General features: G+C 61.9%; 54 protein-coding genes and 1 pseudogene. 36 read left to right on the forward strand and 19 right to left on the reverse strand.

The genetic code is table 11. The features are described from left to right. The first annotated feature begins 97 nt into the window (after nt 1-97). Nucleotides 98-676, forward strand: coding sequence for a tetratricopeptide repeat protein (locus ABID59_RS35960; RefSeq protein WP_354086490.1), 579 nt, complete (start codon nt 98-100; stop codon nt 674-676). A gap of 1,065 nt (nt 677-1,741) precedes the next feature. On the opposite strand, the gene ABID59_RS35965 is transcribed toward ABID59_RS35960, so the two are convergent. The 3 genes from ABID59_RS35965 to ABID59_RS35975 form a co-directional block, all read right to left on the reverse strand. After that, a complete protein-coding gene (locus tag ABID59_RS35965; RefSeq protein WP_354086491.1) occupies nt 1,742-2,230 on the reverse strand; it encodes a hypothetical protein in 489 nt (162 codons plus the stop codon). A 137-nt stretch (nt 2,231-2,367) separates the two neighbouring features. Continuing rightward, a complete protein-coding gene (locus tag ABID59_RS35970) occupies nt 2,368-2,775 on the reverse strand; it encodes a hypothetical protein (RefSeq protein WP_354086492.1) in 408 nt (135 codons plus the stop codon). Nucleotides 2,776-3,111: 336 nt separating this feature from the next. Then, on the reverse strand, nt 3,112-3,372 hold the full coding sequence (locus ABID59_RS35975; protein ID WP_354086493.1) for a hypothetical protein: 261 nt from the start codon (nt 3,370-3,372) through the stop codon (nt 3,112-3,114). Between the two features lie 475 nt (nt 3,373-3,847). Here ABID59_RS35975 and ABID59_RS35980 point away from each other — a divergent pair, with 475 nt between their 5' ends. Beyond that, nucleotides 3,848-4,060 carry a hypothetical protein gene (locus ABID59_RS35980; RefSeq protein WP_354086494.1) on the forward strand — a complete coding sequence of 71 codons (213 nt, stop codon included), beginning with the start codon at nt 3,848-3,850 and terminating at the stop codon, nt 4,058-4,060. A 135-nt stretch (nt 4,061-4,195) separates the two neighbouring features. Here ABID59_RS35980 and ABID59_RS35985 read toward each other — a convergent pair whose 3' ends face one another. Together ABID59_RS35985 and ABID59_RS35990 are read right to left on the reverse strand one after the other, a co-directional pair. Then, on the reverse strand, nt 4,196-4,978 hold the full coding sequence (locus ABID59_RS35985) for a DUF2182 domain-containing protein (RefSeq protein ID WP_354032144.1): 783 nt from the start codon (nt 4,976-4,978) through the stop codon (nt 4,196-4,198). Nucleotides 4,979-5,027: 49 nt separating this feature from the next. Next, nucleotides 5,028-5,660: a DUF1326 domain-containing protein gene (locus ABID59_RS35990; RefSeq protein ID WP_148749122.1), complete on the reverse strand. Its 633-nt coding sequence runs from the start codon at nt 5,658-5,660 to the stop codon at nt 5,028-5,030. A gap of 439 nt (nt 5,661-6,099) precedes the next feature. On the opposite strand from ABID59_RS35990, the pseudogene ABID59_RS35995 reads away from it, so the two are divergent. Next, a pseudogene (locus ABID59_RS35995) lies at nt 6,100-6,219 on the forward strand (IS5/IS1182 family transposase); the annotation flags it as partial. Nucleotides 6,220-6,369: 150 nt separating this feature from the next. On the opposite strand, the gene ABID59_RS36000 reads toward ABID59_RS35995, so the two are convergent. After that, entirely contained in the window at nt 6,370-7,776 is a 1,407-nt protein-coding gene (locus ABID59_RS36000) for an amidase (RefSeq protein ID WP_354086495.1), read from the reverse strand. A 150-nt stretch (nt 7,777-7,926) separates the two neighbouring features. On the opposite strand from ABID59_RS36000, the gene ABID59_RS36005 reads away from it, so the two are divergent. Together ABID59_RS36005 and ABID59_RS36010 are read left to right on the forward strand one after the other, a co-directional pair. Next, nucleotides 7,927-8,937 (forward strand): phosphotransferase, encoded by a 1,011-nt coding sequence (locus ABID59_RS36005; protein WP_354086496.1) that lies wholly within the window; start codon nt 7,927-7,929, stop codon nt 8,935-8,937. Beyond that, nucleotides 8,934-9,890, forward strand: a complete 957-nt coding sequence (locus ABID59_RS36010; RefSeq protein ID WP_354086497.1) for a phosphotransferase — start codon at nt 8,934-8,936, stop codon at nt 9,888-9,890. The genes ABID59_RS36005 and ABID59_RS36010 overlap by 4 nt, the downstream gene beginning before the upstream one ends. Nucleotides 9,891-9,914: 24 nt before the next feature. Here ABID59_RS36010 and ABID59_RS36015 read toward each other — a convergent pair whose 3' ends face one another. The 3 genes from ABID59_RS36015 to ABID59_RS36025 all read right to left on the reverse strand — a co-directional run bounded on the left by ABID59_RS36015 (nt 9,915) and on the right by ABID59_RS36025 (nt 12,652). After that, nucleotides 9,915-10,706 carry an inositol monophosphatase family protein gene (locus ABID59_RS36015; RefSeq protein ID WP_354086498.1) on the reverse strand — a complete coding sequence of 264 codons (792 nt, stop codon included), beginning with the start codon at nt 10,704-10,706 and terminating at the stop codon, nt 9,915-9,917. Nucleotides 10,707-10,770: 64 nt separating this feature from the next. Further along, nucleotides 10,771-11,802: a helix-turn-helix domain-containing protein gene (locus ABID59_RS36020; RefSeq protein ID WP_354086499.1), complete on the reverse strand. Its 1,032-nt coding sequence runs from the start codon at nt 11,800-11,802 to the stop codon at nt 10,771-10,773. 13 nt (nt 11,803-11,815) lie between these two features. Further along, on the reverse strand, nt 11,816-12,652 hold the full coding sequence (locus ABID59_RS36025; RefSeq protein WP_354086500.1) for a DeoR/GlpR family DNA-binding transcription regulator: 837 nt from the start codon (nt 12,650-12,652) through the stop codon (nt 11,816-11,818). A 338-nt stretch (nt 12,653-12,990) separates the two neighbouring features. Between ABID59_RS36025 and ABID59_RS36030 the strand changes: the two genes are divergently transcribed. From ABID59_RS36030 to ABID59_RS36045, 4 genes are all read left to right on the forward strand, one after another. After that, the gene (locus tag ABID59_RS36030; protein ID WP_354086501.1) at nt 12,991-14,334 is read left to right on the forward strand and encodes an aspartate aminotransferase family protein; all 1,344 of its coding nucleotides are present in this window, start codon (nt 12,991-12,993) and stop codon (nt 14,332-14,334) included. Nucleotides 14,335-14,496: 162 nt separating this feature from the next. Beyond that, nucleotides 14,497-15,720: a glutamine synthetase family protein gene (locus ABID59_RS36035; protein ID WP_354086502.1), complete on the forward strand. Its 1,224-nt coding sequence runs from the start codon at nt 14,497-14,499 to the stop codon at nt 15,718-15,720. Nucleotides 15,721-15,902: 182 nt separating this feature from the next. Next, on the forward strand, nt 15,903-17,075 hold the full coding sequence (locus tag ABID59_RS36040; RefSeq protein ID WP_354032151.1) for an iron-containing alcohol dehydrogenase: 1,173 nt from the start codon (nt 15,903-15,905) through the stop codon (nt 17,073-17,075). Then, nucleotides 17,072-18,298, forward strand: a complete 1,227-nt coding sequence (locus tag ABID59_RS36045) for a Zn-dependent hydrolase (RefSeq protein ID WP_354086503.1) — start codon at nt 17,072-17,074, stop codon at nt 18,296-18,298. Before ABID59_RS36040 ends, ABID59_RS36045 begins: the two co-directional genes overlap by 4 nt. 42 nt (nt 18,299-18,340) lie before the next feature. Here the strand turns inward: ABID59_RS36045 and ABID59_RS36050 are convergent, their stop codons facing one another. Next, on the reverse strand, nt 18,341-18,466 hold the full coding sequence (locus ABID59_RS36050) for a hypothetical protein (protein WP_283812701.1): 126 nt from the start codon (nt 18,464-18,466) through the stop codon (nt 18,341-18,343). 93 nt (nt 18,467-18,559) lie between these two features. On the opposite strand from ABID59_RS36050, the gene ABID59_RS36055 reads away from it, so the two are divergent. The 10 genes from ABID59_RS36055 (at nt 18,560) to ABID59_RS36100 (ending at nt 28,703) form a co-directional block, all read left to right on the forward strand. Continuing rightward, a complete protein-coding gene (locus ABID59_RS36055) occupies nt 18,560-19,720 on the forward strand; it encodes a transporter substrate-binding domain-containing protein (protein WP_354032153.1) in 1,161 nt (386 codons plus the stop codon). Further along, complete coding sequence (locus ABID59_RS36060) at nt 19,717-20,382, forward strand: ANTAR domain-containing response regulator (protein WP_354086504.1); 666 nt, start codon at nt 19,717-19,719, stop codon at nt 20,380-20,382. Before ABID59_RS36055 ends, ABID59_RS36060 begins: the two co-directional genes overlap by 4 nt. Before the next feature lie 10 nt (nt 20,383-20,392). Further along, complete coding sequence (locus ABID59_RS36065) at nt 20,393-21,646, forward strand: urea ABC transporter substrate-binding protein (RefSeq protein ID WP_354086505.1); 1,254 nt, start codon at nt 20,393-20,395, stop codon at nt 21,644-21,646. 111 nt (nt 21,647-21,757) lie between these two features. Next, a complete protein-coding gene (locus tag ABID59_RS36070; RefSeq protein WP_354032155.1) occupies nt 21,758-22,630 on the forward strand; it encodes an ABC transporter permease subunit in 873 nt (290 codons plus the stop codon). Between the two features lie 15 nt (nt 22,631-22,645). Beyond that, nucleotides 22,646-23,710, forward strand: coding sequence for a branched-chain amino acid ABC transporter permease (locus ABID59_RS36075; RefSeq protein WP_148749109.1), 1,065 nt, complete (start codon nt 22,646-22,648; stop codon nt 23,708-23,710). Further along, nucleotides 23,710-24,426: an ABC transporter ATP-binding protein gene (locus tag ABID59_RS36080; RefSeq protein ID WP_354086506.1), complete on the forward strand. Its 717-nt coding sequence runs from the start codon at nt 23,710-23,712 to the stop codon at nt 24,424-24,426. Before ABID59_RS36075 ends, ABID59_RS36080 begins: the two co-directional genes overlap by 1 nt. Nucleotide 24,427: 1 nt before the next feature. Then, the gene (locus tag ABID59_RS36085; RefSeq protein ID WP_148749216.1) at nt 24,428-25,147 is read left to right on the forward strand and encodes an ABC transporter ATP-binding protein; all 720 of its coding nucleotides are present in this window, start codon (nt 24,428-24,430) and stop codon (nt 25,145-25,147) included. A gap of 30 nt (nt 25,148-25,177) precedes the next feature. Beyond that, nucleotides 25,178-26,167 carry an acetamidase/formamidase family protein gene (locus ABID59_RS36090; RefSeq protein WP_354086507.1) on the forward strand — a complete coding sequence of 330 codons (990 nt, stop codon included), beginning with the start codon at nt 25,178-25,180 and terminating at the stop codon, nt 26,165-26,167. Nucleotides 26,168-26,180: 13 nt separating this feature from the next. After that, the gene (locus ABID59_RS36095; RefSeq protein WP_354086508.1) at nt 26,181-27,920 is read left to right on the forward strand and encodes a nitrilase-related carbon-nitrogen hydrolase; all 1,740 of its coding nucleotides are present in this window, start codon (nt 26,181-26,183) and stop codon (nt 27,918-27,920) included. Nucleotides 27,921-27,941: 21 nt separating this feature from the next. Then, nucleotides 27,942-28,703, forward strand: a complete 762-nt coding sequence (locus tag ABID59_RS36100) for an SDR family NAD(P)-dependent oxidoreductase (protein WP_354086509.1) — start codon at nt 27,942-27,944, stop codon at nt 28,701-28,703. A gap of 529 nt (nt 28,704-29,232) precedes the next feature. Here ABID59_RS36100 and ABID59_RS36105 read toward each other — a convergent pair. Then, complete coding sequence (locus ABID59_RS36105; RefSeq protein ID WP_354086510.1) at nt 29,233-30,297, reverse strand: LacI family DNA-binding transcriptional regulator; 1,065 nt, start codon at nt 30,295-30,297, stop codon at nt 29,233-29,235. A 178-nt stretch (nt 30,298-30,475) separates the two neighbouring features. Here ABID59_RS36105 and ABID59_RS36110 point away from each other — a divergent pair, with 178 nt between their 5' ends. The 9 genes from ABID59_RS36110 (at nt 30,476) to ABID59_RS36150 (ending at nt 39,309) form a co-directional block, all read left to right on the forward strand. Then, a complete protein-coding gene (locus tag ABID59_RS36110; RefSeq protein WP_354086511.1) occupies nt 30,476-31,720 on the forward strand; it encodes an ABC transporter substrate-binding protein in 1,245 nt (414 codons plus the stop codon). Nucleotides 31,721-31,797: 77 nt separating this feature from the next. Then, entirely contained in the window at nt 31,798-32,676 is an 879-nt protein-coding gene (locus ABID59_RS36115) for a carbohydrate ABC transporter permease (RefSeq protein ID WP_148749102.1), read from the forward strand. A 5-nt stretch (nt 32,677-32,681) separates the two neighbouring features. Continuing rightward, a complete protein-coding gene (locus ABID59_RS36120; protein WP_502916854.1) occupies nt 32,682-33,566 on the forward strand; it encodes a carbohydrate ABC transporter permease in 885 nt (294 codons plus the stop codon). Between the two features lie 6 nt (nt 33,567-33,572). After that, nucleotides 33,573-34,658: an ABC transporter ATP-binding protein gene (locus ABID59_RS36125; RefSeq protein ID WP_354086513.1), complete on the forward strand. Its 1,086-nt coding sequence runs from the start codon at nt 33,573-33,575 to the stop codon at nt 34,656-34,658. A gap of 25 nt (nt 34,659-34,683) precedes the next feature. Beyond that, nucleotides 34,684-35,445 (forward strand): sugar phosphate isomerase/epimerase family protein, encoded by a 762-nt coding sequence (locus ABID59_RS36130; protein ID WP_354086514.1) that lies wholly within the window; start codon nt 34,684-34,686, stop codon nt 35,443-35,445. A 13-nt stretch (nt 35,446-35,458) separates the two neighbouring features. After that, a complete protein-coding gene (locus ABID59_RS36135; protein ID WP_354086515.1) occupies nt 35,459-36,619 on the forward strand; it encodes a Gfo/Idh/MocA family protein in 1,161 nt (386 codons plus the stop codon). A gap of 157 nt (nt 36,620-36,776) precedes the next feature. After that, entirely contained in the window at nt 36,777-37,832 is a 1,056-nt protein-coding gene (locus tag ABID59_RS36140; RefSeq protein WP_148749097.1) for a sugar phosphate isomerase/epimerase family protein, read from the forward strand. A gap of 13 nt (nt 37,833-37,845) precedes the next feature. Beyond that, nucleotides 37,846-39,021 (forward strand): Gfo/Idh/MocA family protein, encoded by a 1,176-nt coding sequence (locus tag ABID59_RS36145; protein ID WP_354086516.1) that lies wholly within the window; start codon nt 37,846-37,848, stop codon nt 39,019-39,021. A gap of 141 nt (nt 39,022-39,162) precedes the next feature. After that, on the forward strand, nt 39,163-39,309 hold the full coding sequence (locus tag ABID59_RS36150; protein ID WP_187434609.1) for a hypothetical protein: 147 nt from the start codon (nt 39,163-39,165) through the stop codon (nt 39,307-39,309). A 105-nt stretch (nt 39,310-39,414) separates the two neighbouring features. On the opposite strand, the gene ABID59_RS36155 is transcribed toward ABID59_RS36150, so the two are convergent. Genes ABID59_RS36155 through ABID59_RS36175 form a run of 5 tightly spaced genes read right to left on the reverse strand, consistent with a single transcriptional unit; the run spans nt 39,415 to nt 44,425 of the window. After that, nucleotides 39,415-40,512, reverse strand: a complete 1,098-nt coding sequence (locus ABID59_RS36155; RefSeq protein WP_354086517.1) for a Gfo/Idh/MocA family protein — start codon at nt 40,510-40,512, stop codon at nt 39,415-39,417. Between the two features lie 19 nt (nt 40,513-40,531). Continuing rightward, nucleotides 40,532-41,698: an N-acetylglucosamine-6-phosphate deacetylase gene (nagA, locus tag ABID59_RS36160; RefSeq protein ID WP_354086518.1), complete on the reverse strand. Its 1,167-nt coding sequence runs from the start codon at nt 41,696-41,698 to the stop codon at nt 40,532-40,534. After that, on the reverse strand, nt 41,698-42,723 hold the full coding sequence (locus ABID59_RS36165; protein ID WP_354086519.1) for an SIS domain-containing protein: 1,026 nt from the start codon (nt 42,721-42,723) through the stop codon (nt 41,698-41,700). Before ABID59_RS36165 ends, nagA begins: the two co-directional genes overlap by 1 nt. Then, on the reverse strand, nt 42,720-43,475 hold the full coding sequence (locus ABID59_RS36170) for a GntR family transcriptional regulator (RefSeq protein WP_354086520.1): 756 nt from the start codon (nt 43,473-43,475) through the stop codon (nt 42,720-42,722). Before ABID59_RS36170 ends, ABID59_RS36165 begins: the two co-directional genes overlap by 4 nt. After that, on the reverse strand, nt 43,466-44,425 hold the full coding sequence (locus ABID59_RS36175) for a glucosamine kinase nucleotide-binding domain-containing protein (RefSeq protein ID WP_354086521.1): 960 nt from the start codon (nt 44,423-44,425) through the stop codon (nt 43,466-43,468). Before ABID59_RS36175 ends, ABID59_RS36170 begins: the two co-directional genes overlap by 10 nt. A gap of 11 nt (nt 44,426-44,436) precedes the next feature. Here ABID59_RS36175 and ABID59_RS36180 point away from each other — a divergent pair, with 11 nt between their 5' ends. The 6 genes from ABID59_RS36180 (at nt 44,437) to ABID59_RS36205 (ending at nt 50,283) form a co-directional block, all read left to right on the forward strand. After that, nucleotides 44,437-45,387 carry an N-acetylmuramic acid 6-phosphate etherase gene (locus tag ABID59_RS36180; RefSeq protein WP_354086522.1) on the forward strand — a complete coding sequence of 317 codons (951 nt, stop codon included), beginning with the start codon at nt 44,437-44,439 and terminating at the stop codon, nt 45,385-45,387. Between the two features lies 1 nt (nt 45,388). Next, on the forward strand, nt 45,389-46,651 hold the full coding sequence (locus ABID59_RS36185; RefSeq protein WP_354086523.1) for an ABC transporter substrate-binding protein: 1,263 nt from the start codon (nt 45,389-45,391) through the stop codon (nt 46,649-46,651). Nucleotides 46,652-46,789: 138 nt separating this feature from the next. Continuing rightward, the gene (locus tag ABID59_RS36190; RefSeq protein WP_354086524.1) at nt 46,790-47,740 is read left to right on the forward strand and encodes a carbohydrate ABC transporter permease; all 951 of its coding nucleotides are present in this window, start codon (nt 46,790-46,792) and stop codon (nt 47,738-47,740) included. Between the two features lie 7 nt (nt 47,741-47,747). Beyond that, on the forward strand, nt 47,748-48,581 hold the full coding sequence (locus ABID59_RS36195; RefSeq protein WP_148749088.1) for a carbohydrate ABC transporter permease: 834 nt from the start codon (nt 47,748-47,750) through the stop codon (nt 48,579-48,581). Nucleotides 48,582-48,589: 8 nt separating this feature from the next. Next, nucleotides 48,590-49,708 (forward strand): ABC transporter ATP-binding protein, encoded by a 1,119-nt coding sequence (locus ABID59_RS36200; RefSeq protein WP_354086525.1) that lies wholly within the window; start codon nt 48,590-48,592, stop codon nt 49,706-49,708. Next, nucleotides 49,705-50,283: a histidine phosphatase family protein gene (locus ABID59_RS36205; protein WP_354086526.1), complete on the forward strand. Its 579-nt coding sequence runs from the start codon at nt 49,705-49,707 to the stop codon at nt 50,281-50,283. The genes ABID59_RS36200 and ABID59_RS36205 overlap by 4 nt, the downstream gene beginning before the upstream one ends. Nucleotides 50,284-50,295: 12 nt before the next feature. Here the strand turns inward: ABID59_RS36205 and ABID59_RS37495 are convergent, their stop codons facing one another. Beyond that, complete coding sequence (locus ABID59_RS37495) at nt 50,296-50,799, reverse strand: hypothetical protein (protein ID WP_502916438.1); 504 nt, start codon at nt 50,797-50,799, stop codon at nt 50,296-50,298. On the opposite strand from ABID59_RS37495, the gene ABID59_RS37500 reads away from it, so the two are divergent. Then, on the forward strand, nt 50,701-51,168 hold the full coding sequence (locus tag ABID59_RS37500) for a Y-family DNA polymerase (RefSeq protein WP_502916441.1): 468 nt from the start codon (nt 50,701-50,703) through the stop codon (nt 51,166-51,168). The genes ABID59_RS37495 and ABID59_RS37500 overlap by 99 nt on opposite strands. 268 nt (nt 51,169-51,436) lie before the next feature. On the opposite strand, the gene ABID59_RS36215 is transcribed toward ABID59_RS37500, so the two are convergent. Together ABID59_RS36215 and ABID59_RS36220 are read right to left on the reverse strand one after the other, a co-directional pair. Further along, on the reverse strand, nt 51,437-51,718 hold the full coding sequence (locus ABID59_RS36215) for a helix-turn-helix domain-containing protein (RefSeq protein WP_148753956.1): 282 nt from the start codon (nt 51,716-51,718) through the stop codon (nt 51,437-51,439). Next, nucleotides 51,715-52,053, reverse strand: a complete 339-nt coding sequence (locus ABID59_RS36220; protein WP_148753955.1) for a type II toxin-antitoxin system RelE/ParE family toxin — start codon at nt 52,051-52,053, stop codon at nt 51,715-51,717. Before ABID59_RS36220 ends, ABID59_RS36215 begins: the two co-directional genes overlap by 4 nt. A 69-nt stretch (nt 52,054-52,122) precedes the next feature. Between ABID59_RS36220 and ABID59_RS36225 the strand changes: the two genes are divergently transcribed. After that, nucleotides 52,123-54,195, forward strand: coding sequence for a TOTE conflict system archaeo-eukaryotic primase domain-containing protein (locus tag ABID59_RS36225; RefSeq protein WP_354086527.1), 2,073 nt, complete (start codon nt 52,123-52,125; stop codon nt 54,193-54,195). Nucleotides 54,196-54,265: the final 70 nt, after the last annotated feature.

A 54,265-nucleotide genomic window follows, 5' to 3' on the forward strand; every position in this document is an offset into this window, starting at 1 on the left:
GCCCGCCGGCCTCCCGTCCCGGCGGGTAGCTTGAATCACCAAAACGCTGATTTGTGAATCCCCAACGATTCAGTCAGATGGGCTAACGCTCTAGACGATGCGACTAGCACTACCGGGCCGCGCTGATGATCGCGCCAAACGCCGCAGCAAAATTCCTGAATCGATTGCCGCTGCATCATGCGGCGACGTTGACGCTCAGTTGGCTCTCGCTTGGGAGTATGCCCGAGGCGATGCCGTTGACGCGGATTTCGTGACCGCATGGAAGTGGTTTGATCGTGCCGCCTCGTCCGGTCAAGAAAACGCTGTTTTGCATCGAGCCCGCTTCCTTCAGCTTCGCGGCGTCCCAGAAGGAATACGTGAACTTCGTAAGCTCGCTGCGAAAGGTAACTGGAGAGCGCAGTTTTGGCTTGGAACGCACTATCAATCACAACATGGGCGCTTGAGCCAGGTGAGAGCCGCTGCGTGGTACGGTCGATCCCATAAATGTGGGTTCCTTGGCGGCAAGCTCGCGAAGTTAGCGCAACTGCGAAGAATAGCGCATCAACCCTTTAGAACGTTGTTTGCCGCTAAGGTCACTCTTGAGTTCGTTTCGACCTTCATGCAGCTGTTTCGCCGAGATGAGGCGCTCGAAACCCATGAAATGTTGATGTATCGCTTGAAAAGCAGAAGCCCGTGAAAGCAGCTAGTCAAGCCGTTGAAGTCCGCTTCGGGTCAAATGGGGCGGTCGGACCATGACTGGGACGACTTCCGCTCTACCGCTCGCCCCGGACATGTCGCTGCGGTGCGCCAATCAACGCGATGGGCCAACAGGCGACATTGCACGCTTAGGGTGATATGAAAGAGTCGCCAACTGAGGCGGTCTAACGGGAGAAGCTGATGCCAAATTGGATAGGACCACTCCTCGCCCTCATAGCTCTTGTCGGGTTTATTGGCTTTGCGGTTCGGCAGGGCACAAAGACGTCACGAGATCGGACAGACAATGGTGGCAGCGATCTGCCGGGGATGGGCGGCGGCGGAGATGGAGCTTAAGCCGCCGCTAGAATGAAACTAGCCCACCGAGGGTCGAGTGCCGACTCTCGACGAGATGCTCATCGATTGTCCGTTATGGGTCAAAAGCGTCGGTCTAGCGCTCGGCCGCGAACTTCCGCTCTGCCCGTCTGAACCGACATGTAGCGGCACTGGGGCAAAGGCAGCGATGGGCCACAAGCGGTCCTCGGCCGGATGCGCACGGCAGGTCAGCTATGGGCCAACAGCGGACTTCGAAATTGTAAGAAGCCGCTGATTGAAGCGGCCTTACCGGACTGCGATTGCCGTCAGGATTGCAGCGGCACCGACGGCCGAACAGCTAAGGAAGAGCACAATATTTGCTCCCTTCCAGGCATTCAGTCGCGCCCGTGTATTTAACGTCCAAATACTGTTGCCGGCTGCATGCAGCTGCTTCGCGGCTAGAACGCAGCTCCACAATCCGCCACACCACGCGAACAGGAAAGCAATGTAGCAAATGGTTCTCACGTAAGCGCTCATGCGACCAGTCCGAAGATGTGTGTCACGTCATGCTACCAGCCACGTCTGATCGTAAAACGGGCGCGTGAACCGTCAACCATGCCAAATGCTAGAATTTGAATGAATAGGCGAGAGGTCGGCTCAGGGTCAAAAGCGCCGCTCTGGCGTGGCCCACCGCTTCCGTTGACGTGGTGCAACTATCTGTCAGTTGATGGGGGTGATCTTTGGCCGCTCGCGTTCAATTCCCGAGCTGTTCAGTTTGTGATGATCTTGGCCTTCCCGCCAGCCGTCTCGGATGCCTCAAGGCATGCTTGTACTCGGATCGGGAAATGAACGGCCAAGCATTGTAGTCTCCAGCCGCAAGAAACTCGGAGGCACGATCGTGAGAAATCGCGTTATGCCAACTGAGCCACATCGGGCGAGCACGTCGTATGGGGTGGAGGCCGGGCAATGAAATCTTCGGCCAGCGGTACTCAAAGTCGCCGTCGAGAAACAAAATCCAGCGCAGCACTTCGCGTTTCCAGACCGGAGCGATGCTGTGACGTCCGACCAAGCGATGCTCCTTCATATCGCTGTAGAGGAGCCACGACATGTCTGTAATCGCCCAGATCGCCGGGTCCCCGTCGTCCACCGGCGTAGCGCGTTCAAACTGATCGTTGGTAATCCCGCCGACAATCAGGTGTCTAAGGTTCCCCGAAAGCTGGTCGCGTGCTGCGCGATCTATCATCCTGCTACTCAGATCCGACCGATGGATCATTCACCCGGCAATACCTTCCGTCAAGTTAGCAGCTTTGCTTGCAGTTGAGAGAAATCTAGTGAAGGCCGCTTCGGGTCCAAAACCGGACGCGACCAGATGGTTGAATTTCAATATCCCGCGATCAATTCCTGAGCGACCAACGCTTCGCCGCCACTGCGCATTTCCAGAGCACAGCGGACAACGCTCCCCGGAGGAAATTTCCAATGCTCGTCACTAGGATCGTACTCTGGCGTTGCTAAAACTCGGTAGACATAGGCGCCGAGCGACAGCCCAAACGTCGGGCGAATTACCTCAGTTCCCTCATCAAGTAGGGGAACATAAATCAGTGTGGTACCGGCGGCATCGTTTTTCTTCGCTACCGGCGCGGGCCGCGTGATGCGTCCAAACCTAGCGTTAGGGTGGTCAAAAGTATGGGGGATCGGCTTCTGGTCGCATTCGCCCATCTGAAACCTGACGCAATGCAGTTGCTGGCGAAAAGCGCAGGTGCAGGGACGGGTCTTGTTATCTTTTTGCATCTCGGCTTCGCGCTGCGGATGGGCGGGGACCTTGGTTGCATAAATGTGATGTCTCTACCATGTGTACCAATAAATGCTCGACTTTGATGAATGGCACCACCTCCGCTATGGGGTCAAAATGCACAGACCTCAACCTTGGGCAAATCTCGTCCGCCATCCCTCAATGAGCCGACCTCGTGGATAAGTGCCGCCACTTCGCCGATGGGCAAAGCGGAAATGGCTTCGGGCTTACACAGATGTCGAGTTAAGCGCGTGGTCAATCTTCGGGCGCCGCGATGACGGACGCAGGGCAGTTATTCATCACTCGTCTTCGTTTGTCGCCTGAGCAACCGTCGCTCAATCACTTCGCCTAGTGGCGTATCCGGTGATTTGCGAGACGCCTTCAGCTTCTTCATTCGACCTCTGCGCAATGCTTGCGACTGGGCTTCGCGCAGCGATGAGGGCTTGTCGCACCGCCCGCCGCTCATCCTGATGCGAGAGCTGCTTGCTGCGCGGAATGTTCTTTCGACTACTCTTCTGATTTTCGCCGTAGGTGTTTCGTCGGTCGTTGGCGTAGCTCAGTTGCTTCTTTTCCCGTGGAGTTTTGACCTTACTCACGGCTTGCCTCCGGGCTAGCCGACATTCTGTTGGCGGATTGCGCGACCAACATCCTGCTTCGCATCTAAATATTTGAGGAGGCACCTCATCAGAAGAACGACAGTCCCGACCGGCAGTAGAATGTACAATGGGAGCGGCAGGAGCCTCACGACGATGATCACAGCCGCTTGCCATCCGCTAGCGGGCTTCGAGGAGGCAATGAACTCTTTCAGTGCTCTGAGGGCCATGGTGATTGCACTCGGTTAGGTAGTTTCACCATACCAAACGTCCCCCAGACCAATTAAAAAACTAGCCCGAAGTTCACTGGCTTTTGATGGGTCGCGAAGTCCGGAATGGACATCGCAGGAGCAAGTGCCAAGGTCTGCTAAGGGCCATTAACGGAATCGTAGCGCTCTCGCTATTTGGAAGGCTTCTTGGTGCAAAGGCAAGTATGCTGCCATTTGCAAGGTAGGCCCTGTTCCCGCGAGATGGTTCTATGGACGCGAAATCAGCCACACGATTTAAACAGCACGCAGAGCGCGTCATTGAGGAGTTGTCCCTAGCGCTCTCGCTCGCCAAAGACGCTTCTCCAGCCGATGAGTTTGCGAGATTGAGAACATCAGTTGGCGATATCATCGCTCGGATAGACACCATGCTTCAGGACAACATCTACAAAGAACATCCCGGTCTGGATGACATGGCAGACTGACCGCTAACGTCCGCTGCGGGTCAAAAGCGCCGTTCCGGCGGTCGGCCGTCCGCTTCCGATCTACCCCGATGAGCCGACAATTTAGTGCTCCGCCCCGGCTTCGTGTTCGGGCCATGCGCAGACGCCCTTCGACAATTAAGCAACGAACGCGCGGGCAAGTAGAAACACGCCCGAAGCGCTTAGCGCGACACCGGCGGCGCGGCTGAATGCGCGGCCGTGTGGCAGCAATTTCTCGCATGCGACATAGAGGGCGATGCCCGCAATCCAGACAAGATTCATAACCCCGCTAACGAACAATAGCGCCATCAGGAACCAGCAACAGCCGAGGCAGTAGCCTCCGTGCCGGAGCCCCATGCGTAGTGCGCCCCCTGCACCGTGTTGCCAGTACCGGCTTAGGAATAGTACCGGGCTCTGGCAGTAGCGCAGGCAAGCATGCTTGACCGGCGTGAACTGATAGAGTCCTGCGGCGAGCAGGATGACACCGCCGAGTACCGGGCTGGTGCTTGCCATAGCCATGGACAATAGCCCGACGCGTTCGAGGCCCCACTGCGTCAGGATCGCGAAGAGGCTGAAACCTGCCCACACCAGCAGATAGCCGCCCAAAAAAAACCAGGCCTCCGCCGAGGGATTGACGGAGGTCACTTGCTTGCGGCGGATTGCCGTGAATAGCAGGATCGTGGGAGCAGCGCTCGGCACCATCATGGCGATCATCATGACCCACCACATGACGAACACGAGCGCAGCGTAGAACGGCGACCACGGCATCGGCATATCCATTGCCATGTCGGCCATATCGGCGTCCATGCCTGCCCCGGTGGCCAGATATGCCCACGCCAGCGCCACCACGACAGCCAGCCCGACGCCGACGATAAGGCGGTCGCGCCGCAGCAAGTATTCCAAGGCCAACAGCTCAGCCATTGGGCTCACACACGCCTAGGTCAGATCAAAGACAGAACCTTACATGGCATCAAGCCGCAACACCGTCAGGCGTCTGTACGACGTTTGCGAGAGAGCTGTGCGTGCCTTTCGTGTCGAACTTGATCGCGCCGGTCGAGCGGATGTTGGCCGAGGCCACCTCGGCGGCCTTGTGCTCGAACCCTTCCGGCATCACGACCTGGATGCGATGTGGCGTACCGGTCACCGGGTTCTTGATCGGCTCGACCTCCGTCTCCAGCACGCCCTTGGCGACGAGCTTGGCGACGCGCCCGTTCTTATCGAAGGTGAACTCGAAAGGCACGAAAACCGGATCGTGGATCTTGGTGACGATCAGGCTGAAGATATGGAACAGCGTGCCGTCGGCTGAATGCTTGCCGGAGAAGATGTTGAACAGGGCCTCGCGCTGCTCCGCCGTGGCGCGCTCGTCGATGATCGGCTGCATCTGCCCGTTGCCCTCATGCAGTGCGCCGGGAAAATCGACGGTTGCGGCGAACACCAGGCCGTCGAGCTTGGTACTCCCGAAATGTCCTTTGGTGATTCTCATGCCGACCAAGCCCTTGCAGCTGCCGTGGGTCGGCGGAGCATTGAAATCGCAGGGGCAGCCAAATGCACAATTGCAGTTCTTGATCCATTCGCCTTCGAGACGCCAGTCAGATGCAGCCATGACGCACCTCCCATCGCGTTGTCCGCGGGACCATTAAGCCGCTTGATAATCCATTTGCGTCGAAGAATCCGGAGCAATGCGGGATCGGGACTCGATCTGAACGACATGCATCATTCCGGGAAGCCATGCGACGGCTAACGGACCGGCGACCATGCTGTCCCAATCATAGAAGCATATCAGCCCGCGTTCTGAGCGTACAGGTGCATTCGACGCTCTTATCGGGCAGAGCCCTTTGGTAGAGCCGGGCCGATTTCCGGTTGCAAACAGCAGTTAGCCGCCAACAATCAGCTCAGGCTCAATGTAAAGGTTCGCCAACGAAACCCCTGGCGGTAAGCGCGGCACAAAAAATAATAAGGCGCAAGCTGACCGGACGCATCGCGACGTTCGCAGAAGCAGCCTAACGGGCACGTTTCGTGTTTTAACGACGACGCGAATGTCGCTCCTCAGCGCCTTGCTTTCCAAAACCATGTTGCTCGCGGATGGCTATGACGCCGACTGGCTCAGGGAGCTTGCTCGCCAGGAAGGAGCATGGGCGAACACTCCGCCGAAACGAAATCGCAAAGTGTGATGATCGCACTCTGCCAGTGTTTTGCCCGACGTGTCAAATCGATTCGCAAAATCCGCAAAGCCGCGCCGACGATTTTCTACTGTGCATGGGGTTGTTTTCGATTTTCTGTTTTCCGGCCTGGAAGCCTCAATGCTCTAGCGATCAGGGCCGTGGCTTGAACGGCCAATCCATCTTGACGTGACGCATATCCTCCAGCGCCTTGGTCACCTGCAGCACGCCGAGATCGTCGAAGCGATGGCCGATGACCTGGACACCGATTGGCAGATGCCGGGAATCGAACGCCATGCAGACCGTCGAGGCGGGCTGGCAGGTCTGGTTGAACATGGCGGTGAACAGCGTGTGCTCGAGCGGCATCTCGCGGGAGACGCCCGGCTCCTCGGCCGGAAAGTTCACCACCGGCAGCGTCGGTGAGATGACATAGTCCCAGCCTTCGAAGGCCGCCAGCAGCGCCGCTTTCATCTTGGCGATCCGGCCGAGTGCCCGGTAAAGGTCGGTGCCTGAGTGCTTCGCTCCGCCCAGGCTCCACGCGCGGACGTAGGGATTGATGTCGCTTGGCGCGTCGCTGTGTGGGGGCAGGGACGTGTATTCGAGATAGCCGCGGACCTGAAGGAACAAGTCGATGGCCTCATAGGCGTCATGATCGAGCGGCGAGGTGAACGGCTCGATGATCGCGCCTGCTCCGGCCAGCAGCTTTCCAGCCGCCTCGACGGTCTCGCGCACGATCGCCTCGGGCTTCATGCCAAAACCCATGTCGGTGAGGACGCCGATCTTCAATCCCTTCACATCGCGCGCGAGGCGCTCGTGATAGCGCACGCCGTCGGCTGGGAGGCTCCAGGTATCGCGCTCGTCCTGCCGCGTCAGCACGCTCAGCAGGCGGGCGATGTCGTCGACGCTGCGGCCCATGGGACCGGCCATGCGCATCGTATCGGCCGGCAGATGCGGCACGCGTCCGTGCGTTGGTTTCAGCCCGGCGAGGCCGCAATGCGCGGCCGGCAGGCGGACCGAGCCCGCGATATCCGTACCGACGGAGACATATCCGGCGCCGGCCGCGACCGACGCGCCGGCGCCCGCCGACGAGCCGCCGGTGTTCCAGGCAAGTCCCCAGGGGTTGCGGGTGATGCCGTGCAGCGAACTGATGCCTGACGCCATCAGGCCGCAATCCGGCATGGTGGTTTTTGCAAAGATCACAGCGCCGGCTTCGTGCAGCGCGATCGCCGGTGGCGAATCGTAGTTTGAAGGCGGCAGGGCGCGGTTGGCCCCGATACCATGAAAGTAGGGCCAGCCGACCATGGCGACGCTGTCCTTGACGGTCATCGGAACGCCATCGAGCGGACCCAGCGGAGCTCCGGCCTTCCATCGGGCTTCAGACTGTTGCGCGCTGGCCGTGGCCTGCTCTGGACGGAAGCTGAACAGGGCGTTGATCGCGGGATTGACGTCTTCGGAATGGCTGAGGACGGCTCGCAGCACGTCCACCGGCGACAGCGCGCGCGAGGCGTAAGCCGCTGTCAGCTCGGCAAGGCCCATCTCGATCAGTTCTGCAGCAGACATGGTGGCCTCAATGGGTGGCGTCCCGGATCACTGTCCCGGATAGCGAAAATAGCCTGCGTTGGGGTAGAGCCGCCGGTCGAACGGCATGTTTTGGTGGAGCGCGAGGCATCCCTTTTGCATCTGTCCTGATCAAAATCAGTCCTGATCAAATTGGGCGGACATGAAGGTCGGCTGAACGGCAATCGCAAGAGATCAGAAGTCGCCATGAGTCAATCTGGAACGGAACCGGCCACCATCCGGAATACCATTGCCGGGCTCCCAGGATGGGGGTCCGGAGACATCGTGATCGAGCCTGCCATCCCGATCCTGGCGTCGCCAAGCTGGCGAGGTGTCGACGGCTTTCCCTGGCGCGCCACCAGGAAGGGCGGTGGCGAAAGCATCTTCATCAAGGCCATGGATCGCGATGCGAAGCTCTATATCGACGTGGCGTGCGCCTTCGAGGCGGCGCAGCGTGCATCCGATCTCGGCATCGGGCCCAAAGTGCTGCTGGCTGACCCGAAGGCCGGCCTGCTGGTGATGGAGGATCTCAACCAGGGCTGGCGGGTCGGTACATTGGAACGGATGCTCGAGCGCGACATCGTTGACGCCGTCATTGCGGCGATGCGCCTGTTTCAAGCCGGACCACCGCTGCCACGCCGCAAGAGTGTCTTTGACGAGATTGAGCATTTCTATGCTGCGGCGGCGGCCGCGAAGGCCCAATTGCCGTCGGATGCCGAATGGCTGGTCAAGGAGTTGCGCTTTGCGGCCGACGCCTTCCGAGCGCTGGATATCAAGGCGGTGCCGATCCATGGCGACGGCAATGTGTCGAATATCCTGATCAGCGACGCAGGCGAGGTTCGTCTGATCGATTGGGATCGCGCGACAACGACCGACCCGTTGGAGGATATCGGCAGCTTCCTGGTCGAGGCCTGTGCACAGGAGCCCGAGGCACGCGACGTTTTCACCCGCAGCACCGGGATCTTCGAGGAGGTTGCATTCAACCGTGCGCGGATTTACGGCGTGGCTGATGATCTGCGCTGGGGATTGATCGGCGCGCTGCTCGCCGCCAAATCGGCACGCAACACGCTGGAGTTCTACAAATTTGCCAGTTGGCGCTTCGTGCGTTGCCGCATGGTGGTTCGGGAGCCCCGCTTTGGCGAGATGCTTCGGAGGATAGCATGACCGTTCGTAGAAAAGTTGGTGAGGGGACCACGCTTCACGAACGCAATGTCGAAGCCGCAATCGCTCGCGTCCCGCAATGGCGCGGCAAGGCGGGCGCGTATGCGCCGCTGGTCGGCGGCCTGTCGAACCAGAACTGGCTGGTCGAGATTGCCGGCGACGGGCGTCGCTATTTCGTCAAGGTGCCGGGCGAGGGCTCGGAAATGTTCATCAATCGCGTCACCGCCAACGAGGCCGCGCGCAATGCCCATGCCATGGGTGTCGGGCCGGAGGTCATCTTCTTCGACGCGGCGGACGGGCTGGAGATCAGTGAATTTCTGGAGGGCTATCGCGCCTGCACTAATGCGGATTTCGGCGATTCCGCCATCCAGTCCGACGTTCTCGATCTCTATCGTCGACTGCATGGCGGCCCCAAGCTCGGCCAGACCAAGACGATCTTCGACATGATCGAGGAACACATCGAGCAAGGCAAGGAACTGGGGTCGCATTTCCCGCAGGACATGCCTTGGCTGATGCACCGTTACAATCAGGCCAAGTCAGCCTTCCTGGCGTCGGGCCTCGATCTCGTGCCGTGCTTCAACGATCCCATGCCGGGAAATTTCCTCATTTCGGCCGAGACCGGCGCGCCCAGGCCGATGAAGCTGATCGACTACGAGTTTGCCTCCAACAATGAGCGCAGCTACGAGCTCGGCGTGTTGTTTGCCGAAATGTTCTTTGACGAGAAGCTGACGGAAGCCCTCATCGAGCAATATCTGGGCGAGGTTCGTCCGCAGATGATTGCCCGCGTCATTCTCAACCGTGCGCTCGCGGACATGAAATGGGCCTCATGGGCGGTCGTCAACCGCAAGCTCAACAGCTGGGATTTTGACTACCAGAAGTACGGCGTCTGGAAATACATGCGCGCCCGGGACGTGATGTATGACCCGCGCTGGGACAGCTGGTTGCGGCTGGTGTGAGCCGGCCCGGGCCGCCTCTCGTGGCTATTGCTTCAGGACGGTCAGGGCCTGTTTGAGCAAGCTGTCGTTCGCTGCGGCGATCACGCGTCCGTCGGAGTCCGGTGTGAGCGGCCGCCCATCCCAGTCGCGTATGATTCCGCCGGCGCCCTCGACCACGGGAATCAATGCCATGAAGTCGAACGACTTGAGCGACGTCTCGACGACGAGATCGCAATGGCCGGACGCCAGCAGCCCATATTGATAGCAATCGCCGCCAAATCGTCGGAACATGGCCTTCTTGCTCAGCAGATCGTAGCGAGCCCAATCCTGCGACGTAAAGAAGTCCGGCGAGGATGTGTAGATCTGCGCGTCTTCCAATCTTGCCGTGCGGCTCACCTTGGCCGGCTTGCCGTTGAACGTGACCCCACGCGGCGTGCCGTACCAACGTTCGGCCAGCGCCGGCATGTCGATCATGCCGGCGACAACCGACCCGTCGCGCTCATCGGCCAGCGCGACAAGCGTGCCGAACAGCGGCATTCCGGAGATGAAGCTCTTCGTTCCGTCGATCGGATCGAGATACCAGGTGTAGCGATCGCCCAGGGTTGATCCCATTTCCTCACCGAGGATGCCGTGATCGGGGAAGCGCGCGCCGATCCGGCGCCGTAGTTCCACTTCGATCGCGCGATCGGCGATCGTCACCGGCGTCAAGTCCTGCTTGCGTACGAAATCGACGCTGGACCGAAAGTAGGTCAACGCGATCCGGCCGGCCATTTCGGCGAGTTCATCGAAGAACGAAGCGAGTTCGTTCGCGGAAATCTTGTCTTGAATGTCGTCCAATGCTCGCTCCAGGGGAAAGCGCGTCGCGCGGAGCTGCGCAACGGCTGGCCTTGGGAATTCGGCTCTAAACCGTCTCGCGAAGCTCTTGCTTGTGGACGTCCCAATACGGAGATCCGAAAGCCCTGCGTGAGGAGGCCAATCGTGGCGAAGACGATCCGTTCGGTTCGGCAGCGCGTGTAACTGGGCCCGGCTGCGGCGCGGCTTCCGGCGCCTGGCGAACGTCACGCGGGGCCACCTTGAAGTGACGGCTGAAGCAGCGCGAGAAATGCGAGACGTTCTTGAAGCCCACTTCGTAGGCGACCTCTGACACGGTACGGTGGCCCTTGGGATCGGCAACCAGGATTTCGTAGGCTCGCTGCAGCCGCTTGGTCTGTACGAACTGGCTGACTGTGGTCTCGTTGTCCGTGAACAGACTGTAGAGATAGCTCAGCGAGATTCGGCTGCTGGCCGCAATTTTCTTCGGTGAGAGGGACTGGTCGCCGAGATGGATTTCGATGAAATCAACGATCCTGCGACGCAGATGATAGCGCGCATTGCGGACGTCCGTGGCGGCGCCCCGGTCCTCCGAGCCGATCGTGAGCGCTACGAAGCTGATGACTTCGGTTGCAAGCGCCTGTGGATTCGGCGCCGGAAGCTCGATGAACAGCTCGGCCACGCTTCCGATCATTCCGGCCAGAAGGCGGGTCATCTGTTCGTTTGGCTTGAAGCGCCGGCTGACGTGATCCTCGATCGACACGAGACGTCCGCGCAGCTCCGCGGCCGGGATTCGAAGCACCAGAAAGCGAGCGGCCTTGTCGGTCGACAATTCGTAGAAGGCGAGTTCACTGAGCAGGACATACTCGCCGGCCCTGGCAATACCGACGCGGCCGTCCTGGCTGAATGCCACACAGCCCGTCAGGGGAAAGACAAGCGCATAGGAAGCACCGTGGATGCTGGAGGTGCGTTTCCAACTGCAGGTGAAGGCTCGGTGCGGCTCGACGAGCTCGAGATCGAGGCGACCGATCCTGGTTCGCTGGTGCAGCGCAGGACCCTTGTCTCCGTCACCATCAAGGCCGGTATACTCCTCGCGAGAAGCAAGAGATGTGAGGCTTGCCATGGTTTGGTCTTTCTCAGGGTTGGGCAACAATCAACTCCGTTCCGGCTTCACGGAGTGCCGTTGCCAGAGATCCTTCCGGATGCCGATCGGTAACCAGACGGTCGATATCGGTCCATTGCGCAAACACGGTCAGAGCGCGCTGGTCGAATTTGCTGTGATCGGCGACCAGGATCGCTTCCGCAGCGCGCTTCACCATCGCGCCATAGATCGCGCCAGCCTCGTCATCCGCATCGTTCGCGCCCCGGGCGCTGATGCCTGTCGCACTCACGATGGCACGGTTGGCCTCGTAGCTGTTGATGTTGGCGATTGTCTGTGTACCGAACACGTAGCCTTCGGTCGGGTGATAGCGGCCCGGGCAGCACAGCACCCTGATGGAGGAGTTGACGGCGAGCGCGCCAGCAATCGCATAGTCGTGCGTGATGACCGTGATGTCGCGCGCGCGCAAAGCCAATCGTCTCGCGACGTGAAACGTCGTGGCGCCCGCGGCCAGCATCAGGACTTCGTTTGGCAGAACGAGGTCGGCGATCACGGCGGCGATCGCTTCGCGTTCGGCGATCATGAGCGCCTTGCGATCGGTGAGAGCCGGCTCGAGCGCAAATGGGCGGGAGGCGCCGCCATAGGTCCGGTTGATGAGCTTCTGTTCCTGAAGCTCAACGAGGTCTCGGCGTATGGTTTCGCCGGATACACCAAGCGAGGCCGCAATCTCGGAGGCGCGCAGAGTAGGGGCGGCGGTAAGTTGCGCGATGATGTGCTTGTGGCGCGCCAGCTTCGAGAGGCGATCGCCATCGGTCTTTCGTGGCCGCTTGTCGGCCCCGGAGGCGTCGCTGGTCTGTAGCGGCTCGCTCGTCATTGGGGTATCCTCACCTGCCCAGCCGTCGGCACAAGGAATTCTTTCTCACGGCAGATTGGAAAGATACACTAATTTTGTGGCAACTCCCTCAAATTTTGTGCAGCCAAATGCCCGATATCGCCGCAAGTCACGCCGTCATCGGCTTAATGTATTGAAAACAAAATATTATTTCCGAATGCCAGAGGCTGTGTGCCTGAGGCTCTGATGTTTCTTGCCTCTGATCAGCTTGACGTTGTGGGAATTCACACATTTCTCCAAGCTGATCGTGGAATGGCTGCGGCACGATCGCTGCAGTGATCGCTTTGACTTGCGCAAGGCGCGGTCAGAGGAGGCGTGCGGTGCAGAAGGAACGAGAAATTCTGGCGTTGAACGCCTTCGACCAGAGCCGCGCGTCCGCGATGGGCGCCGAACTCGGGGAGGCGGTGCAACGACGCCTGCGATCCTTCGGCAAGGCTTCGGTCCTGTTTTACGAGGAGCCGATCCGAATGGAGCGCGCCGAAGGCGTCTACATGTTTGACCTCGAAGGCCGCCGATATCTCGATCTCTATAACAACGTCCCGTCAGTAGGGCATTCGCACCCTCGCGTCGTTGAGGCCGTTCGCCGCCAGGTCGGCGTGCTCAACATCCACACGCGCTATCTCAACGACGTGGTCGATGTCTATGCGGAGCGCTTGCTGGCGACCTTTCCATCCGAGATCGATCATCTGGTGCTGACGTGCACCGGGAGCGAGGCTAACGATCTGGCGCTGCGGATCGCGAAGGTCGCAACCGGCCGGGCCGGCTTCATCGTCACGGAGACGGCGTATCACGGCAATACTGCAGCCGTGACCGATGTATCGCCGTCCTCACGTCCCGGCCAACCATTGCCGTCCCATGTGCGGGTGGTGCCGGCGCCTGAGATGTTCCGCAATTCCGTTGGCGATCCCGGTCGGCGTTTCGCCGACAGTGTTGCAGCGGCAATTACCGATCTCGAGCGAAGCGGTGTCGGGTTTGCAGGGCTGCTGGTGGATACGATCTTTTCGAGCGACGGTGTCTATTCCGATCCGGCCGGCTTCCTGGCGCCGAGCGTGAAACTCGTCCACGAACGCAAGGGCCTGTTCATTGCCGACGAGGTGCAGCCCGGTTTTGGACGCACCGGTGCAGCCATGTGGGGCTTCGCGCGTCATGGTGTTGTCCCCGACATCGTGACCATGGGCAAGCCCATGGGCAATGGCTTCCCCATGGGAGGCGTCGCTCTGCGTGCACCATTGCTCGATTGTTTTGCGGCGGAAGTGAAGTACTTCAACACGTTCGGCGGCAACCCGGTGGCCGCTGCGGCGGGGCTTGCGGTGCTCGACGTGATCAATGATGAGGGCCTGTTGCAGAATGCGCGCGAGGTCGGACGTCATCTGATGGACGGATTGCGCGAGATCGGCAATCGGCACATCCAGATCGGGGATGTTCGCGGTGCCGGTCTGTTCATCGGCCTCGAGCTCGTAACTGATCGTGACAGCAGGGAGCCGGCGCCGGAGCTCGCGATCACGCTGATCAACCGCCTGCGCCAGCGCGGCTTCCTGATCGGCGCCGCCGGACCATTCGGCAGTACGCTCAAAATTCGTCCGCCGCTGTGTTTCGGCACGGATCACGCGGATATGTTCATCACCGCCTGCGACGAAGAGTTGCGCGCGATCTCGGCGGCTTGAGGAGCTCGTTCGAAGTTCATGGATGCAAGAAACGTAAAATCCGCCGCCGATGCCAGGGCTCTGGTCGAGGAGCGAGGCCTGTCCCACGTCAAGCTTGGGATTGTCGATCTCGACGGCGTCATTCGTGGAAAATATCTCGCGCGTGACAAGTTCTTTGGCGCATTGGAGGGCGGCCTCAGCTTCTGCGACATCATCTTCGGTTGGGATTCCAACGACCAGATGTACGACGCCGGCAAGTTTACCGGGTGGCACACGTCTTTTCCGGACGCCACTGCCCGCATCGATCCGGCGACCTGCCGCGATATCCCGATGGAAGAGAACATGCTGTTCTTCCTCGGCGAGTTCGAGGGCGAAGCGGAAAAGCTGTGCCCGCGCCGGCTGCTCCGCCGGGTCATCGATCGTGCCGAAGGCATGGGATTTGCCCCGTCAGTGGCGGCCGAGTTTGAATTCTTCGTGTTCGATGAAACGCCGCACAGCGTGCGGGAAAAGAGCTTTCGCGGGCTGAGGAATCTCACGCCGGGCTGGTTCGGCTATTCCATGCTGCGCGCCTCGGTGGAGTCGGAATTCCATCGCTCGCTGCTCAAGCTGTGCGACGAGATGGATATGCCAATCGAGGGTCTGCACACCGAGACCGGCCCCGGAGTCCTGGAAGCGGCGATCCTGTACACCGATGCGCTCGCGGCGGCGGATCGCGCGGTGCTGTTCAAGACCTTTTCGAAAGTCTGGGCCGAGCGCCAAGGCAAGATGCTCACCTTCATGGCCAAATGGTCGAACGCGTATCCCGGCCAGTCCGGGCACCTGCATCTCTCGCTGCGCGACAAGGACGGCAATCCGGCATTTTACCAGAGCGGGCGTCCAGGCAACATGTCCGATACCATGCGCTGGTTTGTCGGCGGTCAGCAGGCATTACTGCCGGATCTGCTTGCGATGGTTGCGTCCACCGTGAACAGCTATTCGCGTCTGGTACCGGGCTTCTGGGCACCGACGGATGCGACCTGGGGAATCGAGAATCGAACCTGTGCGCTGCGGGTCATTCCAGGCAAGCCGGCTAGCCAACGAGTCGAGTACCGGGTCGCCGCCGCCGATATCAACCCGTACCTTGCGATTGCCGCGGCGCTGGGATCGGGACTCTGGGGGATCGAACACAAGATCGAACCGAGCGAGCCAATCGTCGGGAATGCCTATGAGCGAAGTCACCCGCCCGAGCGTGTGTTTCCGCGCACGCTGTCGGAAGCCGCCGAGCGATTGATGGCTTCGCAGGCGGCCCGCAATCTGTTTGGCGACGTCTTCGTCGATCACTACGCCATGACACGACAGTGGGAGGAGCGCGAATTCCGCAAGGCCATCACCGATTGGGAGCTTGCTCGCTATTTCGAGATCATCTGATCCCGCTTCTCCTTCCCTCGAACGAGTAACTTTCCGTGAACGACTTTGTCTGCATTTCACCGATCGATGGCAGCGAGGTTGCCCGCCGCCCAATCGCAGCCACCGGCATGTCGCGCCTCGGCTTTGAGGCGCTGACCCGACCAAAATCATTCCACCTTCGCATCGAGCACTGAGAGCCGCATATGGATGTCCAAATCACCGGGGCCTGGAATTTTCCGACCCGCGTCATCGCCGGTCCGGGACGCATCGCCGAGCTTGCCGAGGCGTGCGGGACATACGGCCTTGCCAGGCCTCTGCTGGTGACCGACCATGGTCTTGCCAAGACCGACCTCATCGCCGGCATCGTCAGTCGCGTTCGCGAGGCGGATATCCCGCTCGGCGTATTCTCCGACGTGAAGGCCAATCCGACGGAATCGAATTTGCGTGCGGGTGTTGCGGCATTCAAGGCGGGCGGCCATGACGGCGTGATCGCGGTCGGGGGAGGTTCGGCGCTGGACGTCGGAAAATGCGTTGCGTTCATGGTGGCGCAGTCGCGACCTGTATGGGACTTCGAGGACGTCGACGACTGGTGGACCCGCGCCAACACGAATGGCATCGTACCGATCATCGCCGTGCCGACCACGGCCGGCACGGGTTCCGAGGTGGGCCGTGCCGTCGTGATCACGCGCGAGGACACCCATGAGAAGAAGATCATCTTCCATCCGATGATGATGCCGAAGATCGCGATCGAGGATCCCGAGCTTGCAATTGGGCTCCCGCCGTTTCTGACGATGGCGACCGGCATGGACGCGCTGTCGCACTGCTTCGAGGCTTATTGCGTCAAGGTATTTCATCCGCTCGCCGACGGCATTGCCCTTGAGGGGATGAAGATCGTCGACACCTACCTGCCGCGTGCGGTCGAGAATGGTCGCGATCTCGAAGCCAGATCGTACATGTTCGCGGCTGCGTCGATGGGAGCTACCGCGTTCCAGAAGGGACTGGGCGCAATCCATTCCGTTTCCCATCCGGTCGGTGCGCGCTACGACACCCATCATGGACTGACCAATGCTGTGGTCTTTCCTTACGTCGTTGTCTGCAATAAAGATGCGATCGCCGACAAGATTCCGCACATAGCTCGCGCGCTGAATTTGCCGAACCATGGTTTCGATGCGGTTTTGTCCTGGATCCTGGCCTTGCGAAAGAAGCTTGGCGTGCCGCATACTTTGGCCGAGCTCGGTGTGAAGGAGAGTGACGCCCGGGCAATTGCGGCCGATGCGGTGAAGGATCCGACGGCGGGCGCCAATCCCCGGCGGTTGACCGAAGCGGAGTTCGAGCAACTGACGCTTGCGGCCATTCGCGGCGATCTCGGAACATGATCGCGTTGCACGATCTCATCGCAGGCTTTGCGGTGATTGGTGCGACCGATGACGGCGGCGTCTGCAGGCTTGCAGCAACGGCGCTCGACAAGCAGGCGCGAGATCTGTTTCTGCGCGAGATCGGCGAACGCGGCCTCGCGCCGAGGATCGATGCGATCGGCAACATGTTCGGCGTCGCAATTCTTGCCCCTGCGTCGGACGACGTCGTGATCACCGGCTCGCACCTCGATTCTCAGCCGACGGGCGGTCGATACGATGGTGCCTATGGTGTGTTGGCAGGACTCCTTGCGGTGGAAGCGGTCAGGGAGCGTTGTCTTGCGACCCCCGGCGCCGCACGACGTAATCTGGCTGTCGCAAACTGGACCAATGAGGAGGGAGCCCGTTTTCAGCCCAGCCTGACCGGTAGCTCCGTCTTCGCCGGCAGCTTGAGCTTGCAGGATGCCTATGCCTGCGCAGACGGCGACGGCGTCACGCTCGGCGCCGCGCTGGCCGCGATCGGCTATTGTGGTGTCACGCCACTCGAGCTTTGCCCGGTACGCTATGTGGAACTTCACGTGGAGCAGGGCGATCGGCTTGAGCAGACCTCAGGGGACATTGCCGCGGTTTCCGGCGCCTGGATGACCCGCAAGATATCGGTCGTCTTCGAGGGTGATTATTCGCATACGGGACCGATGCCGATGTCGATGCGCCGAGACGCGCTGCGCGCGGCCGCGCGTGCGATCGAATCCCTCTATGTCGAAGTCGCGCGCGAGAACGCCGGCGCGCATGCCTCGGCGGCTCGCATCAGTGTCTACCCGAATTCGCCGAATGTGGTGGCGGGCCAAGCGAGGGTCTGGTTCGAGATCCGACACGAAGACGAAGCCGTCGTTGTCGCTATCAGTGACCGATTTCTGAAGCGGATCGAGCGAGAGGCTCGCGAGATCGGAGTCGGCATCTCGATAGCCGCCGACGAGAGGCGGTCGGCCCCCTTGCTCGATCCGGCTGGTGTCGAGTTGATCATGGCCGTTGCGAGCGATCTCGGCTGCAAGGCCATGACACTCAAGACCATCACGGGGCATGATGCCCTGGCGATCCAGAAACGCATTCCGGCTTCACTCATATTCGTGCCCAGCCAAGGCGGCCTCAGCCACAATCCGCGTGAATTCACGGCACCTGAAGCTCTCGACAAGGGCTACGCCGTGCTGGTCGAGACATTGTGGCACATGGTCACTGCGCAAGAGTGACGCCCGAACGGGCCAGCGCTTGAACCACCTTGCACAGTTTTGCTACAGGCCGGCACGAATTGCGGCAATTTCCGCTGCAACAACGCGCTTGACATAATATCCGATCTCAACGACCGTATCGCGCAAGCGTAGGGCAAGACGGCCCATCAACGCGGTGAGTTCAACCATTTCCAACGCCACGCTTTCATCGCGTGTTCGGTTGGCGGCGAGGGCGCCCTCGGCTTCACAGCCGACGGGCGCTTTTTTGTTTTGGATCGAGTGATGGCGCAGAAGCGGTATCGAATTGGCGTGATGTTCTCGACGACGGGCTCCTACAGCGTCGTCGCGCGCTCGATCCTTAACGGCGCATTGCTGGCCTTCCAGGAGGTCAATGCGAGCGGTGGCGGCATCGTATTGGAGCCGGTCGTGGTCAATCCCTCCGGCGACCTTGCTCGTTATCGTTCGCTCAGCCTCGAACTCCTGGGGTCCGGCATTCGCCAGGTGGTCGGCTGCTACACCTCGTCGAGCCGCAAGGAGGTGATCCCGTGCTTCGAGAAGTTCGATGGACTGCTGTGGTATCCGTCTCACTACGAGGGTTTCGAGAGTTCCGATAACGTCATCTACACCGGCGCCGCACCGAACCAGCACGTGCTGCCGTTGGTCGATTACCTGGCATCCCGGGTCGGCTCTCGCGCTTTCTGCGTGGGCTCCAACTACATCTGGGCCTGGGAGAACAACCGCATCTTTCGCGAGGCGCTGATAGCGCGCGGCGGCGCCGTGCTCGCCGAGCGCTATCTTTCGGTCGGCGATACCGAGGTCGACCAGGTGATCGCGGCCATCATCGATCAGCGACCCGATTTCGTCTTCAACAATCTGATCGGCACGAGTGCCTATGCCTTCTTCCGCGCGTTCCGTGCCGCCTGCCGCGCCCGCGGCATCGACCAGGCCGCCGAAATTCCGGTCGCGAGCTGCACGCTGTCGGAACCGGAATTGCCGGAAATCGGCCCGGACGCGGTCGATGGGCACCTGTCCTCGAGTGTCTATTTCTCCTCGCTGAATTCTCCCGAGAATGCCGCCTTCATTCGCGCCTACACGGCGTCTTTTCCGGATGGACCGGTGTCGTCGGCAGATGCTGAATCCTCCTACATCGCCGTCAAGCTGCTCGCAGCGGCATTGGCGCAGGCCGGGACTGACGACGCCCGCACGGTGCGCGCCGCTGTGGCCGATCAACGACTGCGCGCCCCGCAAGGGGAAGTCCGCATCGACCGGCAGACCTTTCACGCTTGGCTCACGCCACGGATCGGTCGCTCGGCCGCCAACGGGCAGTTCGAGGTGCTGCTGGAATCCCGCGAGCCGATCGCGCCAGATCCGTATCTTGTTCAGTCGTCGCCGCGCTTTGCCAGCGCGATGCGCTCTCCGCTGTTGAAGGTGGTGCAATCATGAGCTCCCGACTGCTACAGAACTTCAAGGGCGGCCGCGCCATCGTCGTCACCCGGCGAGGCGGATGGGAAAGCACGCTCGAAACAACGCTCGCCAAGCTCGGGGTCTCCACTGAATATCCGGAGATCATCGATAGCCACGCGCAGATCGACGTTGCGAGCCTTCAGGCCGACCGGGACATCCTGTTCGTCGACGGCGACCTCGAAGGCGCGGTTGCGATCGAGGTCAACCCGGCTTCGCGGCTACCGCCGGTGCCGGTGATCGGGCTCGTCGGCGTCGAGGCGCCAAGCCGGCTCAAGGCGCTGGTTAATCTCGGCGCCACCTCATTCCTGCGCAAGCCGGTGCATGGTGGCGCGGTCTATACGTCGCTTTTCATGGGCATCAACCAGTTCCTGCTGCGCGCTGAAATGTTTGAGCGTCTGCAGGACCTCGAGGAGCGCCGTCGCGGCCGCCGCGCGGTGATCCGGGCCGTCATCCTGCTGATGCAGCAGGATGGCTTTGACGAGGAGGGTGCCTATTCCCGGCTCCGTCGCGAAAGCATGCGCGCGCGGCAGAACATGGAACTCTATTGCGAGGAGTTTCTGAACAAGCGGGCGAAGCCGCCCGATACGACGGGCCGCACGACCGGCATCATGCTGCAAGGCGGCGACAAGCAAGCCATCTAGGAGAAGCAAAATGAGCAAGTCTGTATTGCGGGGGCTGCGTGCCGCAGCCCTCACGGGGACGCTTGTCCTCGGATCACATCTTGGATCAGCCCCGGCACTCGCCGCGGAAAATCCGATCAAGCTCGGCGTGCTGGAGGATCAGTCCGGCGACTTCGCCGCGGCCACCATCGGCAAGGTCCACGCCATCGAGCTCGCCGCCGAGGAAATCAACAAGGCCGGCGGCATCATGGGCCGGCCGCTTGAGCTCGTTCCTTACGACACCCAATCCGACAACACCCGCTACCAGGAGTTCATGCGGCGCGTGCTCCAGCGCGACAAGGTCGACGTCGTGTTCGCGGGCTTCTCTTCGGCCTCGCGCGAGGCCTACCGCCCGATCGTCGATCAGTTCAACGGCTTCGCCTTCTACAACAATCAGTATGAAGGCGGCGTCTGCGACGGCCACATGATCGTCACCGGCGCGGTGCCCGAGCAGCAGTTCTCCACGCTGATCCCCTACATGATGGAGAAGTACGGCAAGAACGTCTACACGCTGGCGGCCGATTACAATTTCGGTCAGATCTCGGCGGAGTGGGTACGCAAGATCGTCAAGGAGAACGGTGGCAAGATGGCCGGCGAGGAATTCATCCCGCTCGGCGTGTCGCAATTCTCGCAGAGCATCCAGAATATCCAGAAGGCCAAGCCCGACTTTGTGGTCACGCTGCTGGTCGGCACCGCACAGGCCTCCTATTACGAGCAGGCGGCTTCCGCCAACGTCAACCTGCCGATGGCGTCCTCGGTCAATGTAGGGCAGGGCTACGAACACAAGCGCTTCAAGCCGCCGAGCCTGAAGGACATGTACGTCACCACCAATTACATCGAGGAGATCGATTCGCCCAGGAGCAAGGCGTTCTACGCCAAGTTCAAGGCGAAGTTTCCGAGCGAGCCCTATGTGAACCAGGAGGCGGAAAACTCGTATCTCGCCGTCTATCTCTACAAGCAGATGGTGGAGCGGGCGAAATCGACCAAGCGAGAGGACATCCGAAAGGTGATCGCGATGGGAGATGTCTGCATGGATGCGCCGGAGGGCAAGGTCTGCATCGACCCCAAGAGCCAGCATATGTCGCACACGATCTATCTGGCCAAGGTGGGTGCCGACCATTCGATCTCCTTCCCGAAGACCTGGGAGGACATCAAGCCGTACTGGCTGGGTGACGCCGGCTGCGATCTCACCAAGAAAGATCCGATGGCCCAGTACACGCCGTCGAATCCGCCGCCGAAACCCTGACCCGGCGGCTGATCGCTCCGGCCCTCCGGGCACGCGGCGTTGCCGGCGGGCCGGGGCGATCACGGACATCTGCGGCGGTGACGCCGCGTCTTCCTACAAACTGGTTGGTTCATGGACATCGCGACCCACGTCTTTTCGGCGCTCTATCAATTCGGTGACGCCTTCGCGTTCCTGGTGCTGTCGGCCTGCGGGCTGGCGGTGATCTTCGGCATGATGGGCGTGATCAATCTCGCTCATGGCGAGTTCATCATGTGCGGTGCGTATGTGACGGCGGCGACCGTGCATGCGGGCTTGCCGCTGCCGCTGGGCATACTGGCAGGCACGATCATATCCGCGCTCGTCGGCGTCCTGGTCGAGCTGGCGGTCATCCGCCATCTCTACGACCGGCCGCTCGACACCATCGTCGCGACTTGGGGCCTCAGCCTGATCGCCACGCAGGGCACGTTGATCATGGTCGGATCGACCATGGCCGGCGTCGGCACGCCGTTCGGCAGCTTTCAAGTCGGTGACTATTCCTATTCGATCTATCGCATTGTGCTGTTCTGCGCCGCGCTCGGCGTGCTGGCCGGGCTCTACGCGCTGTTCAACTGGACCCGCTTCGGCGTGCTGGCGCGCGCCACCATTCAGGTCCCGCATATGGCCGCCGCGCTCGGGGTCGACACCCGCCTGATCTACAGCCTCACCTTCGCCTGCGGCGCGGGGCTCGCCGGTCTTGCTGGCGGTCTTTATGCGCCGACCATGACGCTGGTGCCCACCATGGGCGCGACCTTCATCATGGAGGCATTCGTCACCGTGGTAATCGGCGGCGCCGACGTGTTCCTCGGCACAGCGCCGGCCGGCGGCCTGCTTGCGATCGTGAAGTCGGGGATGACGTCCTGGCAAGGGCAGTTATTTGGTCAGATCGGTCTTTTGGTCGCCGTCATCATTGTGGTCCGGGTGCTGCCGAAGGGCATCTCCGGTTTCGTGCTGCGCGAACGAACCTGACGGAGTGATGGCGTCGTGAGCGGTTTCGTCTCTTTCTTTCGTCGTCTCGAAGGCCCGCAGACCGTCGGTCGTGGTCCAGCCTTCTGGAGCCTGTTTGCCGTCGTGATGATGATCGCGGTCGCCTATCCACTGTTCAGCGACGGCTACACGGTCGGCAACACCGTCTACTTCTTCGTCTGGGTGTTCATCGCTCTCAGCCTCTGCCTGATCTGGGGCTATGGCGGCTCACTGTCTTTCGGGCAAACCGCGTTCTTCGGCATCGCGGGTTACGGCTACGGCGTGCTGACGCTCAATTTCGGTTCGGCCTATGGCTTCACATTGGTGGCGCTGGTGGCGGCGGTCGCGATTGCGGCGCTCTTTGCGGCCTTGCTCGGCTACTTCATGTTCTTCGGCCGCATCGCCGGCGTATTCCTCGGCATCGTCACGCTCGCCGTGACCTTGATGCTGGAGCGCTTCATGGCGCAGACCGCGGGGCCGGAGTGGCACATTGGTAGCGCCCGGCTCAACGGCTTCAACGGCATGAGCGCGATGCCGCCTCTGACCATCCCCTGGCCGGGCGAGCCGATCGTGCTATTCGCCGATGTTGGGCTCTATTATTTCGTGCTTGGCCTTTTGGTCTTCGTCTATCTGGCCTTGCGCATCCTGATGAACTCGTCGTTCGGCAACGTGATCGTCGCGATTCGCGAGAACCCGGAACGGGCCGAGATGCTGGGCTACGATGTGCGCAAGTACCAGCTCATCACTTTCGTCATCGGCGCCGTGCTCGCGGGGATATCAGGCGTGCTCTACACGGCGTGGGGACAATATATCACACCGTCGAGCATGGGTATGACGGCAGCGGCGCTGCCGCTGATCTGGGTTGCCGTCGGCGGCCGCAGCGATCTGACCTCGACCGTGGTCGGCACGCTGGTCGTGCTGGCGGCATTCCAGGCGCTTACGATCTACGGAAGCCAGTATGCGCTCGTCTTCATGGGTGTGCTGCTGGTGCTGACCGTCCTCATTGCCCCGAACGGCCTCGTGCTCGGAACGATGAACTGGCTCGGACGGCTCGCCGCGCGTATCACCCAAAGGGCCGGCTGATGGCGTTGCTCGAGCTTCGTAAACTGAACAAGCATTTTGGCGGCCTGCACGTCACCAATGCCGTTGACCTCACGTTGGAGGCGGGTGAGATCCACTGCCTGATTGGCCCGAACGGCGCCGGCAAGAGCACGCTGTTCCGCCTGATCCTCGGTGAGCACCATCCCGGCAGCGGCGATGTCCTCTTCGCGGGAGAGAACATCACGGCGCTGAAGTCGTTTGCGCGGATTCGCCGCGGACTGTCGGTCAAGTTCCAGGTGCCTGGAGTCTTTAGGGGCTTATCCGTCCGGCAGAACGTTGAGATCGCCTTGCAGAGCCGGCATCGCGGTAGGGAGCTCGAAGCGGAGATCGACAGACTGCTCGTCTTCCTCGGACTGGAGAGCGAGCACGCGCAGACCGCCGGCAATCTTAGCCACGGCCAGAAGCAGTGGCTTGAGATCGGCATGGCGATCAGCTTGAAACCAAGTCTTCTGTTGCTCGACGAGCCGACCGCCGGCATGTCTCCGGAGGAAACCCATATGACGGGTGAAATGGTGCAGCGGCTCAATGCCGATGGCATGACTGTGCTGGCGATCGAGCACGACATGGCCTTCGTACGCCAGGTCGCCCAGCGCGTGACCGTGTTGCATCTCGGCCAGGTCTTTGCGCAAGGCTCGATCGACGAGATCGTGGCGGACGAGCGTGTGGCGGCGATCTATCTGGGGCAGGCCCATGCTTGATATGCCGCGTAAGGAAGTGATCCTCTCGACGCTGGCTCTGCGCGCCGGCTATGGCGGCAAGCCCGTCCTGCAGGGCCTCGAGATCGAGGTGCGGGAAGGCGAGATCGTCGCTGTCATCGGACGCAACGGTGTCGGCAAGTCCACGCTGATGAAGAGCCTGATCGGGCTGGTGCCAGCAATGAGCGGCTCCATCGTCTATCGCGGCGAGGCGGTGGAATCTCTCCCGGCGCACAAGCGGGCTCGCCTCGGTATGGGTTATGTGCCGCAGGGGCGCGACGTGTTCCCGCGGCTGACTGTCGGCGAGAACGTCGCGGTCGGCGCCGCGATCAAGGGCAGCGGTATCCCCGAGGCGGGTCGGCGCAAGATCGTCGAGGCGTTTCCGATTCTCGCCGAGCGCTGGACCCAGCGTGCCGGCACCATGTCCGGCGGCCAGCAGCAGCAACTCGCGATCGGACGAGTCTTGATTGCTGATCCCAATCTCATCCTGCTCGACGAACCGTCGGAGGGCATCCAGCCCAACATCGTCCAGGACATCGCACGCAATATGGTCGAGCTCAACCGAAGGACCGGTGTGACCATCATCCTGGTTGAGCAGAATCTCGACATGATCCGCGCTATGGCGCAGCGCTGCTACGTCATGGACAAAGGCCGCATCGTCGCAAGCCTCGACCGCTCGGCGCTCGACGATGAGGCGGAGATGCGCCGCCACCTCGCGGTTTGAAAGCGACGCCTATAACCAAGGAGAACAGCAATGGCCTGGCAAAACGACTCGATTATGGCTCGCAAGGGTGTCGCCAAGGGCGAGCGCGGCAGGGAATACACGATCACCGAAACCGAGCAGGGCAAGTACCATTATGTCTACGGCCCCTATGTGAAGCCGGTGCTGACGGTTGATCCGGGCGCCGTCGTCTCCGCCGAGACGCATGACGCGTTCGAAGGCGCAATCAAGCACGAGACCGATAGCCCGTCCAAGATCCTCAACTTCCCGTTCCTCAATCCGCAGAACGGCCCGATCCACGTCAATGGCGCCGAGAAAGGCGACGTGCTGGCCGTTTATATCGAAAGCATCATGCCACGGGGACCGCAGCCGTGCGGCACCACCGTGGTCATGCCGGACTTCGGAGGGCTGGTCAGCACTGGTCAAACTGCGCTGCTCAATCCCGCGCTCCCCGAGCGAGTTAAAAAGCTCGAGATCGATGCCAAGGCCGGAACGAAGTGGAACGACAAGATCACGCTGCCCTATGAACCCTTCATAGGCACCATCGGCACCTCGCCGGAGATTGAGGCGATCTCGTCGCTGGTTCCGGACTATTACGGTGGCAACATGGACCTTCCTGATGTCGGTGTCGGTGCCGTCATTTACCTGCCGGTCAACACCAAGGGTGCGCTGCTTTATCTTGGCGACTGCCATGCCGCACAAGGCGATGGCGAGCTCTGCGGCGTCGCCATCGAGCATCCGACCGTGACCACGGTTCAGATCGATTTGGTCAAGGGCTGGACCATTGCGTGGCCGCGGCTCGAGACGAAGGAGTTCATCATGACCATTGGCTCGGCGCGGCCGATGGAGGATGCCGCCCGCATCGCCTATCGCGAGCTCTGCCGCTGGATGGCGGCCGACTACGGCTTCGACGAGATCGACGCCTACATGCTGCTAACGCAGGCCGGACGCATGCGTGTCGGCAACATGGTCGATCCCAAATATACGCTAGGCGCCTCCATCAAGAAATCCTATCTCGTCTGAGGGCGGCCGGATCATGTCCACCAAGCACAAGGTCGCCGCCGTCCAGTTCGAGCCGACCATGTTCGAGAAGGAGCGCAACATTACTCGCCTTCTCGATCTCTGCGAGCAGGCGGCGGCTGCCGGCGCAAAGCTGATCGTCACGCCGGAAATGGGAACGACGGGCTATTGCTGGTTCGACCGTGCCGAGGTCGCGCCTTTTGTCGAGACGATCCCGGGGCCAACCACGAACCGTTTCGCGGCACTGGCGCGCAAGCACGCCTGTTACATCGTTGTCGGCATGCCGGAGGTCGATGAGGACGGCATCTACTTCAACACAGCCGTCCTGATCGGCCCCGACGGCGTTGTCGGTCGCCACCGCAAGACGCATCCCTATATCTCCGAGCCGAAATGGGCGGCGGCGGGCGATCTGCACAACCAGGTGTTCGAGACGCCGATCGGGCGGATCGCACTGCTGATCTGTATGGACATCCATTTCGTGGAAACCGCGCGGCTGATGGCGCTCGGGGGCGCGGACGTCATCTGCCATATCTCCAACTGGCTGGCAGAGCGGACGCCCGCGCCTTACTGGATCAGCCGCGCCTTCGAGAACGGCTGCTACGTCATTGAGAGCAATCGATGGGGGCTTGAACGCTCCGTGCAGTTCAGCGGCGGCAGCTGCGTGATCGCGCCGGACGGGCAAGTGACGGCTGTGCTCGACAAGGGCGATGGTGTCCTGCTGTCCGAGATCAGTCTCGACGCTGCTCGCGCGCGCCGCGTGCTCGGCGAAACCGTGTTCGCGCAGCGGCGGCCTGAGCTCTATCCGGAGTTGCTCACCGATACCTTCAGCTGGAACCCGCGTGACTTCTTCGGCCTCTACGGCCACGAGCCCTGGCCAGCCGGAAAGGCTTCGCAGGTCAGCGTCGCGCAATTTGCCCCTGGCGATGACCTCAGCCAAAATCTCGCGGAGATCGCAGCACTCACGCGCAAGGCCAGCGCCGACGGTGCTGAGCTCGTTGTCTTTCCGGAGCTTGCCCTGACGGGACTTCGCGATCCCGCGACATCGGCGCAACCGTTACCGGGACCGGCGACCGACAGCCTTGCTGAGCTTGCAGCGGAACTCGGGCTGTATCTGGTCTGCGGCCTCGCCGAGCGAGACGGCGATACGCTCTACAACAGCGCCTGCCTGGTCACGCCGGATCGGGATATCTCGGTCTATCGCAAGACGCATCTCACCATCGACGAACGAAGCTGGGCCACGGCCGGTGACGGTTGGACCGTCGTTGACACGCCGATCGGCCGCATTGGGCTGCTGATCGGTCACGACGCATCTTTCCCGGAAGCGGGCCGGGTCCTGGCGCTGCGCGGCTGCGATCTCATCGCGTGTCCCGCCGCGATTAGGGGGCGCTTCAGTTCGTCGCATGCCGGGACGGAGGTCGAGCAGCCGAAGCCGATTCCGACCGGTCCGGATCCGCATCATTGGCATCATTTCCGCGTTCGCGCCGGCGAAAACAATTTGTTCTTCGCCTTCGCCAATGTCGTCGATCCCGAGCGCGGCTATCCCGGGTTGAGCGGCGTGTTCGGTCCTGACACGTTCGCGTTTCCGCGGCGGGAGGCGATCGTGGCCGACGCCGCGGGCATTGCAACCGCACTGGTCGATACGACCAATCTGGACAGCATCTATCCGACCAATGTCGTGCGTCGAAAGGATCTAGTTTCGATGCGCATGCCGCACAGCTATCGTGGATTGGTCAAGGTGGCTGCGAATAATTACTGAACCAAGAAAAGGAATCCGACCATGGATCTAGGACTGAAGGGCGCCAAGGTTCTCGTCACGGGAAGCACCAAGGGAATCGGCCGCGCGATCGCCGAGACATTTGCCGCCGAAGGCGCCGATGTCGGCGTGTGCTCTCGCAATCTGGCCGAGGTCGAGAGCACGACCGCCGCGCTCAGGGCCAATGGCATCGTGGCCTATGGTGGTGCGGTCGACGTCTCCGATGCGGCAGCACTGAAGGCCTGGGTCGGCGATATGGCGGCCAAGCTCGGCGGCATCGATGTCGTCGTCGCTAATGTCAGCGCGCTTGCCATCGGGCAGGACGACGAAAGCTGGGCGAAGGAGTTTTCGACCGACATGATGGGTACGGTTCGGCTCGTGAATGCGGCCATGCCTTATCTAGAGAAGAGTGCCGCCGGCGCGATCGTCACCATTTCCAGCGTCTCAGGGCGCGAGGTCGATTTTGCCGTGGGTCCCTACGGCACCTTCAAAGCGGCGATCATCCACTACACGCAGGGACTGGCCAATCAGCTCGCAGGGAAGGGTATTCGCGCGAACTCGGTCTCCCCGGGCAATACCTATTTCGATGGCGGGGTCTGGAACATGATCAAGGACAACAATCCCGAACTCTACAAGACTGCATTAGCCCTCAACCCGATGGGTCGGATGGGAACGCCGCAGGAAATGGCTAACGCCGTGGTGTTTCTCGCCAGCCGCGCGGCCAGCTTCATCACGGGCACAAATCTTGTCGTCGACGGCGCACTCACGCGGGGGGTGCAGTTGTAGGAAAACGTATCGGCGTTTGCCTTGCGTTGGACCTCGATAGCTCAAAATTTGCCCATGATGGATTGGAGCGAAAGTCATCGCTTGCTCGCCGAGAGCTCTGCCGCGCTTGAGGCCTACAGCGCGCTTTGGGGAATAGCCGAAAAGACCGGCTTCACAGCGTAGGAGCAAAACGGCGCATACCTCGCCATCATCTTCGAAAACGAGTGTAGCGAATGCCAGCGAGGACCATAATTGGTGTCGGGATTCGCGACGGCAGTGATGTCGATCGTCTCGACGCTCGCGCAGGGAGGGTGTTGAGCCGTCTAGCGAACGTCATGGATTCCAGTCGGGCACGGTGCAGGATCGCGTGGTGACCGGCGCTTCCGATCAATTGCTCGTGTGAGTCTTCCGCCAGACGATCGCGTTCGAAGGTGATGATCCGGTCGGCTGTGCAAATGGTGGAAAGGCTGGGGGGCGATGATAAGCACTGTCCGGTCGGTAGTGATCTGCCGCATATCCTGGCTGGGTCCAGGAGTTGCAGCCGTCCTAGCTAGCCGGACCTCGCGATTCGGAATGTACGGCCGGGACCCTTCCGGGGCGGGCGCGTGCTGTCGCGCAGCATCAGCTTGGCGGGAAGCTTGATGTGCTTCCGCAGCCCCGCCTTGCCGGTCGTCATCAGCGTGATCAGTTCGGCTGCGGCGGTGGCTCCGAGGTCGCGGCGGGGCTGGACGATGGTCGTCAAGGTCGGCTCGCAATAGTCAGCGTAGGCAATGCCGTCAAAGCCGACGACGGACAGATCGTCCGGGACGTGCAAGCCGGCCGCGTGCACGGTTTTGATCAGGCCGATCGCCATTTCGTCATTGGCCGCAAACAGGGCGGTGGGACGCGCCGCGGGATCGAGCGTCAGAAGCGCACGGCCGGCCTCGACGCCGGTGCGGAAGGTGAAATCGCCGGGCAGGATCAAGCTCGCATCGACCGCAATACCCGCCTCGCGCAAGGCCTGCCGATAGCCTTCGAGACGCTGCTGCTCCAGGATGTTGGAGTTCGGCCCCGACAAATAGGCGATGCTGGTGTGGCCCAAGTCGACCAGGTGTCGCACCGCCTCACGCGCAGTTTCAACATTGTCGATTGTGACCTGCGGGAAGTTTTCGTAGGGGATGTACTCGCAAGCGGCAACCAACGGCACACGCGCGTCGCGTAAGTCGCGGTCCGGGCTGCGCATCACGTGACCGCACAAGAGCAGTACGCCGTCGGCCTGGCCGGCGCAGATCAAGTCGACATAGCGCGCCTCCTTCTCCGGCGACCCGGCCAGATTGGCAATGATGAGTCCGTAGCCGGCGGCCGACAGCGTGTCGTCGATACCCTGTAGAACCTCAGCGAAGAACGGGTTGGCGATATCCGGCACCGCCACCAGCACGACCATGGTCTTTCGGACACGCAGGTTCCTTGCGGAAATGTTGGGCATGTAGCCCGTGTCGCGCACGGCGGCGAGTACGCGTGTGCGGGTCTCCTCAATCACGACCTCGGGGCGCGCCAGCGTCCGGCTGACGGTCGCAACCGAGACTCCTGCCAGTCGCGCGACGTCGGCGATTTTGGCCGCCTTTTGACGTGTCACTCCGGTTCGCTTGGCCATATCGAGGCTCGCCCTCTCGGCGTCATGACGGGACTTGCAAAATCTTGAAGTCCTGCTAGGATAAAAATGTAATCGATTACATTCGATGCGTAAAGCCACAACGAGCCCATAAGGGCCGCAAGCCGAATACACAGGTCTGCAAAGGCATATCCGGGAGGGAATGATGAAGCGCGCGCTGTTCGCATCGGTGGCGGTTATCGCCACGGCTTGGGTCTCGGTACCGGTCTCCGCAGAAGAGATGAAGGCCGAGGTCATCCACTGGTGGACCTCCGGCGGCGAGGCTGCCGCGGTCAAGGTATTTGCCGATCAGTTCACCAAGGCCGGCGGAACATGGATCGACAGCGCTGTAGCCGGTGCCGCCAATGCGCGAAATGCCGCGATCAGCCGCACAGTCGCCGGCAATCCACCGACCGCGATGCAACTCAACACCGGCAAGCAGTTCGACGAACTGGTGGAGGGTGATCTGCTCGCCGATGTCGATGCGGTCGCCACGGAGGGCAATTGGAAGGGCGTGATGCCTGCAGCGTTCGTTGCGGCTGCAACTCGTAACGGCAAGATGTTCGCGGTGCCGATCAACATCCATGGCCAGAACTGGCTCTGGTACAACAAATCCGTGCTCGTGTCGGTCGGCGCCGCCGAGCCGAAGACTTGGGACGACGCGTTTGCTGTTCTCGACAAGCTGAAAGCCGACGGCAAGGTGATCCCGCTGGCCTTCTCGGGTCAGAAGGTATGGGAGCGCAATCTGTTCAGCGCGGTGCTGATCGGCGTCGGCGGCGGGCCGATGTGGGTTGGGATCATGGGCAAGCGCGACGCGGCGCTGGCGCAAAGTGCCGAGTTCAAGGCGGTCGCGGTCGCCTACAAGAAGCTCAAGGCGTATGTCGATGCCGGCGCTCCCGGGCGTAACTGGAACGATGCGACCAATCTGGTCATCCAGGGCAAAGCTGGGATGCAGATCATGGGCGACTGGGCCAAGGGCGAATTCGTTGCTGCCGGCAAGGTCCCCGAGAAGGATTACGGCTGCACCGTGCTGTCCAACCACGGCGGCGGATACATGATGGGCGGGGACGTGTTCGTGTTCCCGAAGACGAAGGACGCTTCGACCACCAAGGCGCAGGTGACGCTCGCAAGGCTGATGCTGAAGCCCGAGACCCAGATTCAGTTCTCGCTGAAGAAGGGATCCATCCCCGTCCGCAGCGACGTCGATGCCTCTCAGCTCGACGCCTGCGCCCAGAAGGGCATGCAATATGTCTCCAATACCGCGCAGCAATTGCCATCGGCCGACATGCTGGCACCTCCTGCGCTTATTGGTGCGCTGGAAGATGCGATCTCGCAGTACTGGAACACCAATATGGGCGCAGACGAATTCTCCGCCAAGGTCGCCGGCGTGCTGAAGGCGCAGTACTGACGCGCCCGGCCAGGGGCGGCTGACTAGTCGGCCGCCCCAGACCGTCATCGAAACCTACCCTTGCTCGCGCGGGCCCGATGCGTCTTTCGTTGACCTCACGATTCTCCGCGATTTCCGCGCTCTTGCCGGCACTGCTGGTGATGCTCGTCGTCTATATCGGTGCCACCAGCTGGACCGTCTGGATGTCGCTGACCAACTCGCGCATGCTGCCGAACAACAATTTCGTCGGGCTTCGGCAATACGAGACGTTGCTCGGCAATGACCGCTGGATCACCTCGGTCCACAACATCGTTATCTACGGTGTGCTGTTCGTGTCGTTCGCGCTCTTGATCGGCTTCCTGTTGGCGGTTGCGATCGATCAGCGGGTGCGTGCCGAGGACACGATCCGCTCGATCTTTCTCTATCCCTATTCGATGTCCTTCGTCGTCACGGGCCTGGTCTGGCAATGGCTGCTCAACCCGACGCTCGGCATCCAGCATGTGCTGCGCAGCTGGGGCTTCGAGAACGCAACGTTCGACTGGATTGTACGGCCGGAGACCGCAATCTATTGCCTGGTCATCGCGGGCGTCTGGCAGGCTTCGGGGTTGGTGATGGCGATCATGCTCGCCGGGTTGCGCGGCGTCGACGAGGAGATCTGGAAGGCTGCGCGGGTCGACGGCCTGCCGAAATGGCGGGTCTATATGTCGATCATCATTCCGATGATGGGTGCGAGCTTTGCGACCGCCGCGGTGTTGCTCTCGACGGGCGTGGTGCGCCTCTACGACCTCTCGGTATCGATGACCAATGGCGGACCCGGCATCGCCTCGGAGGTGCCCGCCAAATTCGTTATGGATCATCTGTTCGAACGCGCCAATATCGGGCTTGCGACGGCGGCGGCCACCACCATGCTGATCACGGTGATCGCGGTCGTCGCGCCCTATCTCTACTGGCGCGCGCGCAAGGGGGAGATGCGATGACCGCGGTGGTACAGCCTTTACCCGCAGCACGGCGGCCGAAGCGCATGACCCCGGCCCGCTGGGGCCTCTATGCCTTCATCTTCATTACCGCGCTCTACTTCCTGCTGCCGCTCTATGTAATGGTCGTCACCTCGCTGAAGCCGATGGCAGAGATCCGGCAGGGCAATCTGTTGGCCTTGCCGACAGCTCCCAGCATCGAAGCGTGGGTCAAGGCCTGGACCTCGGCCTGCACCGGTCTGACCTGCCAGGGCATCAAGATCGGTTTTCTAAACTCGCTGCGCATCCTGGTGCCGTCGGTCGCGATCTCCATCCTGGTCGGCTCGCTCACCGGCTATGCGCTGTCGCTATGGCGTGTGCGCGGCGCCAACATCCTGTTCGGCGCGATGATGGTGGTCGCCTTCATTCCCTATCAGCTGTTCATCTATCCGCTGGTTCGGGTGTTCTCCTTCACCGGCCTCGGGCAGTCGCTCCTCACCATCGTGATGATCCACACGATTTTTGGCTTACCCACCATGACGCTGCTGTTCCGCAACTATTTCGCTTCGCTGCCGGTGGAGTTGTTCAAAGCCGCCCGTGTCGACGGCGCCGGCTTCTACCAGATCTATGCGCGGATCATGATGCCGATGGCCACCCCCATGATCGTGGTCGCGGTCATCTTGCAGACGACCGGCATCTGGAACGATTTCATTCTGGGGCTTGTCTTCGCCGGCCGCGACAATCTGCCGATGACGGTGCAGCTCAATAATATCGTCAATTCGACGCAAGGCGAGCGCGCCTACAATGTCGATATGGCGGCGACGCTGCTAACCGCTCTGTTGCCACTCGCCGTCTATTTCGGCTCCGGCCGGTGGTTCGTGCGCGGCATCGCCGCCGGCGCAGTGAAAGGCTGACGCAGCATGCAGAAATCGAACGTCGACATCAGGAGCCTTCAGATCGGCTTTGGCGGCCTGAAGGTGCTGGAGAATCTCAATCTCCACGTCGAGGCGTCCGAGTTCCTCGTACTGCTTGGACCGTCCGGTTGCGGCAAGTCGACATTGCTCAACGCGATCGCAGGGCTGATCGACGTCAAGGGTGGCGAGATCCATATCGGCGGCCGCGATGTCACCTGGGCAGAACCGAAGGATCGCGGCATCGCGATGGTGTTCCAGAGCTACGCGCTCTATCCACGCATGAGCGTGCGCCGGAACATGTCGTTCGGGCTGAAGGTCGCGGGAACGCCGCGGGAGGAGATCGAGCGCCGCGTCGGCGAGGCCGCGCAGATGCTGCGGCTCACCAGTCTCCTCGACCGCCGCCCCAGCGAGTTGTCCGGCGGGCAGCGCCAGCGAGTCGCGATTGGACGGGCGCTGGTACGCCATGCCGGCGTGTATTTGTTCGACGAGCCGCTCTCCAATCTCGATGCCCAGCTGCGCGCCGAACTCAGGGTCGAGATCAAGCGGCTGCATGCACGGCTCAGCGCCACCATGATCTATGTGACGCACGACCAGATCGAGGCGCTGACGCTCGCGGATCGGATCGCAGTGATGCAGGGTGGCGTGATCCAACAGCTCGACACGCCGAAGAAGATCTATCGCGAGCCGGTCAACCGGTTCGTCGCCTCCTTCGTTGGCTCGCCCGCGATGAATTTCATTCCCGGCCGGATCGCGTGTGACGGCGAGACCGGATTCATCGCCGGCGCAAACCGGCTCGGACTGAACGGCTACGCCTTCCGCGGCCTGCCGACCGACGCGCCGGCCGTTCTCGGCATCCGTCCCGAGCATATCGAGCTGACTGCGTCCGACGATCCGTCCGCAGTGTCCGCCCGCGTCGAGATGGTCGAGCCGATGGGGGCCGACACGCTGATCTGGTGCCGCCTCGCCGACGGCACGACCTTCTCCTTCCGCGATAACGCCGACGCGAAAATGCGCGAGGGCGACACGCTCGCGCTGCGGTTTCCCGCCGAGGCGCTGTCTCTGTTCGACGAGACGAGCGGACAACGCCTCTAGATCCTCCAACTACCGAAAGCGCGACATGACCAAGCCGATCGACCGATTTTCCATACAACTGTATTCAGCCCGCTCCATCACCCCGCTCGAGGCGCAGATCGCCCTGCTGTCCAGCCTCGGCTACACGATGGTGGAGCCCTGGGGCGGACTGTTCAACGATCCCGAGACGCTGAAGAGGCTCCTCGATGTCCACGGGATGACCGCGCCGAGCGCCCATGTCGGGCTCGACCGGCTGCGCGGGGACGCGGTCAGCACGGCGAGGATGTGCAAGGGACTCGGCATCGAGACCATCTTTGCGCCGGCCCCACCATTGGGCGAGCGCGAGGGCGGAGAAAAGGAATGGCGCGGCATTGGGCGCGAGCTTGCTGACATTGGAAAGGCGGTGGCCGACGAGGGGCTCAAATTTGGCTGGCACAACCATCATTGGGAATACGGCCGTAGCGGCAGCGGTAAGACCTATCTCGAATGTCTGTTCGAGGAGGCGCCCGACCTCGTTTGGGAGGCTGATCTCGCCTGGATCGTGCGCGGCGGCGGCGATCCGGTTGCCGAGATCAAGAAGCATGCGCAGCGCCTGGTCGCCTGCCACATCAAGGATCTTGCGCCATCGGGACAGTGCGTCGACGAGGACGGCTGGGCTGATCCCGGCCACGGCATCATGGACTGGCCGGCGCTGCGCGCGGCGATGATGGGGGCCAAGGTCTCCTTGTTCGTCGCTGAACACGACAAGCCGAACGACGTCGCCCGCTTCGCGCGCAGGGCGCTCGAGACCGTGACCGCTTGGACGTAACAGGGAGGGGATCATGAGCAGGCTCGGAGTCGGCATCGTCGGTTGCGGCAACATCTCGACGATCTACATGCACAACTTGCCGAAATTCCGCGATCTTAGGCTGGTCGCCTGTGCCGACCTGCGGCCCGAGGCCGCGCAAGCCCAGGCGGGGCAGTTCGGCATCGAGGCGTTGTCGATCGAGGCGCTGCTGGCGCGTCCTGAGATCCAGATCATCATCAATCTCACCACGCCGAACGCGCACTACGACGTGAGCCAAGCGGCGTTTAACGCCGGTAAGCACGTGTTCGGCGAAAAGCCGATCACTGTGGAGGCCAATGACGCCGCGACCTTGGTTGCGGAGGCGGCGCGTCGCGGCCTGAAGCTCGGCTGCGCGCCGGATACTTTCCTTGGCGGCGGCGGACGGATGGCGCGCGAGTTCGTCGATACGGGTCGGATCGGCAAGGTGCTCTATGGCACCTGTTTTCTGATGTCGCATGGCATGGAGCATTGGCACCCCGATCCAACCTTCTTCTTCAAGCCGGGCGGCGGACCGATCCTCGACATGGGCCCCTACTACCTAGCGGCCCTCATCAACCTGTTGGGTCCCGTTGCACGAGTTCAGGGGCGCGCGAGCGCCGGCTTCGCCACGCGGCTCGTCACCTCGAAGGGGCCGATGAACGGTAAAACCGTCGCGGTTGAAACCCCGACGACGGTCATGTCGCTGCTGCATTTCGAGTCGGGTGCCGACATCATCTTTGCGATGAGCTGGGACGTCTGGAAACACGGACATCCGCCGATCGAGCTTTACGGCACCGAGGGCTCGCTGCGGGTGCCGGATCCCAATTTCTTCGGCGGCGCCGTGCAATACACTGAGAAGGGTGGCGATTGGATCTCGGTCGCAGCCGACGACCGGCCGTTCGGCAAGCCCAACTGGCGCTCGCCGAATTGGGCCGATCACATGCCGAATCAGGCCAACTATCGTTGTCTGGGCGTCGCCGAACTCGCAAGTGCGGTGCTACACGGCACGCCACACCGCTCCTCCGGAGCGCTGGCGAGCCATGCGCTGGAAGTGAAGCACGCGATCCTCAAGGCCGGCGTCGAAGGCGGAGAGATCGCAGTGCGCTCGCACGTCGAGCGACCGGCCCCGCTGTCCGACCTCGAGGCGATGGCGTTGTGGGCCGGGGAGACGTTCTGAAGCCGGGACAGTCCTCAGCTAAGATTGCCCGATCTGGGTATTGGAGTGAAATGCCCGCCCGGTCTCCGGGAACCAGCAAGGGGAGGCGAGTTTTGGTGGGGTATCGAACTCAGCGGGCAGGTGCTGCTGGAGCGTCTAGGATAGAAGGAAGCATTCGATGAAGATGATCAAAGGACCAGCGATATTCCTCGCTCAGTTCGCTGCCGACGCGGCGCCGTTCAATTCCTTCGATTCGATCTGCGGATGGGCCGCCTCGCTTGGCTACAAGGGGGTTCAGATTCCGAGCTGGGATGGGCGGCTTTTCGACTTGAAGAAGGCCTCGGAGTCGCAGGACTACGCCGACGAGGTGAGAGGTATAGCAGCCCATCACGGCCTCTGCATCACCGAGCTCTCGACTCATCTTCAGGGTCAGCTCGTCGCCGTTCACCCGGCGTATGATGCGGCATTCGACGGTTTCGCCGTGCCGGAGGTGCGCGGCAATGCCAAGGCGCGCACGACGTGGGCCGTCGACCAGGTCAAGCGCGCGATCTTAGCCTCCAGGCGTCTCGGGCTCACCGCACACGCGACCTTCTCCGGTGCACTTGCCTGGCCCTATGTCTATCCGTGGCCGCAACGTCCGGCCGGCCTCGTCGAAACAGCCTTCGACGAACTCGCGAAGCGCTGGCGGCCGATCCTCGACTATGCGGACGAGCATGGCGTTGATGTTGCCTATGAGATCCACCCGGGCGAGGATCTGCACGACGGCGTCTCCTACGAGATGTTCCTGGAGCGGGTCAATAACCATACGCGCGCGAATCTGCTCTACGACCCGTCGCACTTCGTTCTGCAGCAGCTTGACTATCTGGACTACATCGACATCTACCACCAGCGCATCAAGGCCTTCCACGTCAAGGACGCCGAGTTCAACCCGACGGGCCGTCAAGGCGTCTATGGCGGGTTTCAGAGCTGGGCCGACCGTGCCGGTCGCTTCCGTTCGCTGGGCGATGGCCAAGTCGATTTCGGCGCCATCTTCTCGAAGCTCACGCAACACGATTACGGCAGCTGGGCGGTGCTCGAATGGGAGTGCGCGCTGAAGCATCCTGAGCAGGGCGCGCGCGAGGGCGCCGAGTTCATCAAGAGCCATATCATCCGCGTCACTGAGAAAGCCTTCGACGATTTCGCGGGCTCGGGCGCGGACGACACGGCGAACCGCAAGATGCTGGGCCTATCCTGAGCGGGAGGAGAATATGCCGATCAACGCAAGCAATGAACCCGGCGGTCATGCGCGTATCCGACTGGGAATGGTCGGCGGCGGACAGGGGGCCTTCATCGGCGCCGTCCACCGCATTGCCGCTCGCATCGACGACCAGTTCGAGCTGGTTGCCGGCGCGCTCGCGTCCGATCCGGTTCGAGCCAAGGCCTCGGCGAAGGAGCTCGGCATCGCCGACGATCGCGCTTATGGCTCCTTCGAAGAGATGGCGACGGCCGAAGCCGCGCGAGCGGACGGCATCGAGGCGGTCTCGATCGTAACTCCAAACCATATGCACAGCCCGGTCGCGAAGACCTTCCTTGAAGCCGGAATCCACGTCATCTGCGACAAGCCCCTGACGACGACCGTGGCGGAGGCCGAAGAGCTGGTGGCGCTCGTCAAGAAGAGCGGCAAGGTGTTCGTGGTGACGCACAACTATACGGGCTATCCCATGGTCCGGCAGGCGCGCGCCATGGTCGCGAATGGCGACCTCGGGGAGATTCGGCTGGTCCATGCCGAATATCTCCAAGACTGGCTGACCGAGCGATTAGAGGCAAGCAGCCACAAGCAGGCGGCGTGGCGCACGGACCCGGCACGGTCCGGCGCCGGCGGGTGCATCGGTGACATCGGCACCCACGCCTACAATCTCGCCTGCTTCGTCACCGGCCTCGAGCTCGACGAATTGCTCGCGCAACTTTCGACTTTCGTCGAGGGGCGGCGCCTCGATGACGATGTCCAGATCCTCCTCAAGTGGAAAGGCGGCGCCAAGGGCATGCTGTGGGCGAGTCAGGTCGCCGTCGGCAATGAGAATGGCCTCACGCTGCGCGTCTACGGCAGCAAAGGCGGCCTCGAATGGGCGCAGGAGAATCCGAACCATCTCTGGTTCACGCCCTACGGCCGGCCGAAGCAGCTCCTGACCCGCGGCGGGGCCGGCGCCTTGGGCGAGGCGGGCCGCGTCACCCGCGTCCCCTCCGGCCACCCCGAGGGATATCTTGAGGGTTTCGCAACAATCTATGCCGAGGCAGCGCGCGCCATCCGCGCGGCAAGGGCCGGCGGACGGCCGGATCCCGAGGTGACCTTTCCGACCGTTGAGGATGGCCTAGCAGGCGTGAAGTTCATCGATGCTGCGGTGAAGTCCTCGGCACGCAAGGGTGCCTGGGTTCGAATGACGTAACTGCCGACACGTCTATAGCAGTCGGCGGTGGGGTTGTGCTTGCGGCGTCTTACAAGGCAAAAACCCTTGGAGTGCTTGGGACGCGCCTAGTCGTCGGTCCCCTAGCCGCAACGCACTGGGCAGCCGCTCGCCGCGATCAGCATGGGCACCACAATCGAGCGGCTGAATGCCGACCGTTTGCCGATTGTGGTCCAGGTGCTAAGGCGCGAGGCCGAGGCGCTGGCGGCGAAGATCAACCCGTTCGACGCTGCCTTGCGCAGGCCGAAGCAACATGCCGGCTCGTATTGAGATGTCCCATGCGTGCCGGTACGTTGCTTGTCGCGCAGTGGTGTGGGTACTTGCCTGGGTATTTCTCTCCGATCCAGGTGCGCGGCGCATTCGATAGGCGCGGATCTACAGGCGGACGACTTCACCGCTTCGGACGCTCTCGTCAGCGGCAAAGACGATACGGAGTGAGTTGATCGCGTCCTCGTGATGCTCGGATAGGTCGATCTCGCCACGGATCGCACTCAGAAACAGCCGCTGCTCGCGCTCGCAGAGCTCCTGATGGCCGGGTTCGTCTGCGGTCGAGATCAACTCGTCCGGCTTCGCAAAGCCGCCTTCGGTGACGAGCGCCGCGTGATGGACGCGAAGGGCGTTGGTCCGCGTATGCGTGTCATGGTCCGCCGAATGCGCGCCCGCATCGGTGCTCTCTTTCGCGACGATCGACACACTGCCGTTCGGGCCGATCAAGTCCTTCACGAAATGAGCGGTCTCGCTCATCATCGGACCCCAACCGACCTCGTACCAGCCGGCGGATCCATCGTCGAACATGATGTGAAGATGGCCGTAATTGTACATGGCAGGCGCGATCTCGCTCGTCAGCCGCGCCCCGACCGCATGGACCGCGACGGGACGCGCCCGCGTCACCTGACACATGATGTCGACGTAATGGACGCCGCAATCGACGATCGGCGAAGTCGACCGCATGAGGTTCTTATGAACCTCCCAGAAGGAGCCCGTAGACTGCTGGTTGAGGTTCATGCGCATCACGAGCGGCTTTCCGAGCGTCCTGCCGATCTCGACGAAGCGCGACCATGCGGGATGCACGCGCAGGATATAGCCGATCAGCAGCGCCTTTCCGGCCGTACGTGCAGCGCTGACGACCCGCCGCGCGGCCTCCAGCGTGTTGGCGAGCGGCTTTTCGCAGAAAACATGCGCATCTGCGGCGAAAGCCTGCAAGGCCATGGCGGCGTGATGCTCCGTGTAGGTGCAGATCGCGACGGCATCGGGACGCAAGCTCGTGAGCGCCTCGTCGAGGCTTTCGAAGCGCGGAAGAGAGGGAAACTCGGCCTCGAGATCGTCGCGATCGGCTGCGCGGGAGGTGCAAAGACCGACGAGCTCAAATCCCTCGACCGATCTGTAGGCGCGGGCGTGGCTGGTTCCCATGGTGCCAAGGCCAACCACGAGAACGCGAACATTCTGTGCGGTCGAAATGGAGGGCGAGGACATGGCTCGATCGGTCCTTCAGTCAGGTGTTGCCTGCCAGCTCGTCGCGCTTGGAGCCGTCGGCGGTTGGCCGGCCCTCGATCCAGGTTTCGAGTACCCGTAGCTCGTCGTCGAGATGCACGAGGCTTGCGAGATAGCCTGGTGCGATACGGCCAAGTTCCGCGTCGCGCCGGAGAAACGTCGCCGGAACGCGTGATGCCATAGCGAGGGCATCGGCGAGCGGAAGCCTCACGACGTTGACGGCATAGCGCACCGCCTCGTCCATGGTCAGAACCGAGCCGGCGAGCGTCCCATCGTCGAGCCGCAGGCAACCGTCCGCACACGTCACGCGGCGGCCCTGTAGATCGAACTGATCGGGACCGCCGGCGGCCGGTGGCATCGCGTCGGTGATCAGCATGAAGCGGTCATGCCGCTTGGCGGCAAAGGCGATACGAAGGTTCGCCTCGTGCACATGATGACCATCCGCGATGATCCCGACGAAAGCCTCGTCGAGATCGAGCGCTGCGCCGACCATGCCTGGTTCGCGCCCGGCGGGTGCGCTCATCGCATTGAACAGATGGGTGAATGCGTGTGCGCCGGCTTTGACGGCTGCGCGCGCCTCCGCGTAGCTTGCACTGGAATGGCCGAGCGAAATCAGCACGCCACGCCGCGCGAGTTCGGCAATGCTCGCCGCATCGACCCGATTGGGCGCGAGCGTCAGCATGACGGCGCCGCAGTTCGCCTCGACGATCGTCGCAATGTCGCCCGGCTTGAGGTCGCGGATATGTCTGAGCTCATGCGCGCCCTTGCGAGCCGGATCCAGGAAGGGTCCTTCCAGATGGATGCCGAGCGTCGCCGGGGTCAGTCGCCGTGCTTCGCGCGTCCCGGCGATTGCCGCCGCCATCACTTGCGGGGCATCGGTTACCAGCGTCGGCAGCAGTCCGACGGTGCCGTGCTTGCGATGCGCTGCGGCGATGCGGGCGATGCCTTCGGGCGTCGGGTCCTCGTTGAACAAGACGCCGCCACCGCCATTGACCTGCACATCGATGTAGCCGGGCGCAAGCAGGCCGCCACCGAGATCGCGTGCCGGGCCATGCGGTCTCTCGGAGTACGGGAGGATCGCGGCGACGCGGTCGCCTTCGACGACGACCGCGTGGTCGTCAAAAAAACGCTCGCCATCAAAAATCCGTGCGCCGGTCAAAACGATCATCAACGGGTCTCCGTCACCTTGCGCAGGTTGCGCGGGCGGTCGGGATCTCGCCCGAGCCGGAGCGCAAGCGCCTCGGCAAGGCGGTAGAAGCGGTGGATCATGACGATGGGGTCCAGCAGCGTCGCCTCGACTTTTGCCGTCGCGAGACGATCCGTCTCGTCGGCGCCTCCGGCCTCGATTGTAATCACCCTCGCGCCGGCACTGGCCAACGCCGCAAGTGCCGGCAGCATGCCTTCGCGCGCCGCGTCGGACGGCAGGAAGGCGATGACGGGAAAGCCCGAGCTCACGAGTTCGGCCGGGCCATGCAGGACCTCGGCCGCGGAATAGGCCTCGGCGTGAATCGCGCAGGTTTCCTTGAGCTTCAGCGCCGCCTCCGCGGCGATCGCAAGCGTGGCACCGCGACCGAGGACGAAAGCGCTGCGGGCATTTGCAAGCTGCCCGAGCAACGCCGCGGGCGGCGGCGCCGTTTGTCCGCGCAGGATCTCGGGTAGGCCGGTGAGGGCGTCCGCTAGCTGCCGATCTTCGCACCAGGCCGCGACGAGGCTCGCGCCCGCGACGAGACCTGCGACCATTGATTTGGTCGCCGCGACTGAGCGTTCGGCGCCGGCGCACAATGGCAGCAGCACTTCGGCCTCTTGCGCGAGCGGTGAGGGCGCGTCGTTGATAAGTGCGACGGCCAGCGCGCCGCCGCGTCGTGCGGCGCGCTGCATTTCGACGATGTCCGGGCTGCGTCCCGATTGCGAGATCGCGACGGAAACGCCGCCTTCGAGCCGCATCGGCGTACGATAGAGCGTAGCGATGGAGGGGCCGATGGAGGCACAAGGCACCCCTGAGACAATCTCGACGAGGTATTTCAGATAGAGCGCGCAGCAATCGGACGAGCCGCGGGCGATGGTCGCGACGAGCGGCGGATCGAGCATGCGCAGACGCGCGCCAAGTTCAGCGAGCCGCTCCGCGTTGTGGCCAAGCTGGCGCGCGACCGCTTCGCCTGCCTCGCCGATTTCCTGAAGCATGTAGGTCGTCATCGGTGCGCCTTTCGGGCCGGTGGCGACAGCGTGAGTTCGGAGACGAAGTCGTAGGCGTCGGCCCGGTACCAGGATTTCGTGAATTCGACGCAGGATCCGTCGGCAAGATAGGCGATGCGCTGGATATAGAGCGCCGGGCTGTCCGGTGCGACGCCGAGCAGTTCCGCATCGGCATGATCGACGAGGGTCGCACGCAATCGCTGCAAGCCCCGGGCGGGCTTGAAGCCCCGCGCGGAGAGCGCCTCGTACAGCGAGCCGCCGACCGAATCCTGTTCAGGAAGAAAGCGTATCGGCACGGCGGCGCGCTCGATCGCCATGGGCGAACCGTCAGCCAGGCGCAGGCGGCCGAGCCGGAACACGCGTTCGTTCGGCCGTACGCCAAGCATCATGGACTCTTCCGGTGTCGGCAGGAACACGCCGCGCTCGAGCTCGCGCGAGCTCGCCTCCAATCCACGCAGCCGCATGTCCTCCGTGAAGCTCGTCAGGCGCGAGGAGGGCTGCTCGACGCGCGGCGTCGCGCGATGGATGAAGGTGCCGGCGCCGTGGCGGTGAAATAGCACGCCTTCGGCGATCAGGTCGGCAATCGCCTTGCGCAGCGTGGTGCGCGATACCTCGAGCAGCTCGCACAATTCGCGCTCGGCCGGAAGCAATTGCGTCTCTGCGAAGCGTCCGGTCTCAATCTCGCGCCGAAGCGCGTCGACCACGGCACGATAGAGCTTCTGGCCCGGCGCGGTTTCGACCGTCATGGACATGCGGCGTCCTCCGCGAGCGTTCCGCCGATGAGCAGGATCGCGCCGTCGACTGCGTCGCGCCGGGGCACGGAGAGGCGCTTGGCCACATCAGGCGGCAAAAACGGGCGCAAGGGCTCACCGAAGCCGCCGGCGAGGGCAACGCGCTCGGCGCCAAGTGCATTCAGGGCGTTCGCAAGCGCCGCTATCGCGCTGGCTGCTTCGCCGACAATTTCGCGCGCGCGCATATCTCCGGACCTGGCGACGTCCAGGATCTGGGGCGCGAAGGCGCCGTAGTCGCGTGGCCTTGCGTCCGCTGCCCAGCGGCTCATCCGCAACGGATCGCCGTCGAAATGGCGCCCGAGTGCTTGCGCCAGGCCGCTCATCGGCTCGAGGCCATCGATCGCACGCAGCGTCGCACGCAACGCCGATTCGCCAAGCCGTGCAGCGGATCCGTCGTCGCCAAGCCAGAAACCGCGTCCGCCGATAATAGTCGTTCGAGCTCCCACGCGAGCTATGCCCGCCGAGCCCGTGCCCGCGATAATCAGGCCGCCATCGCCGAGGCCATTGGCGCCGACGCAGGCGGCGACTGCATCATTGACGGCGACGATGTGTGCAAAGCCCGGCAGGGCGGCGGAGACGCGCGCCGCTTCCTCGTCGTCCGAAAGCCCGGCAAGGCTAAGGCCGACTGCGATCTCCTGCCTTGGTGCGCCGGCCGCGATGGCGGACTCGATCGTTTCACGGACGACCCGCATGGCTTCGTCGAAATCGAGATAGATGTTCGAAGCCGGCCCGAGGCCGTGCCCGAGTTCGCGACCCGACGAATCCCGCAATCTCGCGCGGCAGCGGGTCGCGCCGCCATCCACACCGAGGAAAAACTGGGCCGTCGCCACGGAGCCTCCTAAAAAGTTCTTAACGCCCCTAGACAAGTGGTATGTCAGGTGGCAAAAGTAAATACAAGAGGTATCTACCATTGGTATCCACGATGTCGGTGCTGCCGCGGCTGGAGACGGACGGAGAGAGGTGCCGCGACACCGGTGGTGTCGTGACCGTCGATGAGGCGGTGTTCGCGGAGGCGATGCTCGCATCCTACCGCCGGGCGATCGCTTCGGTCGCGGCTGCCTCCGGCGACATCCGCGCCGCCGCGCTTCGCCTCGCGGCGATCTGGCGAGCAGGGGGACGGCTGATCTATGCGGGCGCGGGCTCTTCCGGTCTTGCGGCCGCTGAAGATGCGGCCGAGCTTCCCGGCACGTTCGGCCTCGATGAGAGCCGCATCGCGATTGTCCTGCCCGGCGGGACCACCGAGCCGTTCCGCATCGATGGCGTCGCGGAGGACGATGCCGCAGCCGGTGAGCGCGCGATAACCGGGCTCGGTGATCTCTCTCGTGATGCCGTGATCGTCGTATCGGCGAGCGGCTCGACGCCGTTCACAGTCGCAGCGGCCGCAGCGGCGCGCCGCCGTAGCGCCTTCGTCATCGGCATCGCGCATCGTCAGGGCTCGCCCTTGCTCGTCGGTGCCGACGCGTCGATCTTGCTCGAGAGCGGAGAGGAGGCGCTGCGCGGCTCGACACGGCTCGCGGCCGGAGCTGCGCAAAAGGCCGCGCTAGGCATGCTCTCGTCATTGATGGGGTTCGAGCTTGGTCACATCCATCGGGGCCTGATGGTCAATCTGAAGGCCGACAATGCGAAATTGCGCGAGCGGGCGCGCGGGATCGTCGCAACAATCGCCGGCGTCAGCGATGCCAAAGCGGAAGCGGCGCTGCGCGAGGCCAGCGGCGAGGTTAAGCCGGCGATCCTGATTGCCTGCGGTGTCGTCAGCATGAGCGAAGCCGTCGCGTGGCTCGCTGCTGCGGAAGGCCGGATAGACGACGCGTTGAGCCGCGCACGCGCAAGAGCCAACGGGATCAAGGGCGAAGGCCCGAACAAGGGAGCGTAGCATGAGACGGACATTCAAGGCTGCAATGGGAGCTGAGCTTGCCGCGTTGGCGTTGCTTGCGGGGCTTGCGTCGGCCCAGGCAGGCTCGTTGAAGATCGAGAGCTGGCGCAATGACGACGCTGACATCTGGAACTCGAAGATCATCCCCGCCTTCAACAAGCACTATCCCGACATCAAGATCGAATTCGCGCCTTCGGCGCCCAAGGAATACAACGCCGCCCTGAACGCGCGGCTTGATGGCGGCACCGCCGGCGACCTCATTACGTGCCGTCCGTTCGACGCCTCGCTCGCGCTCTATCAAAAGCATCAGCTTGATGCGGTCGACGGCCTCAAGGGTATGGACAATTTCTCTGATGTCGCGAAGGCGGCGTGGCAAACTGACGACGGCAAAACCACCTTCTGTGTTCCGATCGCCTCCGTCATCGCCGGGTTCATCTACAACAAGGAAGCATTCGCCAAAGTCGGCGCATCTGAGCCAAAGACGCTCGATGAATTCCACGCCGTGCTTGAGAAATTCAAGAAGGACGGGACCTATGTCCCGCTGGTGATGGGCACGGCTGACCAGTGGGAGGCCGCGACCATGGGATTCCAGAACGTCGGTCCCGACTATTGGAAGGGCGAGACCGGTCGCGCCAATCTCATTGCGGGCAAGGAGAAGCTCACCGATCCGCAATACGTCGCGGCCTTCAAGGAGATCGCAAGCTGGGCGCCCTACCTCGGATCTGGCTTCCAGGCGCAGACCTACGCTGACAGTCAGAACCTGTTCTCGCTCGGCAAGGGCGCGATCTATGCGGCTGGCTCGTGGGATATCTCGACCTTCCGGGGCCAGGCGAAATTCGCCATGGGTGCATTCCCGCCACCGCAGCCGGCCGGCACGACGGATTGCTACATCTCCGATCACACCGACATCGCGATGGGCGTGAACGCAGCATCGAAGAACAAGGAAGACGCAAAGAAATTCCTGGAATGGCTGGCGACGCCGGAATTCGCAACGATCTACGCCAACGCGCTTCCCGGCTTCTTCCCCCTCGCCAAGACTGCCGTGAAGGTCGACGACGACGTCGCCGCAACCATGGTCGGATGGCGCCAGGCCTGCAAGTCGACGATCCGCAACTCGTATCAGATCCTGTCGCGCGGTACGCCGAATCTGGAAAACGAGCTCTGGAACGTGTCCGCGCAGGTCGTCAACGGCAAGCTGACGCCCGATGCTGCGGGCAAGCAGCTCCAGGATGGCCTCGACAAGTGGTACAAGCCCACCAAGTGAGTCGGTCCCTCTTCCCGCTTTCACGGGGAGGGGGACTGTCCTTGTTTCATTCGACAGTGGCTGCACGCTCCGCTAACAAGACGGCAAGAGCCGCAAGCGCGGAGAGGGACGACAACGCAGGTTTAATCTCTTTCCATCATGGCTGAATCGGTCTCGAACATCACGGCCCAGATGCCTCGCGCAAAACTCGCGGGGCTTCTGCTGTTCTTTCTCGGACCGGCGGTCGTGATCTACACCCTGTTCTCGATCTATCCTCTCGTCGCGACCATGGCGCTCTCCACCTACACGAGCGATCCGTCCGGAGCCCGATCTTTCGTCGGGCTTGCTAATTTCGAGACGCTGCTCGGCGATGCGCTGTGGTCGAAGCCGTTCTGGAATGCCCTCGGCAACAATCTGATCTTCTTCGCCGTGCACATGTGCATGCAGAATCCGATTGGTATCGCGCTCGCGGGATTGCTGAGCCTGCCGGGCCTGAGGCTCAAGGGCTTTTATCGCACCGTCATGTTTTTGCCGACGATGCTCTCGGTTGTCATCGTTGGCTTCTCCTGGAACCTGATCCTGTCCCCGCTCTGGGGCGTCGCTGCCGGCGCTTTGAAGGCCGTGGGGTTGGGCTCCCTGTTTGCTCCCTGGCTAGGGCTCGAATCGAGCGCGCTCGTAACGCTGTCCCTCATTTCCGTCTGGCAATTCGTCGGCATCCCGATGATGCTGATCTACGCCGCACTGCTCAACATCCCCGAAGAGTTGATTGACGCGGCACGCGTCGATGGGTTGGGACAATTCCGCATCTTCTTCCACATCAAGCTTCCGCTCGTCCTGCCGACCATCAGCCTGGTCTCGGTCTTGACCTTCGTTGCGAACTTCAACGCTTTCGATCTGATCTATTCGGTCAAGGGTGCGTTGGCGGGACCGAATTTTGCGACCGACATTCTCGGCACGTTCTTCTATCGCACCTTCTTCGGCAATCAACTCCAGCTCGGCAATCCGACGATGGGCGCCGCGGTCGCGACCGTGATGTTCTTCATCATTCTCCTCGGCCTCTGCCTCTATCTCTTCCTCGTTCAGCGGCGCATCCGCCGTTACGCATTCTGAGGGCGGCATGACGGCGGAGCAGCGCGCAAAGAGCCTCGGTGTCCATCTCGTCCTGATCGCCTATAGCCTGCTTGCGGTTGGTCCAATCCTGCTCGTCGTGATGAATTCGTTCAAGGTGCGTAGCGCCATCTTCGGCAGCCCGCTTGCGCCGCCGGACGCTGCGACCTTCAGCCTCGTCGGCTATGAGAAGGTTTTTCGCTCCTCTCATATCCTGACCTACTATTCGAATTCGCTGATCGTGACTCTCGTCAGCATGGCGCTCGTGCTGCTGTTTGGCGCGATGGCAGCCTGGGCCCTGACCGAATACCGCTTTCGCGGCTCGACGGCGCTCGCACTGTTCCTGTCGATCGGCATCATGGTGCCGATCCGGCTCGGGTCCGTCGCGATCCTCAACATGATGCGGTCTGCGGGCCTGAACGACACGCTGACGGCCTTGATCCTCGTCTACGTTGCGCAAGGCCTGCCGATGTCGATCTTCATATTGAGCGAGTTCATCCAGCAGATCCCCAGGGACTTGCGGGACGCCGCGCGCTGCGACGGCGTGCCGGAAACCCGGATCTTCTTCGAAGTGGTCGCCCCGCTGCTGCGTCCGGCGATCGCGACCGTCGCCGTCTTCACCATCGTGCCGATCTGGAACGATCTCTGGTTTCCGCTGATCCTGACGTCGAGCGACTCGACGCATACGGTCACGCTTGGGGTGCAGCAGTTTCTTGGCCAGTACATCACCGACTGGAATTCCGTGCTCGCGGCGCTGTCGATGGCGATCCTGCCGGTTGTGATGATCTACGTGATCCTCTCGCGCCAACTCATCGCAGGCCTCACTTCCGGCGCAGTCAAATAGGTTGTTGAATGGCCAATCTGCGCATCGAGCATCTCAACAAGCGTTATGGCGCGACGACAGTGCTCAAGGACATCAACCTGGGCATCGAGGACGGCGAGTTCGTCGTGCTCGTCGGCCCATCCGGCTGTGGCAAGTCGACGCTTCTGCGCATGATCGCCGGGCTCGATGGCGTCTCGAGCGGTGACATCCATATCGCAGAGAGGTGCGTCAATACGCTCGCTCCTGCCGCGCGCGGCATCGCGATGGTGTTCCAGTCCTACGCACTCTATCCGCACATGAATGTGCGGAAGAACATGACGTTCGGTCTGAAATTTACCGGCGTGGCGCCGGCCGAACGCGAGCGGCGCGTCGCGGAAGCCGCCCGCATGCTGCGGCTCGTAGACCTCCTCGATCGCTATCCCCGCGATCTCTCTGGCGGCCAGCGTCAGCGCGTCGCGATCGGACGCGCGATCGTGCGCCAACCCGCGGTCTTCCTGTTCGACGAACCGCTCTCCAATCTCGATGCGGCGCTGCGCGTCTCGACCCGCGTCGAGATCGCCAACCTGCACAGAGTGTTGAAAGCGACGATCGTTTATGTGACGCACGATCAGGTCGAGGCGATGACGCTCGCCGACCGTATCGTCGTAATGAACAACGGCCGCATCGAACAGGTAGGAAAACCGCTCGACCTCTACTATGAACCCGCTAACCTGTTCGTCGCCGGCTTCATCGGCTCGCCCGCGATGAATTTCTTCGATGCAAAGGTCGAAACCATCGAGGGCGGACGCGCGCGTGTCGCCGGTGCCGGGTTTCTCAACCTCGATCTGCCGGCAGCGTCGCTGAAGGTCGGCGACGCGCTGACGCTCGGTGTTCGTCCGGAGCATCTTGTCCGGGGCGTGAACGGTCCCTTCGCGGCCGAAGGCATCGTCGAGCTCGTCGAACGGCTTGGCGAGGCCTCGTTCGCCTATTTGCGCCGCGTCGACGGCAGGATGTTCGTTGCAGAGGTACGCGGCCGTCGGACGCCGTCGCGAGGCGAGACTGTGACGCTCGTTGCGGCGGCTCCCGACGTACACGTCTTCGACGCCTCCGGCATACGTGTTGCGATGCCGATCGCGAGTTGGTCTGACGGCGCGATCGTTCAATCATGACGAATGTCGTACGCTATCTCACCCATCCTCAGGTGAATATCGATCCGTCGGTTCCCGTTCCGCGCTGGGGCCTCAGTGATGTCGGGAAAGCGCGTACGGAGGCCCTGACGATCGGGGGAGGGCTGTCCGGTACCACGCGGGTCATCTCCAGCGGAGAGCGAAAGGCGATCGAGACCGCCGAGATCATTGCCGCAAAGCTGGGCGTCGACGTGGAAGTGCGCGAGGCGATGCACGAGAACGACCGATCGGCGACGGGCTTCCTCGCCCCCGACCAGTTCGAGGCGGTGGCCAATCAGTTCTTCGGGCAACCCCACGTCAGCATTCGTGGCTGGGAACGAGCGGTCGACGCCCAGCTGCGCATTGTCGGCGAGGTCGAGCACGTGCTGGCGCGCAGCACGCCGGGCGACGTGCTCTTTGTCGGCCACGGGGGCGTTGGTACTCTCTTATACTGCCATTATTCCGGTTTGGAGATTGATCGCGCCCATGACCAACCCGCTGGCGGTGGTTGCTTCTTCGCGTTCAGCTCGCATGGCCGTCGCGTGCTGCATGGGTGGCGTCGCCTCGAAGAGCTGTGATTTTCGCGAAGATCAATCCCGCTTGGACGATCTGTTGAAGCCAATACCCACTCCTTGAGAAATCCGCCGCGTGGTCCGTGTTGCTTCGATCCCACTCTGTAGCTTGACACTCGTTACAAATATTTCTCGCGATGTTCTCGGCGGTACTACGTCCTCGAAACGCCAGGGGCACTCGATCGGGATGGCTACGACAGCACCATCTTGAATGCGGACCTGGACGCCTTCTATGCCTCGGTAGAGCAGCTGTTTGACCCTTCGTTGCGCGGCAAGCCAATCGCCGTCGGCGGTAGGGTTATGCTTGCCGCATCGTACGAAGCCAGGGCCTTCGGAGTGCGCGGGGGCATGCCGGGACGATAGGCGCGCGAGCTTTGCCCGCAGATCAACTTTGTCAGCGGGCATTTTTGGGAATACCAACGGCTGGATAACACGGCCATCAAGGTGATCGGCGATTTCACGCAGCTTCTGGAATGCATTTCCATTCACGAGGCCTTTGCCGACGTTGCGGGCTGCACCCATCGTTCGCCTGTCGAAATTGCCGGCTCAATCCGCTGGTGCGTGCGCATCGAGCTTGGCCTTCCGATCCCAGTCGGTGTGGCGCGCACCAAGTATCTGGGCAAAAATCGCCTCACAAGTCGCCAAGCCCGACGGGCTTGTGGTCGTCGATCCCGATGGAATTCCCCTACCGCCCGCCCGTCGAGCTCATGTGGGAGTGGGCCCGGTCAAAAAGACACGGCTTCGTCTTTGAGCGCGAACGAACACCGGTGGCGGCCTGAAGGCCGCTTCGGCGAAACGCACCAACGCCGTGAACGACCCGACGTCGTCGGACAACAGCACGCTCCCAAACGACGCCAGCCCGCAAAATGCGGTCGCGGCGACGTCTCTTGATGGTCGCGATTCTCAAATCGATTGCCTGCAAGCACGATCTTGAGGATGATGTTGCAAAGCGCTAGGAGGTGCGGGTAAGAGCTTCAGGCTGAGTGCGTCCTACATAGGTATGTCATTGAAATCAAAAAGATATCTGTTTTCCGTTGCACCCATGATGGATTGGATCGGGACATCTCAAAAAGGGAAATACGATCAGCATTTAAGCGGGGTCGTAGTCAGCCGTGCAGTACCAAATGCTGTACCGCGCCCGCGGCGAGCGGCGTTTGATTTAGGCTGCGTCCGAGATGCGCATTTCAACATGCAGGCCGGCAGCTCCGATCATATTGACCAAGGTATCGAGGCCAAACAATTCGATCTTGCCGCGCATGAGATCAGAGATACGCGGCTGGGTAACACCTAGCAGCTTGGCAGCTTCCGATTGGCTTAGCCCTGTCCGAGCGATATGAGCCTTCAAAGCCATGATCAACGCCGAACGGAGCTTCATGTTCTCAGCCTGCGCAGGTGTATCCTCAATTGCATCCCACACATTGTCGAAGCGTTTCTTGCTCATTGACCTAGCTCCTTTAATAAATCGCGGTAACGCTGCGCAGCCAAGTTCAGATCCGCTTTGCTCGTTTTCTGCGTCTTTTTCTGGAAGCAGTGCAGCACGTAAACGGCATCATCAAACTTCGCTACATACAGCACTCTGAATGCTCCCGCGGCATCGCGAATCCGAATTTCCCGCACCCCTCGGCCAACCGTATTCATGGGCTTCCAGTCGTCGGGCTCGCGCCCATGCTGGACTTGATCGAGTTGATGCCCCGCCTCGCGCCGAGCCGCTTGTGGAAACGCACGCAAATCGTCGAGTGCGCTGCCTCGGAATTCGACCGGCTTGAGATCAATCATTAAAACTGACTATACAAAATTTTGTATGAGTCGGCAACTCCTTTCGACTGCTGGTGCCGAGACCGGCGATTGGCGATCTTTGAGTTAAATTGCTGCTTCAGGATTGGTATTATTCGGGAGAATAAACATCGGCGCACTACAGCCTTCGCGATGAAGCAAACAAACGCCAGAATTACTGAACTCAGGGCCCGGCTTACCGCGATGGAGCGCGAGCGTGCGGATGTCGTAGCCGAGATCAACACCTTACAATCGATGCGGAGTGAGGAGACCGAGCCAATCAAGGTGGTCCCTTCGGGACACGCTGGCGATCCCACGGACCGGAATTCGCCAATCGAGAAGAAGCTTGCGCTGTTTCGCCGGCTCTTCCGCGGCCGCTCAGATGTCTACCCTATCCGTTGGGAGAACCGTACGACGGAGCGGAGCGGCTACGCACCCGCCTGCGCGAATGAATGGCGCCGTGGGATCTGCGAAAAACCGAGAGTCAAATGTTCAGCATGTCCAAATCAGGCATTCCTGCCCGTAGACGACGTGGCAATCGAACGCCATCTCCGCGGAACCGACCCTAACGGCGCCCCGTTTGTGATGGGCGTCTATCCGATGCTTGCGGACAACGCCTGTTCGTTCCTGGCCGCGGATTTCGACGAAGGGGATTGGCGAAGGGATGCCTTTGCGTTTAGGGACGCCTGCGAGCGTCATGGAATACCTGTTGCCATTGAGCGGTCCCGATCCGGAAACGGTGCTCACGCCTGGATCTTTTTCGACGAGCCGATCTCAGCGGCATGGGCGCGCCGTCTTGGGGCCTTCCTGATTACCGACGCGATGGAACGAGTCCCCGATATCGGATTCGGATCCTACGATCGGTTTTTTCCGAGTCAGGATATCATGCCAGCGGGTGGCTTCGGCAACCTGATTGCTTTGCCTCTTCAGGGGCTCGCGCGAAGTTCTGGCAACAGCGAGTTCATCGACGATTCTTGTTCGCCGTATCCGGATCAGTGGGCCTTCCTGTCCGCGATTGCAGCTATGCCGCGAGCAAAGGTGGAACATCTGGTCGAGGAAGCAAGTGCATCTGGAAAAATTCTGGGTGTGCGTATTCCTCTCGCAGACGAAGACGAAGAACCGTGGCTAGCCCCGCCGTCGCGGCGACAGGCGCCGCCAGCAATCCGCGAGCCATTGCCGGGTGCGATCACTGTCGTACAGGCGGACCAGATCTACCTCCCGCGTCACGCGCTGCCACCGTCGCTGATCGCGCGCCTGATTCGCCTGGCGGCATTCCAGAATCCCGAATTTTATGCCGCACAAGCAATGCGCCGATCGACCCATGACAAGCCCCGGATCATCTCTTGCGCAGAGTTGACCAGCCATCACGTTGCGCTGCCTCGCGGCTGCTTCGACGCCGTACTAGATCTGCTTGCGTCATTTGGAATTACAGTAACAATCGAAGATTGCCGTTTTTCCGGTGCGGCGATCCCATTTGCCTTCACTGGTGAATTGCGCTCCGATCAGGAAACCGCGATAGCGGCCCTGTTGCCGCATGATACCGGTGTGCTCGCGGCAACGACGGCGTTCGGAAAGACGATCTTAGCCATCCGGATGATGGCCGAACGCGGGCGGAATACATTGGTCCTCGTTCATCGCCGTCAGCTCATGGATCAATGGATCGAGAGGCTCACCGCGTTCTCAAATATGCCGCGTGACGCGATCGGCATGATCGGCGGCGGCCGCCGCAAACCGAAAGGTCAGGTCGACGTCGCCTTGATTCAGAGCCTGGTTCGCAAGCTTGAAGTCGATGATATCGTCGGCAATTATGGGCATCTCGTCGTCGACGAATGCCACCATCTGTCGGCTGTAAGCTTCGAATTGGTCGCGCGCCGCAGCAAGGCCCGCTATGTCCTCGGCCTGTCAGCGACGGTTACGCGAAAAGACGGACATCACCCGATCATCGTTATGCAATGTGGTCCCGTCCGCCATCGCGTAGATGCGCGATCCGAGGCAGCCAAGCGCCCATTCGATCACGTGGTGCGGATCAGGGATACCGGCTTCCAACTTCAAACGGCATTGGACACTTCGGTCCCTTCTATCCAGGAAGTTTTCAAGGAAATGATTGCCGATGAAGCACGGGTCGTGTCCCCGGTGGTGGTGTAGCTCGGTAGAGCAAGGCCGCCCGGACGCGCGCCTCCAATAGCGCCGTAGCGGGCGGGCGGCTTTGCGGTGG

This window comes from Bradyrhizobium sp. S3.3.6, assembly GCF_040546905.1.
Classification (GTDB): Bacteria; Pseudomonadota; Alphaproteobacteria; order Rhizobiales; family Xanthobacteraceae; genus Bradyrhizobium; species Bradyrhizobium cytisi.

Bases quoted from the DNA above. Each gene is read 5' to 3' on its own strand.
- ABID59_RS36095 (WP_354086508.1), top strand. From the start codon at position 26,181: ATGTCCACCAAGCACAAGGTCGCCGCCGTCCAGTTCGAGCCGACCATG.
- ABID59_RS36135 (WP_354086515.1), top strand. From the start codon at position 35,459: ATGAGCAGGCTCGGAGTCGGCATCGTCGGTTGCGGCAACATCTCGACG.
- ABID59_RS36165 (WP_354086519.1), bottom strand. From the start codon at position 42,723: ATGACGACCTACATGCTTCAGGAAATCGGCGAGGCAGGCGAAGCGGTC.
- ABID59_RS36010 (WP_354086497.1), top strand. From the start codon at position 8,934: ATGACCGTTCGTAGAAAAGTTGGTGAGGGGACCACGCTTCACGAACGC.
- ABID59_RS36185 (WP_354086523.1), top strand. From the start codon at position 45,389: ATGAGACGGACATTCAAGGCTGCAATGGGAGCTGAGCTTGCCGCGTTG.
- ABID59_RS35970 (WP_354086492.1), bottom strand. From the start codon at position 2,775: ATGCAAAAAGATAACAAGACCCGTCCCTGCACCTGCGCTTTTCGCCAG.
- ABID59_RS36050 (WP_283812701.1), bottom strand. From the start codon at position 18,466: ATGGTTGAACTCACCGCGTTGATGGGCCGTCTTGCCCTACGCTTGCGC.
- ABID59_RS36205 (WP_354086526.1), top strand. From the start codon at position 49,705: ATGACGAATGTCGTACGCTATCTCACCCATCCTCAGGTGAATATCGAT.
- ABID59_RS35965 (WP_354086491.1), bottom strand. From the start codon at position 2,230: ATGATAGATCGCGCAGCACGCGACCAGCTTTCGGGGAACCTTAGACAC.
- ABID59_RS36170 (WP_354086520.1), bottom strand. From the start codon at position 43,475: ATGTCCATGACGGTCGAAACCGCGCCGGGCCAGAAGCTCTATCGTGCC.
- ABID59_RS36080 (WP_354086506.1), top strand. From the start codon at position 23,710: ATGGCGTTGCTCGAGCTTCGTAAACTGAACAAGCATTTTGGCGGCCTG.
- ABID59_RS36215 (WP_148753956.1), bottom strand. From the start codon at position 51,718: ATGAGCAAGAAACGCTTCGACAATGTGTGGGATGCAATTGAGGATACA.
- ABID59_RS36040 (WP_354032151.1), top strand. From the start codon at position 15,903: ATGGATGTCCAAATCACCGGGGCCTGGAATTTTCCGACCCGCGTCATC.
- ABID59_RS36130 (WP_354086514.1), top strand. From the start codon at position 34,684: ATGACCAAGCCGATCGACCGATTTTCCATACAACTGTATTCAGCCCGC.
- ABID59_RS36025 (WP_354086500.1), bottom strand. From the start codon at position 12,652: ATGACGAGCGAGCCGCTACAGACCAGCGACGCCTCCGGGGCCGACAAG.
- ABID59_RS35990 (WP_148749122.1), bottom strand. From the start codon at position 5,660: ATGGCTGCATCTGACTGGCGTCTCGAAGGCGAATGGATCAAGAACTGC.
- ABID59_RS36190 (WP_354086524.1), top strand. From the start codon at position 46,790: ATGGCTGAATCGGTCTCGAACATCACGGCCCAGATGCCTCGCGCAAAA.
- ABID59_RS36175 (WP_354086521.1), bottom strand. From the start codon at position 44,425: ATGGTAGATACCTCTTGTATTTACTTTTGCCACCTGACATACCACTTG.
- ABID59_RS36145 (WP_354086516.1), top strand. From the start codon at position 37,846: ATGCCGATCAACGCAAGCAATGAACCCGGCGGTCATGCGCGTATCCGA.
- ABID59_RS36200 (WP_354086525.1), top strand. From the start codon at position 48,590: ATGGCCAATCTGCGCATCGAGCATCTCAACAAGCGTTATGGCGCGACG.
- ABID59_RS36150 (WP_187434609.1), top strand. From the start codon at position 39,163: ATGGGCACCACAATCGAGCGGCTGAATGCCGACCGTTTGCCGATTGTG.
- ABID59_RS36115 (WP_148749102.1), top strand. From the start codon at position 31,798: ATGCGTCTTTCGTTGACCTCACGATTCTCCGCGATTTCCGCGCTCTTG.
- ABID59_RS36090 (WP_354086507.1), top strand. From the start codon at position 25,178: ATGGCCTGGCAAAACGACTCGATTATGGCTCGCAAGGGTGTCGCCAAG.
- ABID59_RS36020 (WP_354086499.1), bottom strand. From the start codon at position 11,802: ATGGCAAGCCTCACATCTCTTGCTTCTCGCGAGGAGTATACCGGCCTT.
- ABID59_RS36180 (WP_354086522.1), top strand. From the start codon at position 44,437: ATGTCGGTGCTGCCGCGGCTGGAGACGGACGGAGAGAGGTGCCGCGAC.
- ABID59_RS36125 (WP_354086513.1), top strand. From the start codon at position 33,573: ATGCAGAAATCGAACGTCGACATCAGGAGCCTTCAGATCGGCTTTGGC.
- nagA (WP_354086518.1), bottom strand. From the start codon at position 41,698: ATGATCGTTTTGACCGGCGCACGGATTTTTGATGGCGAGCGTTTTTTT.
- ABID59_RS36195 (WP_148749088.1), top strand. From the start codon at position 47,748: ATGACGGCGGAGCAGCGCGCAAAGAGCCTCGGTGTCCATCTCGTCCTG.
- ABID59_RS36110 (WP_354086511.1), top strand. From the start codon at position 30,476: ATGATGAAGCGCGCGCTGTTCGCATCGGTGGCGGTTATCGCCACGGCT.
- ABID59_RS36140 (WP_148749097.1), top strand. From the start codon at position 36,777: ATGAAGATGATCAAAGGACCAGCGATATTCCTCGCTCAGTTCGCTGCC.
- ABID59_RS37495 (WP_502916438.1), bottom strand. From the start codon at position 50,799: ATGGGTGCAGCCCGCAACGTCGGCAAAGGCCTCGTGAATGGAAATGCA.
- ABID59_RS36000 (WP_354086495.1), bottom strand. From the start codon at position 7,776: ATGTCTGCTGCAGAACTGATCGAGATGGGCCTTGCCGAGCTGACAGCG.
- ABID59_RS35985 (WP_354032144.1), bottom strand. From the start codon at position 4,978: ATGGCTGAGCTGTTGGCCTTGGAATACTTGCTGCGGCGCGACCGCCTT.
- ABID59_RS36045 (WP_354086503.1), top strand. From the start codon at position 17,072: ATGATCGCGTTGCACGATCTCATCGCAGGCTTTGCGGTGATTGGTGCG.
- ABID59_RS36085 (WP_148749216.1), top strand. From the start codon at position 24,428: ATGCCGCGTAAGGAAGTGATCCTCTCGACGCTGGCTCTGCGCGCCGGC.
- ABID59_RS35960 (WP_354086490.1), top strand. From the start codon at position 98: ATGCGACTAGCACTACCGGGCCGCGCTGATGATCGCGCCAAACGCCGC.
- ABID59_RS35980 (WP_354086494.1), top strand. From the start codon at position 3,848: ATGGACGCGAAATCAGCCACACGATTTAAACAGCACGCAGAGCGCGTC.
- ABID59_RS36070 (WP_354032155.1), top strand. From the start codon at position 21,758: ATGGACATCGCGACCCACGTCTTTTCGGCGCTCTATCAATTCGGTGAC.
- ABID59_RS36100 (WP_354086509.1), top strand. From the start codon at position 27,942: ATGGATCTAGGACTGAAGGGCGCCAAGGTTCTCGTCACGGGAAGCACC.
- ABID59_RS36065 (WP_354086505.1), top strand. From the start codon at position 20,393: ATGAGCAAGTCTGTATTGCGGGGGCTGCGTGCCGCAGCCCTCACGGGG.
- ABID59_RS36155 (WP_354086517.1), bottom strand. From the start codon at position 40,512: ATGTCCTCGCCCTCCATTTCGACCGCACAGAATGTTCGCGTTCTCGTG.
- ABID59_RS36060 (WP_354086504.1), top strand. From the start codon at position 19,717: ATGAGCTCCCGACTGCTACAGAACTTCAAGGGCGGCCGCGCCATCGTC.
- ABID59_RS36220 (WP_148753955.1), bottom strand. From the start codon at position 52,053: ATGATTGATCTCAAGCCGGTCGAATTCCGAGGCAGCGCACTCGACGAT.
- ABID59_RS36055 (WP_354032153.1), top strand. From the start codon at position 18,560: ATGGCGCAGAAGCGGTATCGAATTGGCGTGATGTTCTCGACGACGGGC.